This window comes from Thermobaculum terrenum ATCC BAA-798, assembly GCF_000025005.1.
Taxonomy (GTDB): Bacteria; Chloroflexota; Chloroflexia; order Thermobaculales; family Thermobaculaceae; genus Thermobaculum; species Thermobaculum terrenum.
The window spans coordinates 1-57671 of record NC_013525.1 but is presented as its reverse complement, the minus strand read 5'-3'; the positions used below and the strand labels follow the sequence as shown (position 1 = coordinate 57671).

At 47.6% G+C, this 57671-nt stretch carries 54 protein-coding genes and 1 pseudogene (1 of these 55 running past the window's edge); 29 read left to right on the top strand and 26 right to left on the bottom strand.

The annotated features are described in order from the left end of the window. Nucleotides 1-360, bottom strand: the start of a protein-coding gene (eno, locus tag TTER_RS00270) for a phosphopyruvate hydratase (RefSeq protein ID WP_012874013.1). The gene continues 936 nt to the left of window position 1, outside the view; the window shows 360 of its 1296 coding nt (coding positions 1-360); the start codon lies at nucleotides 358-360; the stop codon falls past the left edge of the window. Nucleotides 361-441: 81 nt separating this feature from the next. On the opposite strand from eno, the gene TTER_RS15190 reads away from it, so the two are divergent. Further along, complete coding sequence (locus tag TTER_RS15190; RefSeq protein ID WP_012874012.1) at nucleotides 442-933, top strand: CinA family protein; 492 nt, start codon at nucleotides 442-444, stop codon at nucleotides 931-933. A gap of 4 nt (nucleotides 934-937) precedes the next feature. Here the strand turns inward: TTER_RS15190 and TTER_RS00265 are convergent, their stop codons facing one another. The 3 genes from TTER_RS00265 to gyrB form a co-directional block, all read right to left on the bottom strand. After that, on the bottom strand, nucleotides 938-1708 hold the full coding sequence (locus tag TTER_RS00265) for a gamma-glutamyl-gamma-aminobutyrate hydrolase family protein (RefSeq protein ID WP_012874011.1): 771 nt from the start codon (nucleotides 1706-1708) through the stop codon (nucleotides 938-940). 1 nt (nucleotide 1709) lies between these two features. Further along, on the bottom strand, nucleotides 1710-2726 hold the full coding sequence (gene plsX, locus TTER_RS00260) for a phosphate acyltransferase PlsX (protein ID WP_012874010.1): 1017 nt from the start codon (nucleotides 2724-2726) through the stop codon (nucleotides 1710-1712). Between the two features lie 129 nt (nucleotides 2727-2855). After that, the gene (gyrB, locus tag TTER_RS00255) at nucleotides 2856-4778 is read right to left on the bottom strand and encodes a DNA topoisomerase (ATP-hydrolyzing) subunit B (protein ID WP_012874009.1); all 1923 of its coding nucleotides are present in this window, start codon (nucleotides 4776-4778) and stop codon (nucleotides 2856-2858) included. A gap of 139 nt (nucleotides 4779-4917) precedes the next feature. Between gyrB and TTER_RS00250 the strand changes: the two genes are divergently transcribed. Next, nucleotides 4918-6030 carry a potassium channel family protein gene (locus TTER_RS00250; RefSeq protein ID WP_169302590.1) on the top strand — a complete coding sequence of 371 codons (1113 nt, stop codon included), beginning with the start codon at nucleotides 4918-4920 and terminating at the stop codon, nucleotides 6028-6030. A gap of 46 nt (nucleotides 6031-6076) precedes the next feature. Here the strand turns inward: TTER_RS00250 and TTER_RS00245 are convergent, their stop codons facing one another. The 3 genes from TTER_RS00245 to TTER_RS00235 form a co-directional block, all read right to left on the bottom strand. Beyond that, entirely contained in the window at nucleotides 6077-8512 is a 2436-nt protein-coding gene (locus TTER_RS00245) for an adenosylcobalamin-dependent ribonucleoside-diphosphate reductase (protein WP_012874007.1), read from the bottom strand. A 136-nt stretch (nucleotides 8513-8648) separates the two neighbouring features. Continuing rightward, nucleotides 8649-9125, bottom strand: coding sequence for a transcriptional regulator NrdR (gene nrdR / locus TTER_RS00240; protein WP_012874006.1), 477 nt, complete (start codon nucleotides 9123-9125; stop codon nucleotides 8649-8651). Nucleotides 9126-9187: 62 nt separating this feature from the next. Beyond that, nucleotides 9188-9400 carry a hypothetical protein gene (locus TTER_RS00235; protein ID WP_012874005.1) on the bottom strand — a complete coding sequence of 71 codons (213 nt, stop codon included), beginning with the start codon at nucleotides 9398-9400 and terminating at the stop codon, nucleotides 9188-9190. 124 nt (nucleotides 9401-9524) lie between these two features. On the opposite strand from TTER_RS00235, the gene tsaE reads away from it, so the two are divergent. The 5 genes and pseudogenes from tsaE (at nucleotide 9525) to TTER_RS00210 (ending at nucleotide 15283) form a co-directional block, all read left to right on the top strand. Continuing rightward, nucleotides 9525-10049: a tRNA (adenosine(37)-N6)-threonylcarbamoyltransferase complex ATPase subunit type 1 TsaE gene (gene tsaE, locus TTER_RS00230; RefSeq protein WP_012874004.1), complete on the top strand. Its 525-nt coding sequence runs from the start codon at nucleotides 9525-9527 to the stop codon at nucleotides 10047-10049. Next, the gene (tsaB, locus tag TTER_RS00225) at nucleotides 10050-10724 is read left to right on the top strand and encodes a tRNA (adenosine(37)-N6)-threonylcarbamoyltransferase complex dimerization subunit type 1 TsaB (protein ID WP_012874003.1); all 675 of its coding nucleotides are present in this window, start codon (nucleotides 10050-10052) and stop codon (nucleotides 10722-10724) included. Nucleotides 10725-10770: 46 nt separating this feature from the next. Next, nucleotides 10771-11298: pseudogene (rimI, locus tag TTER_RS00220) on the top strand (ribosomal protein S18-alanine N-acetyltransferase); the annotation flags it as partial. A gap of 190 nt (nucleotides 11299-11488) precedes the next feature. After that, the gene (gene tsaD, locus TTER_RS00215; RefSeq protein ID WP_012874001.1) at nucleotides 11489-12496 is read left to right on the top strand and encodes a tRNA (adenosine(37)-N6)-threonylcarbamoyltransferase complex transferase subunit TsaD; all 1008 of its coding nucleotides are present in this window, start codon (nucleotides 11489-11491) and stop codon (nucleotides 12494-12496) included. A 186-nt stretch (nucleotides 12497-12682) separates the two neighbouring features. Beyond that, nucleotides 12683-15283 (top strand): peptidoglycan binding domain-containing protein, encoded by a 2601-nt coding sequence (locus TTER_RS00210; protein ID WP_012874000.1) that lies wholly within the window; start codon nucleotides 12683-12685, stop codon nucleotides 15281-15283. Between the two features lie 212 nt (nucleotides 15284-15495). Here TTER_RS00210 and TTER_RS00205 read toward each other — a convergent pair whose 3' ends face one another. The 5 genes from TTER_RS00205 to TTER_RS00185 all read right to left on the bottom strand — a co-directional run bounded on the left by TTER_RS00205 (nucleotide 15496) and on the right by TTER_RS00185 (nucleotide 20131). Next, a complete protein-coding gene (locus TTER_RS00205; RefSeq protein WP_049822911.1) occupies nucleotides 15496-16563 on the bottom strand; it encodes a YeiH family protein in 1068 nt (355 codons plus the stop codon). Then, nucleotides 16551-17444, bottom strand: coding sequence for a sulfite exporter TauE/SafE family protein (locus tag TTER_RS00200; RefSeq protein WP_049822910.1), 894 nt, complete (start codon nucleotides 17442-17444; stop codon nucleotides 16551-16553). Before TTER_RS00200 ends, TTER_RS00205 begins: the two co-directional genes overlap by 13 nt. A 55-nt stretch (nucleotides 17445-17499) precedes the next feature. Then, nucleotides 17500-18678, bottom strand: a complete 1179-nt coding sequence (sat, locus tag TTER_RS00195; protein ID WP_012873997.1) for a sulfate adenylyltransferase — start codon at nucleotides 18676-18678, stop codon at nucleotides 17500-17502. Between the two features lie 37 nt (nucleotides 18679-18715). Next, complete coding sequence (gene cysC / locus TTER_RS00190) at nucleotides 18716-19306, bottom strand: adenylyl-sulfate kinase (RefSeq protein WP_083768728.1); 591 nt, start codon at nucleotides 19304-19306, stop codon at nucleotides 18716-18718. Nucleotides 19307-19384: 78 nt separating this feature from the next. Beyond that, a complete protein-coding gene (locus tag TTER_RS00185; protein WP_012873995.1) occupies nucleotides 19385-20131 on the bottom strand; it encodes a phosphoadenylyl-sulfate reductase in 747 nt (248 codons plus the stop codon). 208 nt (nucleotides 20132-20339) lie between these two features. Here TTER_RS00185 and pdxS point away from each other — a divergent pair, with 208 nt between their 5' ends. Further along, on the top strand, nucleotides 20340-21221 hold the full coding sequence (gene pdxS, locus TTER_RS00180; RefSeq protein ID WP_041424283.1) for a pyridoxal 5'-phosphate synthase lyase subunit PdxS: 882 nt from the start codon (nucleotides 20340-20342) through the stop codon (nucleotides 21219-21221). A 59-nt stretch (nucleotides 21222-21280) separates the two neighbouring features. Next, nucleotides 21281-21871, top strand: coding sequence for a pyridoxal 5'-phosphate synthase glutaminase subunit PdxT (gene pdxT, locus TTER_RS00175; RefSeq protein WP_012873993.1), 591 nt, complete (start codon nucleotides 21281-21283; stop codon nucleotides 21869-21871). On the opposite strand, the gene yqeC is transcribed toward pdxT, so the two are convergent. After that, entirely contained in the window at nucleotides 21872-22624 is a 753-nt protein-coding gene (yqeC, locus tag TTER_RS14435) for a selenium cofactor biosynthesis protein YqeC (RefSeq protein ID WP_169302589.1), read from the bottom strand. Nucleotides 22625-22703: 79 nt separating this feature from the next. Here yqeC and hpt point away from each other — a divergent pair, with 79 nt between their 5' ends. Then, nucleotides 22704-23264, top strand: a complete 561-nt coding sequence (gene hpt / locus TTER_RS00165) for a hypoxanthine phosphoribosyltransferase (RefSeq protein WP_012873991.1) — start codon at nucleotides 22704-22706, stop codon at nucleotides 23262-23264. An 88-nt stretch (nucleotides 23265-23352) separates the two neighbouring features. Beyond that, on the top strand, nucleotides 23353-25434 hold the full coding sequence (locus TTER_RS00160; protein WP_012873990.1) for an APC family permease: 2082 nt from the start codon (nucleotides 23353-23355) through the stop codon (nucleotides 25432-25434). Nucleotides 25435-25488: 54 nt separating this feature from the next. Here TTER_RS00160 and TTER_RS00155 read toward each other — a convergent pair whose 3' ends face one another. After that, nucleotides 25489-26751 (bottom strand): serine hydroxymethyltransferase, encoded by a 1263-nt coding sequence (locus TTER_RS00155; RefSeq protein ID WP_012873989.1) that lies wholly within the window; start codon nucleotides 26749-26751, stop codon nucleotides 25489-25491. Nucleotides 26752-26907: 156 nt separating this feature from the next. Here TTER_RS00155 and TTER_RS00150 point away from each other — a divergent pair, with 156 nt between their 5' ends. Continuing rightward, nucleotides 26908-27240 carry a hypothetical protein gene (locus TTER_RS00150; RefSeq protein WP_012873988.1) on the top strand — a complete coding sequence of 111 codons (333 nt, stop codon included), beginning with the start codon at nucleotides 26908-26910 and terminating at the stop codon, nucleotides 27238-27240. Nucleotides 27241-27266: 26 nt separating this feature from the next. Further along, on the top strand, nucleotides 27267-27470 hold the full coding sequence (locus TTER_RS00145; protein ID WP_012873987.1) for a hypothetical protein: 204 nt from the start codon (nucleotides 27267-27269) through the stop codon (nucleotides 27468-27470). A gap of 4 nt (nucleotides 27471-27474) precedes the next feature. On the opposite strand, the gene thyX is transcribed toward TTER_RS00145, so the two are convergent. Beyond that, nucleotides 27475-28320, bottom strand: coding sequence for an FAD-dependent thymidylate synthase (gene thyX / locus TTER_RS00140; protein ID WP_012873986.1), 846 nt, complete (start codon nucleotides 28318-28320; stop codon nucleotides 27475-27477). 171 nt (nucleotides 28321-28491) lie between these two features. Between thyX and ispG the strand changes: the two genes are divergently transcribed. The 9 genes from ispG to TTER_RS00095 are packed head-to-tail and all read left to right on the top strand — an operon-like array spanning nucleotide 28492 to nucleotide 37798. Further along, on the top strand, nucleotides 28492-30564 hold the full coding sequence (gene ispG, locus TTER_RS16300; RefSeq protein WP_012873985.1) for a (E)-4-hydroxy-3-methylbut-2-enyl-diphosphate synthase: 2073 nt from the start codon (nucleotides 28492-28494) through the stop codon (nucleotides 30562-30564). A 26-nt stretch (nucleotides 30565-30590) separates the two neighbouring features. Beyond that, complete coding sequence (locus TTER_RS00130) at nucleotides 30591-30935, top strand: hypothetical protein (RefSeq protein WP_012873984.1); 345 nt, start codon at nucleotides 30591-30593, stop codon at nucleotides 30933-30935. A 36-nt stretch (nucleotides 30936-30971) separates the two neighbouring features. Next, nucleotides 30972-32192 (top strand): DNA replication/repair protein RecF, encoded by a 1221-nt coding sequence (gene recF, locus TTER_RS00125; protein ID WP_169302588.1) that lies wholly within the window; start codon nucleotides 30972-30974, stop codon nucleotides 32190-32192. 2 nt (nucleotides 32193-32194) lie between these two features. Further along, nucleotides 32195-33088 carry a DMT family transporter gene (locus tag TTER_RS00120; RefSeq protein WP_012873982.1) on the top strand — a complete coding sequence of 298 codons (894 nt, stop codon included), beginning with the start codon at nucleotides 32195-32197 and terminating at the stop codon, nucleotides 33086-33088. Between the two features lie 20 nt (nucleotides 33089-33108). After that, nucleotides 33109-34305 carry an NAD(P)/FAD-dependent oxidoreductase gene (locus TTER_RS00115; protein ID WP_012873981.1) on the top strand — a complete coding sequence of 399 codons (1197 nt, stop codon included), beginning with the start codon at nucleotides 33109-33111 and terminating at the stop codon, nucleotides 34303-34305. A gap of 28 nt (nucleotides 34306-34333) precedes the next feature. Next, nucleotides 34334-34801, top strand: coding sequence for a type II toxin-antitoxin system RatA family toxin (locus tag TTER_RS00110; RefSeq protein ID WP_012873980.1), 468 nt, complete (start codon nucleotides 34334-34336; stop codon nucleotides 34799-34801). Further along, the gene (gene fabF, locus TTER_RS00105; protein ID WP_012873979.1) at nucleotides 34791-36038 is read left to right on the top strand and encodes a beta-ketoacyl-ACP synthase II; all 1248 of its coding nucleotides are present in this window, start codon (nucleotides 34791-34793) and stop codon (nucleotides 36036-36038) included. Before TTER_RS00110 ends, fabF (TTER_RS00105) begins: the two co-directional genes overlap by 11 nt. After that, nucleotides 36035-37114, top strand: a complete 1080-nt coding sequence (locus tag TTER_RS00100) for a methyltransferase (RefSeq protein WP_012873978.1) — start codon at nucleotides 36035-36037, stop codon at nucleotides 37112-37114. Before fabF (TTER_RS00105) ends, TTER_RS00100 begins: the two co-directional genes overlap by 4 nt. A 12-nt stretch (nucleotides 37115-37126) precedes the next feature. Then, entirely contained in the window at nucleotides 37127-37798 is a 672-nt protein-coding gene (locus tag TTER_RS00095; RefSeq protein WP_012873977.1) for a Dph6-related ATP pyrophosphatase, read from the top strand. A gap of 32 nt (nucleotides 37799-37830) precedes the next feature. Here the strand turns inward: TTER_RS00095 and TTER_RS00090 are convergent, their stop codons facing one another. After that, complete coding sequence (locus TTER_RS00090) at nucleotides 37831-38796, bottom strand: ROK family protein (protein WP_012873976.1); 966 nt, start codon at nucleotides 38794-38796, stop codon at nucleotides 37831-37833. A 179-nt stretch (nucleotides 38797-38975) separates the two neighbouring features. Here TTER_RS00090 and glmU point away from each other — a divergent pair, with 179 nt between their 5' ends. From glmU to TTER_RS00075, 3 genes are all read left to right on the top strand, one after another. After that, a complete protein-coding gene (glmU, locus tag TTER_RS00085; protein ID WP_012873975.1) occupies nucleotides 38976-40433 on the top strand; it encodes a bifunctional UDP-N-acetylglucosamine diphosphorylase/glucosamine-1-phosphate N-acetyltransferase GlmU in 1458 nt (485 codons plus the stop codon). Next, nucleotides 40434-41384, top strand: coding sequence for a ribose-phosphate diphosphokinase (locus tag TTER_RS00080; RefSeq protein WP_012873974.1), 951 nt, complete (start codon nucleotides 40434-40436; stop codon nucleotides 41382-41384). 112 nt (nucleotides 41385-41496) lie between these two features. Next, the gene (locus TTER_RS00075; protein ID WP_012873973.1) at nucleotides 41497-42801 is read left to right on the top strand and encodes a hemolysin family protein; all 1305 of its coding nucleotides are present in this window, start codon (nucleotides 41497-41499) and stop codon (nucleotides 42799-42801) included. 179 nt (nucleotides 42802-42980) lie between these two features. On the opposite strand, the gene fabF (TTER_RS00070) is transcribed toward TTER_RS00075, so the two are convergent. The 5 genes from fabF (TTER_RS00070) to TTER_RS00050 form a co-directional block, all read right to left on the bottom strand. Next, nucleotides 42981-44222 carry a beta-ketoacyl-ACP synthase II gene (gene fabF / locus TTER_RS00070; protein ID WP_012873972.1) on the bottom strand — a complete coding sequence of 414 codons (1242 nt, stop codon included), beginning with the start codon at nucleotides 44220-44222 and terminating at the stop codon, nucleotides 42981-42983. A 15-nt stretch (nucleotides 44223-44237) separates the two neighbouring features. Next, nucleotides 44238-45200 (bottom strand): ACP S-malonyltransferase, encoded by a 963-nt coding sequence (gene fabD / locus TTER_RS00065; RefSeq protein ID WP_241215204.1) that lies wholly within the window; start codon nucleotides 45198-45200, stop codon nucleotides 44238-44240. A gap of 20 nt (nucleotides 45201-45220) precedes the next feature. Beyond that, a complete protein-coding gene (fabG, locus tag TTER_RS00060) occupies nucleotides 45221-45967 on the bottom strand; it encodes a 3-oxoacyl-[acyl-carrier-protein] reductase (RefSeq protein ID WP_012873970.1) in 747 nt (248 codons plus the stop codon). Between the two features lie 82 nt (nucleotides 45968-46049). After that, nucleotides 46050-46319: a hypothetical protein gene (locus TTER_RS00055; RefSeq protein WP_041424281.1), complete on the bottom strand. Its 270-nt coding sequence runs from the start codon at nucleotides 46317-46319 to the stop codon at nucleotides 46050-46052. 70 nt (nucleotides 46320-46389) lie between these two features. Beyond that, entirely contained in the window at nucleotides 46390-46962 is a 573-nt protein-coding gene (locus TTER_RS00050) for an HDIG domain-containing metalloprotein (RefSeq protein WP_012873969.1), read from the bottom strand. 128 nt (nucleotides 46963-47090) lie between these two features. Here TTER_RS00050 and TTER_RS14430 point away from each other — a divergent pair, with 128 nt between their 5' ends. The 3 genes from TTER_RS14430 (at nucleotide 47091) to lysS (ending at nucleotide 51282) form a co-directional block, all read left to right on the top strand. Beyond that, nucleotides 47091-49145 carry an SH3 domain-containing protein gene (locus tag TTER_RS14430; protein ID WP_012873968.1) on the top strand — a complete coding sequence of 685 codons (2055 nt, stop codon included), beginning with the start codon at nucleotides 47091-47093 and terminating at the stop codon, nucleotides 49143-49145. A 158-nt stretch (nucleotides 49146-49303) separates the two neighbouring features. Then, a complete protein-coding gene (gene greA, locus TTER_RS00040) occupies nucleotides 49304-49783 on the top strand; it encodes a transcription elongation factor GreA (protein WP_012873967.1) in 480 nt (159 codons plus the stop codon). A 5-nt stretch (nucleotides 49784-49788) separates the two neighbouring features. Further along, on the top strand, nucleotides 49789-51282 hold the full coding sequence (gene lysS / locus TTER_RS00035) for a lysine--tRNA ligase (RefSeq protein ID WP_012873966.1): 1494 nt from the start codon (nucleotides 49789-49791) through the stop codon (nucleotides 51280-51282). Here the strand turns inward: lysS and TTER_RS00030 are convergent. Together TTER_RS00030 and TTER_RS00025 are read right to left on the bottom strand one after the other, a co-directional pair. Beyond that, nucleotides 51279-52949: a phytoene desaturase family protein gene (locus TTER_RS00030; protein WP_012873965.1), complete on the bottom strand. Its 1671-nt coding sequence runs from the start codon at nucleotides 52947-52949 to the stop codon at nucleotides 51279-51281. The genes lysS and TTER_RS00030 overlap by 4 nt on opposite strands. 24 nt (nucleotides 52950-52973) lie before the next feature. Beyond that, entirely contained in the window at nucleotides 52974-53756 is a 783-nt protein-coding gene (locus TTER_RS00025; protein WP_012873964.1) for an enoyl-CoA hydratase/isomerase family protein, read from the bottom strand. Nucleotides 53757-53875: 119 nt separating this feature from the next. On the opposite strand from TTER_RS00025, the gene coaD reads away from it, so the two are divergent. Beyond that, on the top strand, nucleotides 53876-54364 hold the full coding sequence (coaD, locus tag TTER_RS00020; RefSeq protein WP_012873963.1) for a pantetheine-phosphate adenylyltransferase: 489 nt from the start codon (nucleotides 53876-53878) through the stop codon (nucleotides 54362-54364). Here the strand turns inward: coaD and TTER_RS14425 are convergent. From TTER_RS14425 to dnaA, 3 genes are all read right to left on the bottom strand, one after another. After that, nucleotides 54361-55323, bottom strand: coding sequence for a GNAT family N-acetyltransferase (locus TTER_RS14425; protein WP_012873962.1), 963 nt, complete (start codon nucleotides 55321-55323; stop codon nucleotides 54361-54363). The two genes, coaD and TTER_RS14425, sit on opposite strands and share 4 nt — an antisense overlap. A gap of 92 nt (nucleotides 55324-55415) precedes the next feature. Beyond that, entirely contained in the window at nucleotides 55416-56204 is a 789-nt protein-coding gene (locus TTER_RS00010) for a biotin--[acetyl-CoA-carboxylase] ligase (protein WP_012873961.1), read from the bottom strand. A gap of 12 nt (nucleotides 56205-56216) precedes the next feature. Continuing rightward, nucleotides 56217-57587: a chromosomal replication initiator protein DnaA gene (gene dnaA / locus TTER_RS00005; RefSeq protein WP_012873960.1), complete on the bottom strand. Its 1371-nt coding sequence runs from the start codon at nucleotides 57585-57587 to the stop codon at nucleotides 56217-56219. Between the last annotated feature and the right edge of the window lie 84 nt (nucleotides 57588-57671).

Here is a 57671-nt window from a genome sequence, read left to right as displayed (position 1 = left end):
GTGTGCAAATGCAAGGCTAACGCCAAGAATAGCGTTAGCGCCCAGATTGGATTTGTTGGGGGTACCATCCAGTTCTAGTAGTATCTGGTCTAGTTCTCTTTGAGAGTTGACGTTCTCTCCCAGTATGGTCTCGGCTATGATCTCGTTCACGTTAGATACGGCCTTAAGCACCCCTTTGCCACCAAAGCGAATCGGATCTTTATCACGTAGCTCTATGGCCTCGTGTGCACCAGTGGATGCCCCTGATGGAACAGCAGCTGTGCCGTAGGCCCCACTATCAAGAACTACGGTTACTTGAATAGTTGGATTACCTCTGGAATCCAAAATCTCCAGTGCGTATACGTCATCTATTACTGCCATGGATCTCCTTCCTAATTTTGATGATTTCTGGTATTACACTGAGAGTCCAGTGTAATGGGGAGGTAAGATACACCGCAAGATATGGCTAATTCAATATCTCTTGCTTTTCAAGTTTACCGAATGATTGGGAATTTGACCCTCTCTGTAGCTGAGAGTTGTACCGGAGGATCACTGGCTTCGTCTATAGTATCGATTCCAGGTAGTTCCAGATTTTTTCTCGGTGGTGTAGTAGCTTATTCAAACGACATAAAGATTAGGATACTTGGTGTCTCGGAGCGTACAATTAGCATCCACGGTGCTGTCTCCTCGGCTTGTGCGCTTGAGATGGCTAATAACGTAAGAAAACTTATGGGTGCTGATATCGCCCTGTCGACTACCGGTATAGCCGGGCCTGAAGGCGGAACTGAAGAAAAACCAGTGGGTTTAGTGTATGTAGCAATATCTACACCTGAGGGATCTTGGTATATACGAAGGATTTGGCGAGGTACACGAGCCCAAAATATAGCATCCACTAACGCTGCAGCATTGAGCTTGCTAATAGAATATTTGGCCCAGAAAATAAATCCAGACTAGCAAGCTAATCCTTGACTAACGCTCCAATTGTTCTGTCAGGGTTGCGCCTATTAGCTTGGAAGCTAGCTTCTCTGATGAAGGACTCAAACAGGCGCTTTGCCCACAGGTGTTCCTCCCATAGCTCTTCAGGATGACATTGTATACCCACTATCCAAGAGTTGCTCTCATCCTCAACGGCCTCTATTATCCCATCCTCGCTCCAGCCCGTGACAGCCAGTCCTTTGCCCACATCTTTTATAGCTTGATGATGCATGGAATTTACTGGAATCTCTTTCTCTAAGATGCTTCTATAAAGCCTTGTACCTTCTTGTATCGACATTTTGTGGGCGATGTAACTTCTTTTCCCTGTCTTGGTTGATAGCCTGTGATCTAAGCCTGTAGGATTTTGAGCATCTATATCCTGGTAGAGAGTTCCACCATATGCTACATTCAAGATCTGTATGCCACGGCATATAGCTAGCAGAGGTTTATTGTCCTCTCGTGCCCACCTTATGAGTGCTAGCTCAAGCTCATCTCGGTACTCTTCTACATCTCCTAACTCTGGGATAGGCTTTTCACCGTATCTCTGAGGAGCTACATCCCCTCCCCCCATAAGGAGTATCCCATCCATCCTGTCGTATGCTTGACGTAGTGTATGCTCATCCAACAATGGTAATCCTACTGGCACGCCTCCTGCCGATCTGATTGCCCTAAAGTATTGAAGCCCTCCATAAAATCTTGCGATCTTGTTCTTGCCCGTATCCAGAGACAGTGCTATTCCGATTACTGCTGACATCTCACAAATCCTGTTGGAACATCTCCTTACCCGTAACTATTATATTGTTGTCACTTATCAACTTGGGTATCCTATGGGAAGCTGCTTCATGTGCCAGCCTGATAGCATTTTTTATTGCTTTAGCGTTAGAACGCCCATGGGCTATAAAGACGTTCCCTCTGACTCCAAGTAATGGGGCGCCGCCATACTCTGCGTAATCGAGCTTTTGGGCTACCTTTCTAAAGGCTCCCTGAAGTATTAATGCACCCACCTTGTTCAGTATGCCGGATGTTATCTCTTCTCTTATAATACTAACCAGGTCCTCAGCGACACCCTCTACAGTTTTCAGGACCACGTTCCCCGTAAAGCCATCAGTCACTATGACATGCACAGTTCCTTTTGTGACGTCTCTACCTTCTACATTACCTTGAAAATTTAGGTTAGATCCTTTGAGTAACTTGTGAGCCTGTAAAGTTAGTTTGTTGCCTTTAGTTTCCTCTTCTCCATTACTCAGTAATCCTACCTTAGGGTTACCAATCCTCATAACTTCTCTAGCATAGATACTTCCCATGAACGCAAATTGTAGAAGGTGTACAGGCTCAGGATCTACGTTTGCCCCCGCATCTATGAGCAGCACCGGGCCTTCTTTCCCGGGTATTATCGTCCCGATAGCAGGGCGGTCTATGCCCGTACATCTCCCAAGCACGAATAGGGAAGCAGCCATCACAGCCCCAGAATTGCCAGCTGAAACAAAAGCATCAGCCTTACCTTCTTTGAGCAGCTCCAACCCCCGAACGATGCTTGAGTCCTTTTTCTTCCTCACCGCCGTTGCGGGGTGTTCGTCCATAGCTATGATCTCAGGTGTATGTATGATCTCTATATGTCTTTGGGAAGGCTTACTGCTCAGTAGTGGCGCTATTACGTCTTCTTTCCCTACCAAGGTAATATCTATCCCTAGCTCATTTGACGCTCTTAGAGCTCCCTCGACTATCTCGTCCGGGGCCTTATCGCCTCCCATAGCATCGACAGCTACTCGCAAGTATATATTCCTCCTGTAGATGAGAATTTTCTGCTAACGCTATTATCCAGCTTCAGATGCCAAATAAGAATAGCCCACCTAGAATGCTTTTGGTGGGCTATTCCTTTCCTCTATAAGAATCCTTAGTTTTTATATATCCAGATTTCTTACGCTCTTGGCGTGGGACTGTATGAACTTCTTGCGGGGGGCCACATTAGAACCCATAAGCATATCAAACAACTCGTCTGCTTTCACAGCGTCCTCGATTGTGACTTGCATAATAGTTCTGGTACTTGGATCCATAGTAGTCTCCCAAAGCTGCTCTGGATTCATCTCTCCTAGACCCTTGTACCTCTGTATGATTGCTTTTGATCTATTGCCATTTAGTCCGGCTAGAACCCTGTCTCTCTCCTCGTCCGAATAGACAAAGTACTTCTCTTTTCCTACCTGTATCTTGTACAAGGGAGGCATGGCTATATAAAGGTGTCCATTCTTGATGATATCCGGCATATGCCTGAAGAAGAAAGTAAGGAGCAGGGTGCGGATATGTGCCCCGTCTACATCAGCATCGGTCATTAGGAAGATTCTGTGATATCTTAGCTTGGAAATATCAAAAGAATCCCCTATACCTGTCCCAAGGGCTGTGATTAGCGCCTTTATCTCTGCACTGGAGAGCATCTTGTCGAGTCTGGCTTTCTCAACGTTTAGGATCTTGCCTCGAAGCGGAAGTATGGCCTGAAATCTTCGGTCTCTTCCTTGCTTGGCAGATCCACCAGCTGAATCGCCCTCGACTATATATAGCTCTGAGTGCCTTGGGTCTCTTTCAGAGCAGTCTGCAAGTTTACCGGGAAGCGTCATCCCGTCCAGCGCGCCCTTGCGAACCACCAGGTCTCTGGCTTTTCTGGCGGCCTCTCTCGCACGAGCTGCGGTTATAGCTTTCTCAATGATCCTCTTAGCGTCTGATGGGTTCTCGTCGAAATAGCTCAATAGCCCATCTCTTACTACGCTCGCAACAACCCTTTCTGCTTCTGAGCTCCCCAGCTTGCTCTTAGTCTGGCCTTCGAATTGAGGATCCGGCAGCTTGACACTGACTACAGCAGTTAGTCCTTCACGTACGTCTTCGCCTGTGAGCTTCGTATCAGAATCCTTCAATAAGCCGTTCTTAACAGCGTAGTCGTTCAGAGTACGAGTCAATGCGGTCCTAAATCCTGTCAGGTGAGTACCGCCATCGACAGTATTGATGTTGTTTGTAAATGTATGCAGAGATTCATTGAATCCGTCGGTATACTGAATGGCTACCTCAACATCTATCCCGTTAAGCTGTTTGTGTATATAAATAGGCTTCTCGGTAAGGACGTTGCGATTCTTGTTTAGATGGCGCACAAATGAGGCTATACCGCCTTCGAAGTAAAGCGTAAGCTCCTTATCATCTCTGTCGTCGATGAAAGTTATCTTCAGACCTTTGTTTAGATAGGCTATCTCACGAAATCTCTGGGCTAGGGTGTCGAACTGGTATTCAAGGGTACTAAATAGATCTGCGTCCGGTTTGAATGTTATGATAGTACCTGTTCTATCGGTATCACCTATAGCCTCTACAGGTGTTTTGGGTACACCCCGCTCGTAGGATTGCCTCCAGATCTTGCCTTCTCGATGCACCTCTGCAATCAGGTATTCGGACAAGGCGTTGACTACAGAAGCTCCGACACCATGTAAACCACCGGAAACCTTGTAACCTCCACTGCCGAATTTACCACCGGCATGCAGGACGGTCATTACCACTTCCAGTGCTGATTTCTTCAGCTTAGGATGGATACCTACTGGTATACCCCTACCGTTGTCCCTAACAGTTACCGATTTATCTTTGTGAATGTGAACCTCTATAAAATCACAATAGCCCGCCATAGACTCATCTACGCTGTTGTCAACAATCTCGTAGATGAGATGGTGCAGGCCACGCACATCAGTGCTGCCGATATACATGCCAGGTCGCTTGCGGACTGCTTCTAGCCCCTCAAGCACCTGGATGGATTCGGCATTATAATTGCTAATAACTTTCTCTTCCAGTTGAGCCAAGGATTCACCCCCGTAGGTGATTTCAGGTTGAGGTCGATGGAAACCCTAGGTACTACCTTAGATTTTATCATATTTAATGATAAGCTTGCTCGATTGGCCTTCCTTGTTAATGCAACTTTGATGATTATTTAGAATGCTTATGGAAGTCTTTAGCATTGTTTTAGGTGTTTGTATCATCTTGCTTGCAATAACAGATATAGTTCTCACTGTGCTGCATATACAGGGGCGTAGTCTAATAGAGTGGTTGTTTACAAGATCTTTGTGGTCTCTGCTAAGAGCGATTGCATCTCCACTCCCAGGAAGAGCTAGGCATCACGTGCTTTCATGGGGTTTCCCTCTGATGATTGCTGGATTGATTGGGATTTGGGTGTGTCTTCTTGTAGTGGGCTATTCCCTTATATACTGGCCTTTTATTTCTAACGATGCTTATTTCTCTCAAACTCAGTATCATCAGGGTTTTGGGGGAGCTTTATATTTCAGTGGTGTCACACTGGCGACAATAGGCTATGGGGATATTCATCCACGTTCTACGCTGTTGGGTTTCGTAGCAGTCACAGAAGGTTTCAGCGGATTTGTTGTAATTACTATGTCCGTTACCTTTCTATTATCTGTGTATCCCAGCTTACTCAAGAAGAGTAGCCTTGCTTCAGCCCTCAACAGGGAAGTTGATGGAGATATATCAGCTGTTCCTATGATTGCTAGATACATAGACGCGGGCAATCTTGAAGCTTTGTACACAAGAATCGCGGACATCAATAAGGATCTACTAGAAGTAATTGAAGCTCATAGAGTACATAGTGCTTTATATTATGCTCACCCTTTCGAGCCTGATAGAAGCTTAGTTAGAGTGCTCCTCATAATAAGAGGAATCATAACCGCCTTGCGCTTTGGTTTGTATGACCAATCGAGGAAGGTTGGGCAACCCTGGAATGACCCTAGAATATTGGTACTGGAAGATTCGTTTACATATGCGTTAGCTATGTTTGCTGAGTCCGTGTATGTAGCCTCTAGGCAATCAGAATACTCTGAAGAAGAAGTAAGAGAGTATCTGAGAAAGGACTATAGATCATTGAGACATAGGTTACATGATCTCGGTCTGGTACTTTCTGCAGATGATGGTGCAGAGGAAGAGTATGTTCGATTTAGACTAAGCGTAGATCCATATATAAATGCGTACAGAGAACATTCTGGATACACTACAAGCGAAGTGGAGAGTAAATTAGAGCTGGCTGCTCACCCATTGAAGAAATAGTTTTGGGAGGAGCTAATTGCTCCTCCCAAAATTAGGACCCATCTAACTAACACTCAGAGTAACCGCAAGTGTAACACTTCTTGCAACCTTCTTGGGCTATAAGGCTATTGCAGCCACAGCTAGGACATAGGTTACCTGTCAACTGATAAGTCTTCTCGAGTAACTTTTGAGCTATGCTCTCTGGGGTCTCCTCACCATGGTTACCATTTTGGGCTACGACCGCTACTAGCTCTTTGCTCTCGACATCCGCGTGCCCGTTTCCATTCCCGTTGCTTAGGGCTATTCCTTCAGATTGTAGGTGCTTGAGCAATGCCTGCCCGACCGCGTCAGGTAGGCTCTTGACCTGACCTGGACCAAAACCTACAGATCTGGAGCCTCCTATGCCCCTTAGCTGGTCGGCTATCTCGGCAGCGCGCTCGTTGGGAGACATCGGGGACGGCATCTGTAGCGCGAAGGATATCAGCCTGCCGAGGGCCTCAGCCATGGCCGCTATATCAGAACCTGCCTTGCCCAGGTTGATAAAGACCTCAAGCAACCCTTCGTCATCCGAGTTGAGGGTGATGTTCACCTTCCCCTCTGGAGCACGTATCTGCCTGGTGTAACCAGAGACGACATCGGGCCTCTTCTTGAGTGTGGATCTGTGAACTTCTGGATGCGAGGCCTTGGGGGCTTCCTCGGGTTTCTCCGCTTTCTCCTTGGGCTTGGTGTCCACGGCCTCGAGGACTGCATCTCGAGATCCTTGCCTGTAGTAGGTGATGCCCTTGCAGCCTGTGTCGTAGGCCAGCATGTAGAGCCTCTCTACATCCTCTACAGTGTTATCCTCGGGACCGTTGACCGTCTTGGAGATGGAGGAGTCTGTGTACTTCTGCACTACGGCCTGGATGCGGATATGCTCCTCCGGGGTTAGGTCGGCCGAGGAGACAAAGTAGTCGGGGAGAGGCTTTCCAGGATGAGCGTCCATCCATTCCTGAGCCAGAGGATGGTAGAGAAGGTGCTCTCCCAGGCGATCTCGCCTCTTGGTAACGAAGGCGAACACAGGCTCTATACCGGAGTTGACGCCCGCCAGGGACGAGGTTGTACCGGTTGGAGCTTGTGTGAGGAGCACGGCATTGCGTATACCTTGTCTGCGGATCTTGGCCTGTATCTCCTCTGGAAGCTCGCGGATGAACTCACCTTGCATGTACTTGTCGCGATCGAACTTGGGAAATGGCCCCTTCTCAGCCGCAAGGTCTGCGGAAGCATCGTAGGCTGCATCCCGGATCGTGCGATAGATGCGCTCCACCAGGGGTTCAGCCTCAGGCGAGCCGTACTTGACTCCCAACTTGATTAGCACATCTGCAAGGCCCATGGTACCCAGCCCTGTCCTTCGGGCACCATGCTTTTGCGCCTCTTCGTTTTCTGGGAAGGGATATACCGTGGCATCTATGACGTTATCCAGGAACCTAATAGCTACCCTGGCGGTATTTGCCAGATCCTCAAAGTCAAAGTAGGTCTCTCCATCTATGTGTTTGACGAAAGCCAGTAGGTTGAGTGCCCCCAGATTGCAGACGCCCCAGGGAGGCAATCCCTGCTCACCACACGGGTTGACACAGCGGATGTTCTCGAAGTACCAGGTGTTGGAACGCTTGTTATAACGATCTATAAATACCAGTCCAGGCTCCGCATATGCCCACGCTGATTCCGCGATCTTCCTCCAGAGGTCTCGGGCTCGTATGGTCTTCCAGACCTTGCCCTGCCACTTGAGATCCCAGGGCAGATCTTTCTTGACCGCTTCCATGAAGGCATCGGACACTGCCACTGAGAGGTTGGCATGATCTATATGTCCGGGGTTCTTACGCTTGTATTCCACAAACTCCTCGATGTCGGGGTGATCGTCATCGAGCATGATCATCAGGGCACCTCGACGACTACCCCCCTGGATGATGACCTTCCCCGTCATGTCGGAGTACAGGATCGCCCAGGAGCATGGCCCGCTGGAGGTGCCGTTGACGGTCTTGATGTAAGCTCCGCGCGGGCGGAGGCTCGAGAGGTTTACCCCCACTCCCCCGGAGCGACGCATGATATGAGCTGCGGTGGTTATGTTCCTGAATATGCCTTCTACTGAGTCCTCTGGTGAGGGAATCACGAAGCAGTTGTAGTAGGTAACCTCGGCACCGGAACCTGCACCGGAGAGTATTCTGCCTCCTGGTACGAACCTGAAGCCCTGCAGGATGTCATAGAAGCGGAGTGTCCACTGTCGCTGTGCCTCTGGATTGGGCTCTACGGCGGCTATGGCCTTAGCTACCCTGAGCCACATCTCCTCTGGGTAATGTTCCAGAGGTGTACCGTTAGGGTCCTTACGAGCGTACCTGTCCAGAAAGATCTTCTCGCGATAGCCCTCAAGCTTCGTTGCCCTACCGGAGTCGATCAGGGCCTGCACTTCTCGCTCCAGGTCCTCTATGGTGTGTATGCTGCTTGTATCTATATATGTTGTCCCACTCAATTTGACCCTCCTGTTGTTCCCACCCGAGCCATCTATATACTACATATAGTAGTGGCTCTCTGTTTATAATACTAAGTATAGTGTATCACTGGTGGTGCTTGGTTGCAACAGGCAGGAGGGATATAAGCAAAAGATTTTATATGTTCATAGGGATCTGTTCTTCTGGTGGTTTCTGTGGACGTCTTACTTGTTCTACTGCCTCGATGAAGCCGTTTACATCGTGGAATCTAAGGTATACGGATGCAAATCTTATGTATGCCACCTCATCCAACACCCGGAGCTTTTTCATTACAGCTTGGCCTATCTCTGAGCTGTCTACTTCCTGGCGTCCGGAGAACTGTTCTTCGATTTCATCTACTATCTGCTGCATAGTGGAGTAGGATACTGGTCTTTTGTTGCATGCCAGTCTTATTCCTGTGAGTAGCTTATTTCTATCCCATTCTTCTCGAGTGCCATCTCGCTTCACAACTAGAGGCATGACTTGCTCTATCCTCTCGTACGTCGTGAAACGGTAGCCACAATCCTCGCACTTCCTCCTGCGTCGGATCGCGTTAGTAGTCTCTCGAGAGTCGGTTACTCTAGTCCTGGTAGATCCACATTTAGGGCAACGCACAGGAATCCTCCACTAACAATATATTGTAGTAGAGGCTGTAATCACATACAACATAAAAGGCCCTATTGCTCTCTCAACTTTCTCTCCATCCTGTGCTTGGCTATCTCTTCAGCTACTGAGGTCATATCCGAGTCCAGTGATTTTGCCAAACTCTTGAATAGATCTTTGCATTCTTGATCTGCGGATTGCTTTATAGCCTTTTTGTAGAATTCAATCAGTTCCTTCTGTTTACTTAGGGTTTCCTCAAGAATTCTGTCTTCTGGACTATGATTCATAATTTGCCTTCTCCTGTTTGATCAAGTAGTCAGCTGTAATTTATCATTTATGATAGTCTAACTATGATGATAGGCTAACCTAGCCGTAGTTATAAACCTTAGAGCGGAAGTCGAGTGGATACTAATGCTGCAGCAGTTAGATAGGCTTGTACTACTGACTCATAACGCCGAAGAGACGAAAGACTTAGGTAGAACTCTAGCACAGCTAGTGCAGCCTGGCGATGTGATACCACTATGGGGTGGTTTCGGAGTGGGAAAGACCACTTTTACTCAGGGCTTGGCAGAGGGGCTCGGAGTACGAGAGGCTGTAGTTAGTCCGTCTTTTGGTCTGGTGAATATCTACCACAGTACTAAAAGGCCGGAGATAACCCTTTATCACTTGGACCTATACAGAATAAGTAGCAGGCAGGAAGCAGAAGGATTTGGAGCTGATGAGCTCATAATGGATGAAGGCGTTGCTCTTGTAGAATGGCCTGAGGTCATAAAGGATTTGTTGCCTCCAGAGAAATTAGATGTAAACTTTGAATGGATTGATGAAAACAACCGCAGGATAACGCTTGCTGCTAGTGGTAAAAGGTTCTTGACGCTGCTAACTGCCCTGGAAGATAAACTCAGGCAGGATAAAGTTGCCTTTGATAAGGAGAGTTAGTTGGCAAAGGATCTAATACTTGCTCTGGATACTTCTGATCGTAGATGTGGATTGGCTATTAACCGCAACGGTGAGAATTTGCTTGATTTATCCTGGGATTCGGGCAGGTCGCATACTGTTCAACTTATGCCTTGGCTAGATTACGCCTTCAAGCAATTGAGGCTCTCCAAGGAGAGCATATCTGCGGTTGCTGTAACTACTGGTCCGGGGTCGTTCACTGCCATGAGGGTGGGCATGGCAACCGCTAAGGGCATATGTAAGGCTCTAGGTGTACCCATCATAGGCGTGCCTACTCTCCTCTACGCCGCATGGCCCTACAGGTACTTCTGTAAGCATATTGTGGCCTGTCTTGTGCTAGGTAGAGGTAGGCTGGCTGCTGCGCTTTATGCATCTGAAGATGGGGGAAACCTTAGCTTACAATGGTGCAGGAGTTTATCCTTGCAGGAGCTAGCTAACGAATTAGATTCTCTGCCTTACGATAGGGTTCTACTGTGTGGGGATATTCCAGTTGAGTTGAAGGAGAATCTGAAAGATAGTACTAGGTATTTGTTGCTATCCCCAGCAGAGTCTAGCAGGCGTCTGGCAGTCCTTGCTGAGATCGCCTGGCAGAGATTTAGATTGGGGTCTGTGGATAATCCGGCCACTTTACAAGCGGAATATCTTGATCGTAAGTAGGGTTCTACAAGTATGACAGCAAAGAAAAGGCAAAGGTTGTAGAGCTATGCCCTTCAAAATCGAGCGCATGAAGGTTGAAGATATCCCTGAAGTGGCTGAAATAGATCGTATATCTTTTTCAACTCCCTGGCCTCCTAGTGCTTACAGAAGAGAGATAGAGCACCCGGATAGGAATTATTACATAGTGCTTCGCAGAGTCGGAGAAGGGCCCCTTAAGGACAAGGATATGAGCAGGCATGGTGTACTAGCGAATATCCTGCCTTTTCTAAAGGATGAGAAGTTAGAGCCTAATCCCAATCCCATTATTGGGTACGCGGGGCTTTGGATCATTGGGGAGGAGGCGCACGTGACGACTATAGCCGTTCTTCCCCAGTTCAGAGGAAAGAAATTAGGTGAGCTATTGTTAGTTAGTCTTATAGACTATGCTAGGAAGAATGGTGTTCATAGGATGACTCTTGAGGCCAGGGTTTCGAATCACGTAGCTCAGACCCTGTATCGCAAGTACACCTTCAAAAATGCTGGCTACAGAAGGCGCTATTACAGCGACAATGGGGAAGATGCTCTTGTAATGTGGTCGGACCGTATAGATACAGATGAGTTTGCCAATAAGTTTGAAAGTCTCAAGCGCGAGCTTTTTGAAAAGCTGAATGGACAGCTGCTATTGGAGGATGATTCTATGGAAGATGCCTCCCATAGACATGTTGGAGAGCATATAGAGCATGTAGATAGGGAGTCTCCTTAGCTCTTTCAGATAAGGAGGTACCATGAACATATTGGCTATAGAGACAAGTTGTGATGAGACTAGCGCGGCGGTAATTGCGGATGGTTACTTAGTCAAGTCAAACATAGTGGCTTCTCAGATAGATATACACCGTCGCTTTGGGGGGGTTTTCCCAGAGGTTGCTAGTAGGCAGCACGTATTAGCAATACTGCCTACCATAGAGGAGTCTTTATCTAAAGCTCAAGTAGGATGGGAAGATATAGATGCAATAGCAGTAACTAAGGGACCAGGATTAGTGGGGTCCTTACTGGTTGGTGTTAACACGGCTAAGGGTATAGCCTGGGCTAGAGATTTGCCTCTTATAGGCTCCAACCATATAGAAGGGCATATATACGCCAACTGGTTGCAGGAAGATCCCAACGCTCCTCGACATATACCACAATTTCCACTGCTTGCTCTTATAGTGTCGGGTGGACATACGGAACTCATCCTAATGAAGGATCATGGAGTCTATGAAAGGCTAGGACGCACTCTTGATGACGCTGCAGGTGAAGCCTTTGATAAAGCCGCAAGGATTTTGGGCCTAGGATTTCCAGGAGGGCCAGCAATTCAGAAGGCGGCTGAGAAAGCAGAGGGAAGAGAGTTTGTATTACCGAGAGCAGAGTTACCGGGAACTTTTAACTTCAGCTTTAGCGGTCTGAAAACAGCCCTGCTAAGGGCCGTTGAGTCTTCTGAGAATGTAGATGTGTATGCTTTGGCTAATGGGTTCCAGGAGTCAGTAGTTGATATACTCGTTCGCAAAACTGTAGCTGCAGCCGAGCAGACCGCTGCAAAGGAGGTAGTCATAGCCGGCGGTGTAGCGGCCAACACAAGGCTGAGGGAGAGGATAAAGCAGGAGCTTGGGGAAAAGGTGCGTGTTCCCAAGTTTGAGTACTGTACGGATAACGCTGCGATGATAGGGGGATTGGCCTACTATAGGTACATTCGAGGCAAGACGGACCAGTTAGATCTAGATGTTGATCCTAATCTTGACTTAGTCGTAGATGCATAATTTTGGAATAAATCTTGCTTCATTGCATCGTAACTTCCTGTTATTCATGTAGTTTTAACTACTGGTATAACCATAGCTTTCAAGCGGAAGTACCCAATTAGTCAACAAATATTTATTATTGGTTTGTCTTATAAAGTAACATATTTTATTTTCACTCTTGTTGGTGTTTGAGTAGGGGTTGGATTTATGGAAACTGGTCAGGTAAGAACTCTGCCCTCTGCCTTCGGACTAGCTAAGTTGTCCTGGAATCGTAACAGGTTGTTACTAGCTGGAATGCTAGCATTTATACTGCTCTTGCTAGCTGCTTCAGGTATATATGCTATTGCTTATTCTGGCAAGATTTACCCAGGGGTAAAAGTCCTTGGGGTTGATCTCTCTGGAAAGACTAAGCAGGAAGCTGCAAGATTACTACAATCTAGGGCAGATAAACTCTTAGAGTCGCCAGTAGTTCTCACTGCTGACAAACATAGATTCCAGGTAAAGTCTTCAGATCTCGGAGTCAGATTTGATATCCAGGCAATGGTTGACTCAGCCTACCAGTTTGGCCGTTCGGATGCCTTTGCCTCAAGGTGGCTCCAGCGTTTCATGGCACCTTTTAGTGATCATGAGGTAGCTCCTGTTGTATCCCTTAATAATGCCAAGACCAGAGATACTCTGGAATCTATAGCTTCTACTGTTGATCGCCCAGTTAGGAATGCCAAAATCATACTGGGCGAGGATGGTCCCAGGTTTATTACTTCACAAGTGGGAGTCAAGTTAGATATAGACTCCAACCTCAAGAGTCTCTCTAATTCCATCCCGAGAGCATACGAAAAGAGCACAACTGTATCACTTAAGGTCATATACACACGTCCTTCTATTGAGGACAGCGATTTACAACCAATCTATAAAGGATTGGTAGCCGCTTGGAACAGACCTCTAACTCTGAAGTTTGGTGATAAGCAATGGGCTATGCCGGTATCTGAGGTTAGGCAGCTGCTGCGGTTGGATACTTCAGGTAAGTTGCCTAAGCCATATCTACTTGAAGCTCCAATTAGGAACTGGCTGGAGGATATTAGCCAGGAGATAGATTCTGATCCTGTTGATGCCAGGATAAAAGTACTGTCGCAGTCTGTAGAGTTAGTGCCTCATAAAGATGGTTATACGCTTCTTGAGGATCAAACTGTAGAGCGCATACAGACAGAGGCATTTAAGAGTGGCATTATAGATGTGGTTGTGCAGGTTACCCACCCTAATCTCACTACCGAAAGTCTTAAGCCTGTAGTTGATAAAGCCAATGCTATGGTCAACCAACCCTTCGAGGTATCCTATCGTAATCGTAGTTGGACCCTCGAACCTCAGGACCTAGTTCAGATGCTAAGGTGGAATAAAGACGATACTCCGCCTACACCCTATATATCTAGGAATAAGTTGCGTACATGGTTATCTGGGGTTGCTGAGCGCATAGAGCGTTCTCCTGTAAACGCTAGAGTAATCGTTGATAACGGCAAGGTAAGAATAATTCCAGCAAGGATAGGCGTCAGGCTAGACATAGATGCCAACTTGAAGGCTCTGATATCTGCTATTAGCTCTGGTAACACCAGGCAATTTGCTCTTCAGGTGCAAAGATGGGAGCCTAAAATCAGGAGCTCAGATCTAAGACCTGCCGTTGATCTTGCCAACCAGCTTATATCTGATCCTATAACGGTTAGCTACTCTAGTGGAAACTGGAACATAGATTCAACAACGCTTGCAAGCTGGCTTCGTTGGGAAGGTAATGGGAAGGATATAACGCCTGTTCTCGATTATGACAGTGTGAGAAGCTTTGTTTACCAGATAGCCCAGCAAGTTAATAAGGATCCTTCTGACGCTTATCTCAGTGTAGCTGGCGGTTATGCCCATATAGTGCCCGAGACGGTTGGGGTCACTGTCGATATAGAATCCACCACGCAAAAGATAATCAATGCTGCTTCCACCTCTACTAGGAATGTTACCCTGGATGTAACAACGTCTTATCCTCAGGTAACATCGGATGATCTAAAACCCGCCTTGGATAAGATGCTCTACTGGACTGGGGAAAGATTCTACATGTCCTTGAATGGTAGAACTTGGTGGCTGGATCCAAGCGATTTGGTGCTGGCCCTGAGATGGTACGGAACTGGTGAAAATACTGTGGTCTACCTGGACGAGAATGCTCTGGAGCAGCAGATAAGGCGATGGGTGCCTCAGGATTCTGTAACGGACATGGACATAAATTATTCAGCTACCGCTCAGGTAGCTATGAAGGCAATCGTCAATGGTAATAGGCACATTGCTATAGTGGCAGAACCAATCAAGAACGATACATCAGATCAGGAACACAAAGGTTATGAGTCATTCTGGAAAGGGGATTTCCCCGACAAGTGGATAGATATAAATCTTTCCTCTCAAAGTTTGGCTGCATATGAGGGATCAAAGCAGGTCAAGGTATCCCTGATTACCAGTGGTAGACCCGAACTGCCTACGCCCACTGGTTTATTCCATGTGCTATCAAAGATTAGTCCTAAAGTTTTCATATCCCCATGGCCTAAGGATTCCGAATGGTACTATCCACCTTCCAAGGCTAACTTTGCACTGCTGTTTAGATCTGGAGGCTACTACATACACGATGCACCATGGAGGAGCGTTTATGGACCAGGAACTAACGGATCCGGGCCTCCAGGCGATGCACGTACCGGGTCTCATGGATGTGTTAACGTACCTTATAGCATGATGGCCTGGTTGTATTCCTGGGCAGAAGTGGGTACGCCGGTCCTGATACACTATTAGATCTTGGTTTGTACTTAGCTAAGTGGCACATTAGCGCTAATGTGCCACTTAGCTAAATTCAGGACTTTGGAGAAAATCAACGACTTTAGTAGCACCCTGTTTTTGGCAAATAACAAATTGCCATAAAGGAGCTGCAATTGTGTGTGATAGGTTTAGAATATGCTGTTATCGCGGTGGCAATATATGTATGCTGACATATAGAGGGGTCTGGATTAGGTTATTATCATTGAGATTACAAGTGATATTGAAGCTATAAAAAGCGTACTTATACCGCCTGCCAATAGTGGCCTGTATCCTACCTTGCTCAAGTCGCTCCATTTTAGTCTAAACCCTATTCCCGCAAATGCCATCAGGAAGAACCATGAAGATAGATTATATAGAGATGTTTTGTCTTCTGCCGATAAAAAGCCGAGACTGGAAACGATAGATAAAACCACAAAGGCCAATATGAATTTGGGCGTGTGCTTCCAGATGTTCTGGATGGTTATATCTCTTGGGGTGCTTTCCCCGCTATCTATTCGATCGATAATTGAGATCACAGCTCCAAGCGTGAGTATACGACATAGTTTAGTCGCTATAGCTATAGTGCCAGCCACTGCACCTAAGGTGTAGCCAGTAGCAACTACCTCCGCAGTGTTGTTGACGGATAGTCCGGTCCATGTACCGTAAATCTGCTCTGATAGCCCCAGGAGTCTTCCTAATATTGGATATAAGACTATAGCTAACGCTCCAAAAACCAGTACTGTACCTACTGCGTATTCTGTTTCTTCTTCGCTGGCACCTATCCGTTTGGACGTATTTATAATTGCTGAGACTCCGCATATACCGGAACCGGCAGCTATAAGAATAGTTAGAGGTCTTGGTAACCTAAAGCATTTACCTATGGCTAGAGTTATGAAGAAACCTAATAGCACTATGAGTATTGCTAAAGGCAGAACTTTTAGCCAGTAGATACCCAACTGCGTAAAGGCAACCTGAGCTCCAAGCAGGACTATGCCCACCTTGAGCCATAGCTCGTAAGTGCTAATTCCTTTTTCCAATGCCGGATGCAACCCGAAACTATTACTTATGAACGCTCCAAGGAGTATTGACATAGGGATATAGCTTAGCCCTGTCAGAAAGTATGAACACACAAGCGCAAAGTAGCCGACAGCCACCAGTAAAAGTATTCCGGGAGCGTATCTTTGAACTCTTCTCCATATAAACAAGTGTATGGGAGTTTCCTTAATCTCCTGACTAACAGCTTCGATATGAGGATGTATCTCTGTCAATTCAGCCATAGCTTCCAGCCAGTTAGAAATAGTACTATAGCCAAGATGGTTCGTAGTAGTCTTTCGGGTACTACCTTCACAAGTCTGCTACCCAGAACTATACCTGGCACTGATCCAATTAGCAGGTTGCTGACGAGTATTAGATCGACATTACCTGCCATGAAGTGGGAAGCGCCAGCGGCTCCGGTCAACAGCACGGCGTGGAATATATCAGTTCCTACTAACGTAGATGTTGGCATCGGGTAGAACATTATCAGGATGGGCATCAAGAGACTACCTGAGCCTACACTGGTCAGACCAACAAGAAATCCAACAAAGAATCCCAGGATAGGTGTTAAGATCTTCCTGGTTAGCGAGAAATTCTCCATGTTGGCTTTAGAGTAACTTTTTATGGGGAGAAATGTCCGCAAGATTATTGATGTGCTAACTAACATGAAAGTTATAGCCAGCACTTTAGTTATAAAGTGTTCAGCGTCATCTCCATAAGATCTATGGATCAGCTCTACTGATTCAGCTCCTAGAAGTGCTCCTGGAACGCTACCTATAGCTAACCAGGCCGTTAGTCGGACATGCACTGATCCATGTTTATAGTGCTGGAAAGCACCAAATACCTTGGTGATAGTAGCGTATACAAGATCTGAGCCGATAGCCAGTGAAGGTTTTACTTTAAGGATAAGTATTAGGAGCGGAGCCATGAGAGCCCCGCTCCCCATTCCTGTCATGCCAACAAGTATGCCAACAAGAAGCCCCGCAAGGGCTATTCTTATTTGAAAGTGTGCACCCCCTTGTGCCCATGCTGGCAACAGCTCATTCCAAGGTATCGCCAAACCAAGCTTGATTGCTATCAGGAAGAGTGCTGATAGCAGGAATACTACCCAATCTCTATTCAAATGCCACTCTTCTGAGCGTCTGGCCAGGTTTTTCATAAGGTATTATGCTTTTGATTTATGCTAGATCCGCGACCGATTGTCGAGATCTGTAAGCTTCGATTAGTATTTGCGCCACCTCGGGCCTACTGAACTCTTTAGGAGGCATTTGCCCAGAGGCCAACATATTCCTTACCTTAGTACCACTTAGTACGACCCTGCTGGATTCAGGGTGTGGACATGTCTTAGTTGATGCCATGGCCTCGCATTGATTGCACCAGAAAGCATGCTCAAATTTCATTGGCGTAATGCCTAGCTCGGAAGGCTCAAACTCATCAAATAGCTTTTGAGCATCGTAGGTGCCATAGTAGTTACCTACACCAGCATGATCTCTGCCTACTATGAAGTGTGTACATCCATAGTTCTTGCGTATGAGCGCATGGAAGATAGCTTCCCTAGGCCCGGCATATCTCATGGCTGCTGGCAGCACGCCAAGGATGACCCGATCGCGTGGGTAGTAATTTTCCAGCAGCACCTCATAGCACTTCATTCTTACATCTGCTGGTACATCATCACTCTTGGTTTCCCCTACTAGGGGGTGAAGCAGTAGTCCATCTACTGTCTCTAGGGCGCATTTTTGTATGTATTCGTGAGCTCTATGGACTGGATTCCTAGTCTGGAATCCTACAACGGTCTTCCATCCTTTCTCCTGGATTAGCTTTCTGGTCTCTGCAGGAGTTCGATTGTATTTAGGGAACTGTAGTGGAGCCCGTTCGAAAACAGTGACTGGCCCACCGATAAGTATCTCTCCCTGGGCGTACATAGCCCTCACGCCCGGGTGGGCTTCTTCTGATGTACGAAACACTTTTTCTGCGTCAGAGACCTTGTCGTAGCTAAATATGTCTTGGACTTCTATTGTCGCTACGATTTTCTCATCTCTAGTTAGAGCGGCCTTTGACCCTATACTTAGGGATCTTGCGACGTCTTCAGTGGTCGAAAGCGTGACAGGCAGGCTCCATGGCAACCCATTGGAGAGCCGCATGTTATTTACTACGCTCCTGTAATCATCCGAGCTCATAAAGCCCTCAAGTGGGCTAAATGCGCCTACTGCTATTAGATCGAGGTCAGACTGCTCTCTAGCATTTATAGGGATTTTAGGGAGGTTTGCAGCTTCAGCCCGCAAGTCTTCCAGCAGTTCTTGCGGTGCCATTCTGTTGATCAACTTTCCACCATGGGGATCTATCAGCTCTTGCTGCATTCGAACAACTCCTGGAGTAAAATCTCGCTCTTGAAAACTACTTTGCCCCTACGGCAACATCTACCTTAGGGAGGTATCCTAGCTCTTCAAGGCGGGTTACTATCTTATTGAGGCTTTCCTCAACGGTTTCTTTCTCCGAATCTACGACTATTTCAGGATTTAGAGGTTCCTCGTAGGGGTCGGATATGCCAGTAAAGTTGGGGATCTCTCCTCTCAGAGCCTTAGCATATAGACCTTTTACATCTCTTCTAGCGAGTTCTTCTATGGAGCACTTGACGTACACTTCCACGAAATTACCTATCATCTCTCTAGCTTCTTGCCTTGTCTCTCTGTAAGGAGATATAGCGCTGGTTATAACTGCTACGCCGTTCCTAGTCAACAGTTGTGCCACAAAGGCTATGCGACGTATGTTGGTATCTCTATCCTCTTTAGAAAAGCCCAGTCCCTTTGATAGGTGGGTCCTAACCACATCCCCATCTAGCTTCTCAACTTTGAGTCCTCTTTCCCTGAGGATTGGCTCAAGGCGATCAGCAAGGGTAGTCTTGCCAGCACCTGAAAGTCCAGTAAACCAAACCGTAAAGCCTTTTTGATCCAAAATGCGCTTCCTCCTTTTGTTTTGTAAGTTTATAGATTATGCGAAGTTTTTGAAAAGTTTTCTCAGTGCCAATACTCACAAGGTGAGATGCTCTCACCTCGTTTTTTGCTCTTACTGGCTGGAAGATTCCGTCTGAGGCAGCTTGATATGCAGCCCGCACTCCACCTTGCCAGTACCTGCCCATCTGCCAGCACGGCTATCTTCTGAGCCATAAACAGGCGAGGTGCAGTGGGTGCATCCTATGCTCGGGTACCCTTGGTCGTGTAGAGGGTTATATGGAACGTTGTGTTTAAAGATATATCTCCACACTTCCCTCTCGTTCCAATAGGCCAATGGGTTTATTTTGTAGAGTCCAAACTTGTAATCCCACTCCACAGGCCGTACGTTTCGTCGCGTTGAAGACTGATCCCTTCTAAGTCCTGTTATCCATGCAGACCTGCCTTTGAGTGCCTCTCGAGTTGGCTCTACCTTCCTAATGTGGCAGCAGAGGTCTGGATTTCTCTTCCAAAGCTCGTCACCATACTTTTCAGCCTGGGCTTCTGGCGTGAGTTTTGTCTTGAAAGCTATTGGCTTTATGCCGTAGCGCTTGATCGCTTCCTCTTTTGTCTGATGAGTCTCTGGAAACAGGAAATCAGTGTCTATATAGAAGACGTCTATATCAGGCTTGATCTTCACAGCCATATCTAGAATGGCCATACCAGAGATGCCCCCGAAGGAGCACGCTAGGATCAAGCCATCACCAAACCTATCCACGGCCCACTTGATGATCTCTTGTGGTGTTGCATCTTCTAGCTCAGCATTTATTCTATCCAACTCTTCTTTTGCTGGCTCTTCAACGATTTTATCAACTAAGCTCAAGGTTAACCTCCCATTGACCATATACCGTAAACACTTTACTAAATACAACTTATATGTAGCTACTAAAATGGTTATAGTTTGCGTAATTACTTTTATCACTAGCATAAGAGTTTCTTATAAAAACTTTTCTGCGACACCTGTGTTTGTATGCGCTAAAATGATCTATTGGAGTAACCCTAATACTCCATATATTCAGGAGGCTATTGAAGTGGAAAAGTCTACGGAATTAACCAAGCGTGGTTTGGCGGAGATGTTGAAGGGCGGCGTCATAATGGACGTCGTAAATGCTGAGCAGGCACGCATTGCAGAAGCCGCTGGTGCTGTCGCAGTCATGGCCCTAGAAAGGGTACCAGCGGATATAAGGGCGCAAGGTGGCGTGGCTCGAATGAGCGACCCTGCTCTCATAGAGGAGATAATGAACGCGGTTACTATCCCAGTAATGGCCAAAGTTAGGATAGGCCATTTTGTAGAAGCTCAGATCCTGGAGGCTCTCGGAGTTGACTACATAGATGAAAGTGAGGTGTTGACGCCCGCTGATGAGATGCACCATATAGACAAAAAGAAATTCAAGGTGCCTTTTGTCTGCGGGGCTAGAGACCTTGGCGAGGCTCTAAGACGTGTGGGCGAAGGCGCTAGTATGCTGAGGCTCAAGGGGGAAGCAGGTACTGGCAACATAGTAGAGGCAGTCAGGCACGCTCGTCTTATATACAGCGAGGTTCGTCGACTATCTACTATGCCTGAAGATGAATGGATGGCTTATGCTAAGCAGATTCAGGCGCCATATGAGCTAGTTGCTGAGGTGGCACGTACTGGTAAGCTCCCAGTAGTTAACTTTGCTGCTGGTGGTATTGCTACGCCTGCGGATGCTGCACTCATGATGCAACTAGGGGTGGATGGTATCTTCGTAGGTAGTGGGATATTCAAATCAAGCGACCCTTACAAGAGGGCTAAAGCTATAGTGGAAGCTACTACCCACTATAATGATCCAGAAGTGCTGGTTAGAGTCAGTAAAGGGCTTGGCGAAGCCATGCACGGCATCGATATTAGGACTTTATCTCAGGAAGAGCTGATGGCTCCTAGAGGCTGGTAACAGCTCATCGTAGAGGTTCAGAGGTGGAAGACATCGCAAGCGTCGGAGATCATAGGGACTTGAAAATAGGTGTTCTGGCCCTGCAGGGGGACTTTAGAGAGCATGAGCAGATGCTTCATAGGATAGGTATTGTTCCTGTTGAAGTTAGGAAGCCCGAACACCTCTACGGACTAGATGGGATCATCATCCCTGGGGGAGAAAGCACTACTATCGGGAAGCTGGCTGTTAACTATGGCCTGATGGAGCCATTGAAAGATTTTGCCGCTCAGGGGAAGCCTGTGTGGGGTACCTGTGCAGGTATGATTTTCCTATCAAAAGATGTTGGTATGGAGCAGCCTTTACTTGGGCTGCTCGACGTAAAGGTACGCCGAAACGCGTTTGGCCGGCAGCTTGATTCCTTCGAAGCTGACATAGAAATGCCGGAGGTTAGCGAACGCCCTGTACACGCCGTGTTTATAAGAGCTCCGATAGTGGAATCCGTTGGGCCAGGGGTACAGGTATTGGGTAAGCTTCAGGATGGTACTATAGTCGCTGTGAGGCAAGGTAATATACTAGCGACGTCTTTTCACCCAGAGCTTACTCAAGATCCCACCATGCACCTTTACTTCATCTCTATGGCAAAGGAAGATCTGGTAACCAATAGATCTTGACTATAGGACCACCAGTCCTCCTTCTTTATCTACTCCGATAATAAGATCAAAACCATTCCTGTTAGTGGAGACTACTCTTCGAGCGATCTCCTCAGCCTCCAACTTATTGTCTTGGGATAACGCCGTGAGCAGGAGATAGCTTCTGATTACTTCAGGCTTGCCTTTTAGTATGCCTAGAGGGGATCCTAGTATCTTTGCAAACGCTTCAACGGTAAGGGGTAATGAAGGATCCATACAAGCTAGTTTCTGACCCTCCTCAGGTCGGTGACACGCTTCTGATAGAGGCATGCCTAAAGCTTTAAGACTCGCTATGGCAACGAAGTGAGTAGTGTACGGAGGCACGGCAGGTTCATGCTCAGCGGGTGCCTTAATGAGTTTGTGCCTGGCCCCATCGGCTTCAGCTATCACTGAGTCAGCGATATCTTTGACACGCTGAAGAAAATCAAAATCTACCCCCAATAATTTGTCCTTGCGTGCTATTGTGCCAACTATAGTTACATGTCGGTACTTCTCTAAAGCTTCCGATAAGTAATCAGCCTTCTGCTCAATTTCCTCACGCGTCAGTACCAACGGTGTTTGATTTTTGGAAGGCATCTGTATAGCAGTTGTAGTAGTGGTTATGACTCTTAGTCCCCTGTCCGATAGCTCATGAGCTAGTCGGAACATAGTGGTGGTTTTCCCGCCAGCGCCTACTAGGGACACGAAGCTAGAAGGTCCTATTTCGAGATACGAGCTAAGGTTGTTGCTGATCATTTTGTAAGGCATCTTACTTATGGTTCTAGTATCCTTATTATGGTAAAAATTGTACTTAGATTCCAACGGGGGATACTTAATGAATTCCGATATAGAGCAGATACTCATAACCGAGTCTGAACTCCAGGCCAAGATCAAGGAGCTTGGTAGCCGGATAGCTGAGGATTATAAAGATAAGATACCAGTGTTGATAGGCGTACTCAATGGAGCAGTTATGTTTGTGTCTGACCTGATAAGAGCTTGCCCTATACAGCTCAACATAGATTTTATGGCAGTCAGCTCTTATCAGGATAGCACTGAAAGTAGCGGTGTAGTGAAAATCATCAAGGATCTAGATCGTAATATCAGCGGTAGGCACATATTGATTGTTGAGGACATAATCGACACGGGTTTGACCTTATCCTACCTGCTTGAGACTTTGCAAGCCAGGCATCCAGCTAGCATCAAGGTATGCGCTTTGCTAGATAAGGCTAGCAGAAGACGCGTGAATGTACCTATAGATTATCTGGGATTTCAGATACCAGACAAATTTGTTGTTGGATATGGGTTGGACTTTAGAGACCTATATAGAAACCTTCCCTATATAGGGGTACTTAAGCCTTATCTTTATGAAGGAATAACCGGAGATAACGATATATAACAAATGATCTGTATGCTTGACTCATAAAAGGCTATACTGTTGTGTGACTTTTAGATGAACTTTATACATGCTGGAGGATTTCTACAACATGACTAACGGTCATGATCCCAGCTCAGAGTTAGATGTAAAGGAAGTCAGGCGTGGTAGGCATCCGGGTGATAGGTATGTAAGAGTCCAGCATACTCCGGGATTTCAAAAAGTTGGCCGTGGATATATATCGGTTACTCCCAGAGCAACTGAACCCAAGACTTTCGTTGGCAAGGCACTAAGGAGTGTTAGAAGGTTTCTAATTGGTTCACCAATAGAGACCGCAAGGGAAGTTCACGAACGCCTTACGAAGATAAAGGCACTGGCTATCCTGGGTTCGGATAATATCTCCTCCTCATCGTATGCTACTGAAGAAATCATGAGGATTCTATTGCTGGGGGGGATATCTGCGTTATCTCTAACCCTACCTATAACATTAGCGGTTATATGTGTCCTCATAATAGTCGTCATCTCCTACCAACAGACAATAAGGGCCTATCCTCATGGCGCTAGTGCCTACATAGTAGCATCCAACGAGTTAGGTAAGCTTCCTGGACTGACAGCAGCAGCATCTCTTCTCAACGATTATGTGCTTACGGTTTCAGTATCTATTGCTGCTGGTGTGGCTGCCTTAGGGTCTGCGGCTCCGTTCTTCCTGGGATCAAGCGCTGGTGACTTCTTCTATAACCACAGAGTGCTTGTATCAATTGTGTTGATAATGATCATCATGATAGGCAATCTACGGGGAGTCCGAGAGGCCGGGACGATTTTTGCAGCTCCTACTTATATCTATATAATCTCTATCCTCGGTCTTTTAGCTTATGGCTTTTATAGATTTGCCAGTGGTGACCTTCCTGAGTATAACCCGCCTCCTGGCTGGGTGGAGGAATGGCAGCATAGATCTCTAGGAGCACTGAGTATATTGCTAATACTGAGGGCTTTCGCTTCAGGTTCTGTGGGTCTAAGCGGTACTGAAGCCATTTCGGACGGTGTGCCAGCCTTCAAACCGCCTGAATGGAAAAATGCTAGGATAACCCTCATATTCATGGCAGGAACTTTCGGAATACTATTCCTAGGTATAAGCTTCCTTTCGGGTCAACTGCACATAATTCCTGCTCCTGAGGAACAAGAGACAGTTCTCAGCCAACTGGCTCGTACCCTCGTGGGTACAGGTCCTTATTACTTGCTAGTTCAGGCAGCTACTGCAGTAGTACTGGTGTTGGCTGCTAATACAGCTTTCTCCGATTTCCCCAGGTTGGCTTATTTCCTGGCGCGCGATGGCTACATGCCTCACCAGTTCTTGCATAGAGGTGATAGACTGGCATTTTCTGTGGGGATAATTTCCTTGTCAGTAATAGCGTCCCTACTGCTGATAATATTTGGCGGTAGCGTGACGGCTCTAATTCCTCTGTATACGGTTGGTGTGTTTGTGGCCTTCACTCTTTCCCAATCTGGAATGGTTGCTCATTGGCGCAGGCAGAGAGGGAAAGGATGGAGAGTAAAAGCCGCCGTAAACGGTGTGGGTGCAACTATTACTGGCATAGTTGCTGTGATAGTGGCTGTGACCAAGTTCTCCAGTGGTGTCCCTCTGTTCAACATAGGCAGTTTTACCGTACATGCAGGCTCTTGGATAGTTCTCGTGCTCGTACCTCTCATGATATTAATGCTGATGTCAATTCGTAGCCATTACGAGAGGGCGCAGAGGGAGCTACAACCTGAGATCCCAATTAATCCATCTGATATCAAGCACACGATCATAGTACCGGTAGCCAGCCTGAATAAAGTAGCTCTGCAAAGTCTTGCATATGCTAAGTCTATAAGCCCGAACGTCACAGCTATACACGTAGTGGAGAATCAGGAAGAGGCGGAAGAGTTTAGAAAAGAATGGGAAAAGTTTGGCAGCCCATGTAGCCTGGTTATCATGGAGTCTCCTTACAGGTCTCTCGTTGGTCCGATATTGGCTTACATAGACGCGGTAGACAGAAAGAGACCAGATGATACCATAACTGTAGTACTGCCCGAGTTCGTGCCCAAGCATTGGTGGGAAAGATTGCTACATAACCAGACTGCACTCAGGTTGAAAGCAGCGCTGTTATTTAGGCCTGGCACGGTAGTAATAAACGTGCCTTATCACTTGAAGTAAGCAATAAGAGGGCCAGCTAGCTGGCCCTCTTATCATGTGTCTAAAACTAATTAGCTAGTCTGTGTAGAAAGGAAACCTGTCTGTTAGGGTCTTCACTCTTTCTCGCGCTTCGTCGAGCGCTTCACCCTGCCTTGCATCTATTACCGTAGAGATTATATCGGCGATCTCCTCCATCTCTGGTTCCTTCATCCCCCTAGTCGTCACTGCAGGAGTACCTATTCTTATACCACTAGTGACGAAGGCGGACTGTGTATCGTAAGGCACGGTGTTTTTATTAACAGTGATTCCCACCTCGTCTAGAAGGGATTCAGCCTCCTTGCCAGTGATATTCTTATTCCTTAGATCCACGAGCATCAGATGGTTATCAGTTCCACCACTGACGAGGTTAAACCCATGCTTTGTTAGGGATTGAGCAAGAGTTGAGGCGTTCTTCACTATCTGTCTCTGATACTCCTTGAATTCAGGCTGCAGAGCCTCCTTGAGGGCCACAGCCTTGGCAGCAATGACATGCATTAGCGGTCCACCCTGTACACCAGGGAATACAGCTTTATCAAGGGCCTTGGCATGTTCTGCCTTGCAGAAGACTAGCCCGCCTCTTGGTCCACGAAGGGTTTTGTGGGTGGTAGTGCTAACGAAATCGGCGTATGGAATGGGTGACTGATGCAGTCCAGCTGCTACCAACCCTGCTATGTGGGCCATATCAACGAATAGATAGGCTCCGACCTCGTCGGCTATCTCTCTGAAGATGTCAAACCTTATCTCTCTTGGGTAAGCGCTAGCGCCAGCAATAATCATTTTGGGATTGTGCTGCTTAGCAAGGGCCCTTACTTGGTCATAGTCTATGTATCCAGTCTCTCTCGAGACTCCATAACGGAAAAAAGTGAAGTACATGCCTGATATGTTAATTGGGTGCCCATGCGTAAGGTGGCCACCATGAGTAAGGTCCATGCCGAGCACTGTATCCCCGGGCTTAAGGGTAGCCAGATATACAGCGGTATTTGCTTGCGCACCGCTGTGAGGCTGTACGTTAACGTGGTCGGCGCCGAAGAGCTGCTTAGCCCTCTCTATAGCCAAGCTCTCCACAACGTCCACATATTTGCAGCCGCCGTAGTATCTTTTGCCTGGCAACCCTTCGGCGTACTTATTAGTAAGTACAGAGCCTTGAGCCTCCATCACCGCTTTGGAAACGAAGTTCTCTGAAGCTATGAGCTCCAGAGTGCTCATCTCGCGGTGCTTTTCGTTCTGTATAGCCTCATAGATCTCGGGATCAAATTCTGCCAGAGAGGGAAATCTTACTTTGCTTTCGCTTATTGCCATATGATCCACCTTTGGAGTATCTGTTTTCATTTTCTTCTGAGCATTCTAGCATTTATCGTTATCCAAACGCATCTAGTTTACTCATAATACTTTTTGACGTAGAATGCAGAGGGAGAAGAAGGAGACTTTTGGGGCTGTATCATGAGAAAGTTCCATTTGATAAGGCTTATTGTTACCCTCTCGATAGGCATAGCATCCGTAGCACTTTGCATAGTTCCCCAGACTAGAGCTCAGATTCTCTTTCTTAGTGCTGGTATCCTCAAAGGTATAGGCATAAATAAACCTGAACTTATTTTTCTGCCCGCTGCTCTGATCATAGGTTGGGTAGTACTTGATATTCTCGCTGTGTTTCTTGGATTTTGGGTATTTGATAGACGAGAAGCTAAGAGGAATGCCTTGAGGCGTAAGCTACTCATAGAAGAAGGTCTCCTTCCTGAGGAGGAAGAAGATAAGGGTGCTATAAACGCCAAGAAACACCCTAGAAATTAGAACAAAACAACCTTAGGTGAGGTTAGATGAGAGGCAGTATTGTACTGTTCGTTGTAGGATTGATGCTGTTGGCTGCTGTAGCTGCCTGGTTTGTGTTCGGATATTTCCTTTCACAGCCAACTGTTAGCAACACTCCCCCAGTGGTATCGCCAGCCCCGGGTAAGGTGATTCCTATACCCACTGGCACAGTCGTTGATCCGGGCGTGATCTACAACTCCCCAGTCAGATAGAGCTTTATTCGTTGGTATTCTGAGCTCTGGTTGAATTGGTCCTCTGTGAGTGCCTGTATTCGTCTATTAGTTTGAAGACTGTATTCTTATGAGGTCGCACTTTGCAATGCTCATCTGCGTTACGGGCCTCATCACAGTAACCCATCCTGACGCATTTTATTACTAGAAACTGCGCTAGGAAGGGATGTGTCCTGCGCACCTCAGCCTTGATGAGTGCGAACAGCTTGCGGATCTCCCACTGTGCCATGGTGCACAGCCTCAATCCACTCATGTGTATCAGCTCGCGTAGATTGACAGTCATTACAAGATTGGTCTGTATGCCGTTGGGGAATAGAAAGCGTGCATCCTCTGCAGGCACACCTTGTGATAGCATCTCGGAGTAAAGCTCCATATTACCTTCTATAGCCTGGACAAACTTCTCCAAGAGCTCTGAATCTTCGGCTATGGATTCAGGCACTGTATACTGTGGGTGTTTGTAACGGACATACCTTTGAGATTGCTGGTCGAAGCTCACGCCCATTCTGTGGCGTACTAGTTGGTGAGATAAGGACCTCGACACTCCGGATATTGCGAATGTGAACCACAGGTGTTCTATTACTGTGCCATGTCCGCTCTCTATTATGCTCTCGATGAGCTTCTGCATCTTCTCTTGTGGAATCTTGCCTGAGAGAGCGTCTTCCCATATATCCTCCGGGTATTTCTCAGAATAGCAGGTCCTGGCTGCAGTGTAAGCGATCGGCAGGTAATACTGTTCAGCTATCTCCTTAGTTGGGAACAACAGCTTGACCTTGATATTAGTTTTTTCTCCTCTTGTAAGGGCTATGCCATTATTGGTGGACTGCTGTGCCATTTTGCGATCCCTTTTTGAACTCTATGGTACTATAGTGCTACTTATATTAGTGTTTGTCAAACTAAAAGTGCTAATTCATAGGCGCGAGACGATCCTAATTATCCACCTTGGTACAATAAGATTGAAACAACTTATTAAGATTCTTTTTCAATGTGATTCTGGATTAGAGGTATGGTGAAAAGTCAGGAAGTTACTAGCAACAGGTATTGCGTAGACCCTTACTCCTACAAGAGGCGGTGTACTCATGAGGTAATGGTTGGTAATGTGGGAGTTGGGGGAAATAATCCAATAAGAGTTCAGTCGATGACCACAACCAGGACAAAGGATGTGGAATCGACTGTTAATCAGATCGTGTCCTTGGCGAGAGTGGGCTGCGAGATAGTGAGAGTTACTACTCCCACGCCTGCTGATGCCAGGGCCATAAAGGATATCAAGAAGGAGCTTCAGTCCAAGAATATACACATTCCTATAGTGGCTGATGTTCATTTCAGTCCTCATGCAGCGATGGAGGCTGCGCTATGGGCGGACAAAGTAAGGATCAACCCGGGTAATTTTGCGGACACTAAGCTCTTTCACATAAAAGAGTACACCGATGAGGAGTATGCTAAGCATCTGGAGAAGATAGCTGAGAAGCTATATCCTCTGGTGATGCGTTGTAAGGAGAGGGGAATATCGATGCGCATTGGCACTAATCATGGTTCCCTCTCCGACAGGATAATGTCCAGGTATGGTGATACCCCGCTGGGCATGGTGGAGTCCGCCCTCGAGTTTGTGCGTATGTGTGAAGAGTGGGGATACAAGGACATAATACTTTCTATGAAAGCCTCTAATCCAAAGGTAATGATAGCTGCCTATAGGCTTCTCGCTGCCAGGATGCTCGAGTACGGCATGACTTATCCCTTCCACTTGGGTGTCACAGAGGCTGGCAATGGTGAAGATGGACGCATCAAGTCAGCTATTGGTATAGGTACTTTGCTTGAGGATGGGATAGGTGACACTGTAAGGGTTTCCCTTACTGAAGACCCTGAAAACGAGATCCCATTCGCCTACGAACTAGTCAAGCGATATGCTTATGGTATAGTCCCAGACAGTGATGAAGCCACATCTATAGATCCTCTGCCGGATCTTAGGTCACCTTTTGACTATTCTCCAAGACCGACCAGGAAAATATTCCTGGGAGAGCACGTGCTTGGAGCTAATAATCCTCCTCTAGTGCTCTACAAGCAGTCGTCTCCTCTATCAATTAACGGGGTAGTCAGCATAAATAGGCCCGTTGGTCGCGATAGCCTGAGGGCAGATGCATTGTCTCTGGAGGTGGTATCTGAGAAGGACAGGGACGTTTTTCAGACGTCAGCTAGTGGTTTACAGTTCGCATCCAACAAGCCAGCCTTGATCGCTACCCTTCGATTCCCTGTGGATGTGAGAGATATTGAAGCCGCGGCCTACATGTGTTCTATAGAACGGGGACAAGAGGATAGGTTGTCTACGGTTGCACGGCTTGCCGTTGAGCACAAGCGTCCGCTTGTTCTAGAACTTATCGCTAATATTGCCCATGATCAAGCGCGCGATCTTGAGGGTAAGCATGATTATTCTGTGGTTGATGAGCTGATAAGTTATGCACTGAAGGTCGAGCAGTTTGGGGTAAATGATCTTATCCTTGCCCTGAGAATACCTGATAGATCTTACCGTATCAGGGCCTATAGGCTACTAGATTCGAGGCTAAGGGAGCTAGGGAAAGATTGGAACCTCCTTTTGACGGTCACCGAAGATGACCTGATAGATGCCTCGATTGGCCTCGGTTCTCTATTGTGCGATGGTATAGGCTCTATGGTTTCTATAGAAGGCAATAAACCCTATGAGGAAAAGATAAGCTTGGTGTTCAATATCCTCCAGGCTTCTGGTGCTAGGATCAGCAAGGCGGAGTTTATAGCCTGCCCTAGCTGTGGTAGAACGCTCTTTGATTTACAGACGACCACCGAAAAGATCAAGAGTAAGACTGGTCATTTGAAAGGCGTCAAAATAGCTGTGATGGGTTGTATCGTGAATGGCCTTGGGGAGCTGGCAGATGCTGACTTCGGCTATATGGGAAGCGGCGAGGGTAAAGTAAATCTATTTGTGGGCAAGACCTGCGTTGAGAAGAATGTGCCGGAAGAAATAGCTGCAGACAAACTGGTGGATTTGATCAAGGCTCATGGCAGGTGGATCGATCCTCCAGACAATAACTCCTCTATGCATGACTCCTAGATTTTCCCTGGTGGGTGTCAGCAGATATGCAGTCTAATAAAGGTAACGAGAGTAACCTGGCTCGCTATGCTTTCAGTAGTCTGTTAGTTGGTATATTTTGCGCCATATTGTTGATCAGTGGGGCTATAACTAATGAAATCCTCGTAGTTCCCAAGGGTTATGGCAGAACCTTCTCGACGTTTGGTTGGATAGTACTGATAATCCTTGCACTTTCAGCTGTGACCGGGCACGTACTTGGACTGATAGCCTTTGCTGATGAAAAGGTACGCAGTCGTAAGGTGAAAGGGGTAGAGAAAGCCTTTGCCAGCATCGTTGTAGGCTGGGTGTTATTCGTGGCCATTCTACTGCTCATCCTTTTTGTAGGGGTATAGAGTATCGATATCATCTCAATGGTATAATCCCTGAGTGTGTATTGCTCCTCTATAAGTCTTACCAACTTTCGAAACTACACTAACCTGCAGGTCGATTTGCCCAACGGCCCTATACTCGTCCTTGGTCCCAACGCGAGTGGCAAGACTACGTTGCTTGAGGCCATATATCTACTCGCTACCACTAAATCACATCGGGCTGGCTCGGATCGAGAGCTCATCAATTGGAACACGGAGAGCGAAGAGGGTGTGCCGGCTTTCGCACGCGTGGCAGCAGAGGTGAGAAGGCGTAGCCCAATACAGGTGGAGATCACTATCCTGAAGGAATCTACCGCACAGGGCGAGAACGTACGCAAGCGTATACGTGTCAACGGTGTAAATAAGAGGGCTATAGACCTTATAGGACAGGTGAACGTGGTTATGTTCGGGCCCCAGGACCTCGACCTTATAGTCGGAGCTCCCAGCCTCCGAAGGCGTTATCTTAACATTACAATTTCGCAGTTGGATCACCAGTACGTAAGGACGTTGCAGACCTATGAGCGTGTAGTGCTCCAGCGTAACACCCTAATCAAGGCTCTTTCAGATAGAGCCTTTAAGCTGAGAGATGAGTCTATAAACGACCAGTTTGCCTATTGGGACAATGAGCTAGTCAATCAAGGGTCATACCTACTTGCCAGGCGCTTGGAGATCCTGAGTAGGATGAATGAGCTAGCCAGTATGGTACATAGCAAGCTGACCGGATCCTCTCAGGAGCTGAGTATTGCTTATAAATCCACACTATTCGACTCACTGCCCTTACAGTTAGATAATCCACGCGAGGAGGAAATAAGGGATCTATACATAAAGAAGATTCATGATCTGCGTCGGGAGGAGCTTAGGCGCGGCATGACGTTGGTTGGCCCCCATAGAGACGACATAAGCTTTCTTGTGGGAGGCGTTGATGTTGGGGTTTATGGTTCGAGAGGGCAGCAGCGCTCTGTGATACTGGCTATAAAGCTTGCTGAGGTTGATCTTATGAAGAGCATTACTGGAGACCTTCCTATCTTGCTACTGGATGATGTGGTGTCTGAGCTTGATCCTGAGAGAAGGAGATACCTGCTCCAGAACGTGCTACAGCTGTCACAACAGGCATTGGTGACTACCACAGACCTGCTGACTATAGGCAGAGAGTTTCTTGCTGAGGCTTCTCTATTTGAAACTACATCGACGGGACTTCTACAGCCCATGAAGAGAACCTGGAAAATTGGTGGAGAAAGATAGAGTTGGTAACGGTTGGCTTGTTGATTGTCACCGCCATATGGGGTTTGACCTTTGTTACAGTACAAAGTGCTGTAGCTGATTACAGCGCTTTCTCTTTCCTTACCCTGAGGTTTGCTCTGGCAGCTTTAGCATTACTTCCCTTCTCAGCAAACCGTATCGGCAAGAAGGAGTTGTTTGTGGGCGTGCCCGTAGGAGCCACCTTGGGGCTAGGTATGCTGCTTCAGACTGTTGGTCTTCGCTCTACAACTGCTACAAACTCGGGGTTTATCACAAGCCTGTATGTGGTGTTTGCACCGATAATATCTGCCCTCTGCTTTCGCAGTAGGTTTCATCCTAGAATATGGGTGGCTGTGATACTGAGTACCATAGGATTATTCCTGGTAAGTAAAGCCGGGCTCTATGGTGTGAATCCTGGAGATGCTTTGACATTAGGGTGTGCTGTGCTCTTTGGTATCCAGATAGCACTACTTAGTAGATACTCCCCTGGTCTGGACTCTGCAGCACTAGCATTCATACAAACAGTCACCTCAGTGTTCATGTACTTACCAGTTGTTTTTTTGACTAGGACTCCATTGATAACTAACGACTTGGATGTATGGTTAGCCCTGTTGATAACAGGTCTTGGGGCAAGCGCCTTTGGTTTCTGGATGCAAACTTATGCTCAGCAAAGGATGTCTGCTGCTAGGGCTGCTGTCATAATGGCGATGGAGCCGGTGTTTGCTGCCATCGGTGGATATACCTTTGCAGGCGACAGGATGACTATACTTCAGTGGTTCGGTGCTGCTTTCATGATGGCGGGTCTGTTTGTAGCTGAGATCTTGCCTTATCTGAAGCATCGTGTTTCAATGTCTCAGCGGCTAGGTGAGACACTTAGTGAGAAAGACTTATCAGCCTAGCGGCCCTTAAGGAGTTCCCCGTGATAGAGGAACGAGAAGTAGTTATTGTTGGGGGTGGGCCTGCAGGGTCCTCGGTCGCGAACGTATTAGCTTCTCTTGGGCATGACGTGTTGCTCCTGGATAAGTCTAGATTCCCTAGACCAAAGCCCTGTAGCGAATACATGAGCCCTGGAATCCTTCCTTTGCTCTCGAATCTTGGGATAGACGCTGATCTCTCGGGGATGCACATGCTAAAGGGTATGAGGATACACACCCCTGCAGGAAGCCAGATAACTATTGAGTACGTGGATGAGCATAATGGAAGGTATTATGCCCCCACTATGGAGAGGCATGTTTTCGATAAGATGCTCCTTGATCATGCTGCTCATAAGGGTGTAGAGGTTAGATATCAGGCCAAAGTGATGTCAGTTGTATCCCAAGATAATTATTCCATCCTTAGGGTGCAACTTCCGGACAGAGCGCAGATGGATATAAGAACCAAGCTGGTGATAGGAGCAGATGGTCTCAGGTCAGTGGTGGCGCGTAATTTGTCCAGGAGATATCCTCTCATCTGGCCCAAACGAATGGGACTTGTTACTCATATCAACCTTCCAGGGATAGATGCAGACTATGGAGATATGTATGTGCATCCATGGGGGTACTGTGGTGTGGCGGCAACTGGTAAGTCAAGTGCTAGCGTGGGGATAGTGCTTGACTTGAGACGGATGGCGCTTACGCGTGGTAGAGAAGCCATTTTTGAGGATTCTCTCAAGCTTTTTCCTAAGGCCCATAAGCAGATATGTGGAGCTGCTAGCTTTGATCGTATCATGGGCATATCGCCTATTGGACACGGAGTCAAAGAAGTACATGGTCGTAATTGGGCGCTAGTAGGTGATGCAGCAGGGTTCTTTGATCCTTTCACTGGGGAGGGAATATACAAAGCTGTTAGGGGTGGGATCTTGTTGGGGGAGGTAGTATCCCCTTACCTAAAGGTTGGCAGGATTAAAGAAGGTCTGGAAAGGTATGCGACTGAAAGGGCACGTGTTTTTCGGCGCAAGTCTTTGCTTGTATCTCTGATACAGATCTTTATTTCCTATCCTTATATGCTGGAGTATGTAGCGAATAAGCTGCAGGATAGAGAAGCGCTTCGCTTGTCACTTAGTCGTGGTATTGGAGATCTACAAGATCCACTGTACAATCTGAATCTCAGGTTTCTCTTCGGATTGCTCCGACCTTGATTACTTTAGTAACTGAAGGATGTAAGCTATGCAAGCAACTAACAGCATATTTATCAAAGCACCCCCAGAGAAGATAATGGATTTGGTGGGTAATGTTCAGCGGTGGCAGGAGTATTTACCGCATTACAGGTATGTAAGAGCTCTTGGAGATGATGGAAGCGTTAGAACTTTTGAGATGGGGGCTTCCAGAAGTGGCATACCTGTATCATGGGTGGCTGAGTTTCAAGCTTTCCCTGAGTCCCATAAACTCAGGTTTACCCATGTAGGGGGTATCACCAAGGGGATGTACGTGGAGTGGCGTTTGATGCCGTCAAAAGGAGGCACTAACGTGGAGATTTACCACGACCTGCGACTAAGGTGGCCGCCGGTGTTTAGGCAGATCGGTGAGTTGGTCATAACCAAGTTATTTATAGAGCATATAGCTTCCAGGACTTTGAGAAGATTTAAGGAACTTGCCGAGTCGAGCGAAGAAAGGCATAGCCAGAATGAAAACTGATCGGCGTGTGGTTATAACCGGTATAGGCGCAGTCACACCTATTGGAACTACGCGCCAGGGCCTATGGTCGGGGGTGTGCAAGGAGAAGTCCGCAGTTGATAGGATAACTCGTTTCGATCCTTCACAGTTCAGGTCACAAGTGGCTGCTGAGATCAAAGACTTCGACCCTGCGACTTATTTACCTCCTAAGAAACTTGCCAGGCTGGACAGGTTCTCACAGTTCTCAATAGTAGCTGCTATGCAGGCGGTAGATGATGCTGGATTGGATATTGATGCCCTAGATAAGGATAGAGTTGGCATATTCATAGGTAGTGCTTTAGGGGGAGTAGGTTATGCTGAGGAACAGCACTCCATATTTGTGGAAAAGGGGTTGAGGGCTGTAAGTGCCTCCCTTGCACTCTCCGTGTTTGGAGGAGCCAGCAGTAGTAATATATCCATGCACTTTGGTATCACTGGTCCCCAGCTTTCCAATGCTAATTCATGTTCCAGCGGCACTATCGCCATAGGGGAAGCTTTTATGGCGATACGATCTGGTAGAGCAGATGTCATCCTGGCAGGTGGTGCAGAGGCTCCTTTGTATCCTCTTACCTTTGGAGCTTTCTCCTTGATCAAGGTGATGAGCGCACGTAATGATGACCCTGAGACGGCTTGTAGACCGTTTGATCGAGATAGAGATGGTTTTGTCATGGGTGAGGGCGCAGCCGTGCTGGTGCTAGAGTCCCTAGAGCATGCTCTTAGGCGTAATGCCCAGATACTGGGTGAGATTATAGGCTATGCCAGCACCAGTGATGCATATCACATGACTGCTCCTCTGCCTACGGGAGAGCAAGCTTCGAGGTGTATGGCCTTAGCAATAGCTAATGCCGGCTGCTCGACCGATGAGATAGATTATATAAATGCTCACGGCAGTTCCACACCGCTTAATGATTCTACTGAGACCTTGGCTATCAAGAAGGTGTTTGGAGAACGAGCATATAAGATACCAGTAAGCGCTACTAAGTCTATGCACGGACATGCTCTCGGAGCTAGTGGGGCTATAGAAATCGCTATATGCTGTATGGCACTAGCGTGTGACTATATACCTGCTACTGTAAATTTGATCTCTCCATCGGATGATTGTGATTTAGATTATGTGCCAAATAGAGGGCGTAAAGCCAAGGTCGATACAATATTGAGTAATTCATTCGGCTTTGGCGGAATAAATGCTTCGATTGTGATTAGGCGCTTTGAAACATGAGACTTCTGCTACATACAGCGCCAGGACTTGGTGGAATTCTTCAGAAACAGCTTCAGTCGTCTGCAGGGAATATTAGATTTCTCTCCAGAAGATTTGTTAGCGATAAAAACGACCTATTGGTAGTCGATGCTGAATCTCTGCAGGAGGTCCTGACATCCAGGGTCGTAGAGGATGCGTTCTTCTTGTTCCTCTACAGGGATAACATAAGCCCTAACATGCAGGGCCTAAGGGATTTAGGTCGAGTCCTGGCGTCAGCCATCAAAACAGACAGATGGCAAGAAGCCATTAGGTACAGATTTGATCAACTGCCTGCAAGCCGTAGAAAACATAGAGTAGTTACCTTTCGCCCAGTAGTTCGACTCCAAGGCAGTCATGTTTTCACTAGATCTCAGCTCAGGGCTACTGCAGAAGAAATCCTGGTCTCAACTTTGCCTAGAAATTGGAGACTAGTTAAGGACAATTCCCTTGTAGAAGTTTGGATTACTGTCATAGACAATGAGGTCTGGGGAGGTGTAAGGCTTACTCCTGACTATTCGAAAAGATACGCTTACAAACAGTATCATGTGGAGGCATCACTAAGACCATCGATAGCCGCGGCTATGGTGTGGTTGTCTTGCCCGAGAAACGATGACGTGTTCCTTGATCCGTTCTGTGGGGCCGGTACCATACTGATAGAACGGGCTCTGGCTGGTAGATACCGGCTTATCATAGGTAGTGATAAATCTAGAGAAGCTATTGAGGTTGCCAGTTCTAACATAGGGCCAAGATATAAACCAATAGAGCTTCATCAATGGGATGCTACCAGCATACCTCTTGAACACGATTCTGTGGATGCGATAGTAACTAATCCGCCCTTTGGTTACCGCTATGGATCCAAAGAGAGTAATAAAGAGCTCTACCCAGCTTTTCTGCAGGAGGCTGGTAGAATACTCAAGCCTGATGGCAGGCTGGTAGTGGTGACTACGGAGGATAAGCTGATGCGTCACTTGATCGGGCAAGATTGGCGGGAGTTAGTCACAGTTAAGGTGTGGGTGCTAGGTATGAGAGCCACTATATTTGCTATGGAGAGGAGATAGGAGCAACTCGTAATGAAAAGTAGGGTGGCACTTAGCTGGAGTGGTGGTAAGGATAGCTGCCTAGCACTATACAAGCTCCTAAGGGATGATAGATTCTCTGTAGAGAGACTCATCTGTACTGTGACCGAAGGCTACGAACGAGTGAGCATGCATGGGGTGAGAGTAGAATTGATAGAGGCACAAGCAGCTTCTCTAGGTATTCCGCTTTACAGGATCTATATTCCCCAGAACTGCTCAAACCAAGTGTATGACGATAGAATGAGATATGCCCTCTCTGAGCTGATGAGCCTAGGTATAAATACAGTCGCATTTGGTGACATATTCTTGGAGGATATAAGAGCCTATAGGGAATCCCGCTTGTCAGAGGTTGGTGTAAGGGCGCTGTTTCCGCTTTGGGGGAGGAGTTCGAAGGACATCACGCTTAGCCTTTGTAAGTATGGCTTTAGATCTGTAGTAGTTTGTGTGGATTCTACCCTACTAGATCCTTCCTTCTTGGGTAGCGATATTGATCTAGGGTTTCTAAGTTCTTTACCTGAAAGAGTCGATCCTGCAGGGGAGAATGGAGAGTTTCACTCATTTGTGTACGATGGTCCTATCTTCAGCCGCAGTGTTTCCTTCAAGAAGGGAGAAGTAGTAGTTCGGGACAACAGGTTCTATTACTGCGACCTTGTTCCTGCTGGATAGTTGTGTCAGGAATACCTCCTGACACAACTATCTTAGACCTTAGATTTGGCAGATTCCTGAAGAGCCAGGGCTACTGCCCCCGCCAAACCTACATCACCTCCCAGACTAGCTTTAACTATCTGTAGGTCCTGCTTGAAGACCGGCATTAGTCCTTCGAATACGACCTTTCTGGCGGGCCCTAGCAGCAGCTCGCCAGCTTCGGATACACCTCCCCCTATGGAGATCATTTGAGGGTTGAAGATGTGTATCAGGTTGATGAGTGCATATCCTAGCCATTGTCCTGCTTGCTCCAGAAGCTTGAGGGCAAGTGGGTCGCCTTTCTTGGCAGCCTCATCCACGATCTTGGCATTGATCTTGTCTACGGAGCCTGCAAGCTCGATCATGATCGTGTCTTTGTTAAGGGACGCGGCCTCCCTGGCCCGTTTGGCTATGGCTGTACCCGAAGAGAGCGCCTCGAGATGACCGTATCCTCCGCAGGAGCACTTAGGTCCTCCGGGCTGGACGACCATGTGGCCTACCTCCCCAGCAGCACCGTTGTGTCCCTCCAGTAGCTGCCCGTCTATAATGATGCCGCCACCTACACCTGTGCTGACGGTGATGTAAATCAGGTGCTGTACATACTTACCAGAGCCATAAGTGAACTCTCCAAGTGCTGCAAGGTTAGCATCATTACCCAAGAAAGTGGGGATGCCTGTCTTCTCTTCTATGAGTTTTGCAAGCGGTACATTGACCCACCCAGGCAGGTTTGGAGGATTACTCACCACACCTTCCTTGGAGTTGATGGGTCCAGGTGCTCCAACGCCGATAGCATCTATTCTAGGGGCATTGGAGGATACAGATCGGACGCACTCCAAGATCCTCTCTAGCACAAAGTAGAGCCCCTTGTCTGCTAGCGTAGGGAACTCACAACGATCCAGAAACTCTCCCTTCTCGTTGGCCAATACTGCTCTTACTCGGCTACCTCCGAGGTCTACACCTATAACGTATCTATTGCTCATGAATCCTCCTGTGCACTTTAGGATCGAAAATATGATCCAGCGGACATTCTAGCAGGTATTTACCCGACTGCGCTTTGTTGACATGTGCTACTTTTGTCTTTAGTATCTTTTTGTAATAATTAATCCGTGGAAGAATCCAAAATAACATATAGTTATACCGTGCCCGGAGGTTTATTGTCTTGCCCGAATCATTAGGCATCGTCATCCTTGCTGCTGGTCAGGGCACTAGGATGAAGGGGCACATTCACAAGGTGCTACATACTGTAGCCGGCATCCCCATGATCGAGCATGTGCTTCGCAGCGCCCTCCAGTTAGAACCCTCCAAATTAGCAGTTGTGTTGGGACACAACGCAGATCAGGTAGCTGATGTGATAAAGCGCAAGTATCAAGTAGATTTTGTGCTCCAAGATCCCCCTCGAGGCACAGGCGATGCCGTGAGAGTTAGCAGGCCAGCGATGGATGGCGTGGAGCATGTAATGGTACTGTATGGAGACACTCCCCTTATCAGGCCAGAGACGCTGCGTAGACTGATCGATCACCACATTGCTGAAAGCCCAAGAGTTACGATCTTGATCGGTGAGACGCATGATCCCGGTAGGGTGCTGATGGATGAGCGGGGTAGAGTGATTGCTGTTGTGGAAGAAAAGCAAGCTACAGAAGAGCAACTCAAGATAAGGGAGCGCAATAGCGGTGTAGCAGTGTTTCAAGCAGACTGGATGTGGGAGCACCTTGAGAGCCTCCAGCCTTCCCCTGTATCAGGCGAGTACCAACTTACTGATTTGGTAAATATAGCCGTACGAGAGGATATAGGTGGACATTGGAGTGCATACACTCCCGAGACAGCTTCTCAAGAGATCTCTGAACCTGTAGATACCAAATGGCCCGTGCAGTACGTGGTAGTCGAGGATCCCAGCGAGGCCATGGGGATCAACAACCGACTGCAACTGGCGATTGCAGAGAAGATTATGAGGCAGCGTATACTTGAGTCTCTCATGCTCTCAGGTGTAACTGTGACCGATCCTGAGAGTACATACGTAGATGTGGATGTACGGGTAGATGTAGATGCGGTCTTGTTACCAGGAACCCATCTTACTGGTAAGACAAAGGTGTCTAGAGGAGCCGTGGTTGGTCCTTATTCGTTTATAAGGGACTCTTATTTGGATGAGGACTGCAGAGTACAGATGTCAGTGGTGGAGGAATCGTACGTTGGTGTGAAGTCGGATGTAGGCCCGTTCTCGCATCTGAGGCCTGGAACGCGTGTGGAAGCTGGCGTCCATATAGGCAACTTTGTGGAGACGAAGAACACGGTGCTTCATGCCGGGGTCAAGTGTGGTCACGTTAGCTACCTTGGGGATGCCGAGGTTGGTGAGGAGGCTAACATTGGCGCAGGAACGATTACTGCTAACTACGACGGTGTGAACAAGAACCCTACAAAGATTGGTAGAAGGGCATTCATAGGTGTCGACACTATGCTCATAGCGCCTGTAGAGGTGGGAGAAGGTGCTAAGACAGGAGCTGGAGCAGTTGTCACCAAGGATGTACCTGCTGGCAAGCTCGTGGTAGGTGTACCTGCTAGACAAGTACCTCAACATGCTCGCAAAGATGAGGCTTCAGAAGAACTGGAGGATGAGAAATAGATGAATCGCTTGCGCATCTTTACTGGTAATGCAAACAGGAAGCTGGCCTGCGATATCGCCCGCAACCTCGATATAGAGATCGGAGATGCGCTTGTAACCACCTTCAAAAATGGTGAAACGAGGGTAAGGCTTGAGGAGAACGTCCGAGGGTGCGACGTATTTATAATCCAGAGTACCTCAATGCCTGTCGATCACCATATTATGGAACTCCTGCTGATGATAGATGCTGCTCGCAGGGCATCCGCAAGCAGGATCACCGCAGTCATCCCATACTATGGTTACGCCAAGCAAGAGAAGAAGACTACTGGTCGCGAGCCCATATCCGCTAAGTTAGTGGCTAACATCATCATGCAAGCTGGGGCGGATAGAGTTTTGGCAGTAGATCTGCATGCGCCCGCAATAGAGGGTTTCTTCGATATTCCAGTGGACCACTTGCGTGCTGCTCCGTTGCTGGTCGACTATTACAAGAGAAATCCTCTCCCCGATGCTGTAGTGGTGTCTCCAGATCCTGGTGGGGTGCTGAGGGCTAATGATTTCAGGTTCAGGCTTGGTGTGCCCCTTGCGATAATCGCTAAGCAACGTCCTAGGCCCGACACCGCCGAAGTGCTAGATATGGTGGGGGATGTGCAGGGCAAGAATGCCATTATCGTGGACGATCTAATCGGTACTGGTGGTACCTTGGCAAAGGCTGCCGATATGCTCCTTTCTAGAGGCGCCAAGTCGGTGCATGCTGTTGCCACCCATGCAGCTTTTGTAGGATCACCAGCTGCCGAGGAGGTGAAGAAGATCCTAGAAGGCAATACTATAGAGAAGATAGTAGTGACTGATACGATATACATACCGCCAGAGGAAGTTGATTCCAAGATCGAGATAGTATCGGTAGCATCTCTGCTGGCAGAGGCTATCATGAGGATTCACAAAGATCTCTCTGTCAGCGAGCTATTTCGATAACGCTACTAGGAAGGTCTTAACCGATGTTTACTATACCCCAAGAGGATGAACCTCCCTCAAGTACCTACCTGAACTTCCATCTTTCATATACCTATCTCCTGGAGAAAGCAAAGTGAGCGGCTCATTATGGCTTTCTGGCCTAGTGGGTGTGTGTTTGTTCTGCCTACTTGTGTTTTCATCTATGGCTGATGCAGCATTGCGCGCGCTAAACCAGGTAAGGTTAAGGGCGCTGATCGAGCAGGGCTTCGGTAGAGCAGAGGCTATGGATAGGCTGCTGGAGTATCCGCATAGGATCACAGCAACGACCCTCATAATCAACACTTTTGCATTGGCGGGATTATCAGCCCTCACGGCTATCCTCGCGCTTCAGTTGTCAAACAATGGTGCTCAGTGGTGGTTGATAACTCTTACTATTATCGTGCTAGCTCTCTTTGTGCTTATCTTTGGTCAGCTTGTCCCTAGATCTCTAGCTATTAGAAGACCTGAGAGGACAGCTCTGCGTATCACCCGTATGCTGAGTGTAGCGTATTTCTTCATAAGCCCGATTGCACGAGTAGCAGAGTGGGTGACCAATACCTTTCTGGGTATCTTCGGTGTAAAGGATATGCCTCGCAACCCATTCATCACTGAAGATGACCTGCGTATGCTGGTGAATGCGGGTGAAGAGGAAGGCGTGATAGAGCAGGAAGAACGCGATATGATAGCTGGTATCCTGAGGTTCGGGGATATAGCTGCCCATGAGGTGATGGTTCCAAGGCCAGATATAGTAGCTGTGGACGTCAATACAGATCTCAGGACGGCGCTTGACCTTGCGTTGGAGAAGGGCCACTCTCGACTACCAGTTTACGAGGAGAGTCTCGACAATGTGGTGGGCATAGTATATCTGAAGGACTTGGCAAGGGCGATTGTATCCTCTAGCAACGTGAGTCTCCGCGACTTGGCCAGGCCAGCCGTGTTTATCCCTGAGAGCAAGAGGCTGGGTGAGCTATTGCAGGAATTTCAGAGCAGCAAGGTACACATGGCGATCGTGGTGGATGAGTACGGTGGTACCGCGGGGCTAATTACTATAGAAGATATTCTTGAGGAGATAGTGGGTGAGATACAGGATGAGTATGATGTCGAGCTTCCAGATATAGAGAAGATATCTGAGGATGAATGGATAATCCGGGCGAAGATCGATCTGGATGATGTTAATGAGCTATTAGGGATCCATCTGCCGGCAGAAGAGTACGACACGCTTGGAGGTTTTATTACTGCCCAGCTCGAGAGACTGCCAGTGCCCGGTGATGAGGTGGAAGTGGAAGGCGTACTGATGAAGGTGCTTGATATAGAGAAGAGAAGGGTGGGGAGGGTACTCGTGAAGAGGCTGCCAGTGCCTACCACCTCCGAAAACCAGGAAGAAGCTGATGAGTCTTAATGCTGGCCTTTTGAACTTTTTGAGTTAAGACCGAGGCTTCTACTAGAGCAGAATGGAGTTTTTGCGTTGATTATAGTAAGTCCTTAAAGAGTGAGGGCTGAGTACGTACTCAGCCCCGATTAGAAATCCTTAGCTGTTTGTCAGGTAGGCTTCCTCGCTCCAATGCCGAATATGTATACCTACTCGAACTTTCGAAAGATAAGACAGGAATTATGACCTCCCAACCCTAGGGAGTTAGATAGTGCTACCCTTACATCAGCAGATCTTGCTGTGTTGGGGACATAATCAAGATCACATTCGGGATCCGGTGTCTCATAATTTATTGTAGGGGGGATACACCCTTCGATGATAGTCTTGACGCATGCTACTGCTTCTATTGCGCCTGCCGCTCCCATGGTATGCCCTATCATGGATTTGATGGAGCTGATAGCGAGCTTATAAGCGTGGTCGCCAAACACCTCCTTAATGGCTGCGGTTTCCCCTTTGTCGTTTATCTGAGTGCCTGTCCCATGGGCGTTGATATAGTCGACTTCTTCAGGAGCTATGTTGGCCTTACGAATTGCCATGCGCATTACCCTGGCTGCGCCCGCTCCGCCCTCGGGCTGGCTTGCCATATGGAAAGCGTCGTTTCCAGTGCCATAGCCTATTATCTCAGCCAGAGGCTTGGCACCTCTTGATAGAGCATGCTCCAGCTCCTCAAGTACTAGCACTGCCGCTCCTTCGGATAGCACGAAGCCCGATCTGTTGAGGTCGAATGGTTTACATGCCTTCTCTGGAGGATCATCGTTAGCTAACGCTTTGATCACGCTAAAGCCGGCAAACATAATTGGTAGGTGACTACCGCCCTCAGTACCTCCGGCTATCATGACATCAGCATCTCCTCGCCTGATTGTCTCGTAGGCCTCACCCACGGAGTGGCCTCCGGTTGCACAGGCGGATACTGGAGCCATATTAGGTCCTTGAGCTCCGTACCTTATTGCCATGTGGCCGCTGGCAGAGTCCACAATGAAGTTGGGCATCAGGTATGGGCTAACCCTTCTGGGACCTTTCTGTTCTAAGACCTTTTGCTGCTCCAGGAGCAATTCTATACCACCTGCACCACTACCCATATAAATGCCTACACGTTCGGCGTTTTCTGGAGTAATCTGCAGCCCTGCCTGCTTTATGGCTTCGTCTGCTGCAGCTATTGCGAAAACAGTAGCTCTGGACATGTAACGAGCTTCCTTGGGATCTACTACCGATGCAGGATCAAAGCCCTTTACTTCCCCACCTATCTTGACTGGGATATCGCCCAGGTCGTATCTGGTTACATAAGAGATTCCCGATCTGCCTTCTACTAAGGCTTTCCATGTATCTTCTAAATTGTTGCCTACAGGTGTTATCGCTCCTAGTCCTGTTACTACTACCCTTCTATCAAACAACTTGGCTCCCTCTCACTAGGAATCGGTACTGATGGTATCTACGCCGGGGCTTATCCTCTGGATGAGTCCAGTTAGGACTCTCTTGGGCCCCAGCTCAATGAAGCCATTTGTACCATGTGATAGCATTTCCCGAATGCTCTTCGTCCACTGTACTGGACCAGTTATATGATGAGATAGTTCTCGTCTTATGTCCTCTACATTAGTCAATATCTGACCAGTCACGTTAGCGACTATGGGGATCTGTGGATCTCGAAGCTTCATATGACTCACGATCTCAGCAAATTGGGCAGCTGCACGCTGCATGACCGGTGAGTGGGAGGCTATGCTTATAGGGAGTTTGATCACTTTCTTGGCCCCCTGTTGTTGCAGGAGTTCCATAGCTCTGTGCAGCGCCTTTAGCTCCCCTGAGATCACTATCTGCCCCGGCGAGTTTGAGTTGGCAATACCTACTATCCCCTCACTTGATGCTTCTTCACATGCTCTTTGGATGACCTCTTCATCAAGGCCAATAACGGCTGCCATCCCGCCTGGGATCTTCTCGCCCTCCTCTTTCATTAGTCTTCCTCTCTCACGGACGAGGCGCAGACCATCCTCGAAGTCTATAACGTTGGCTGCTACCAACGCTGTGTACTCTCCTAGGCTGTGACCAGCTACGAACGATGGATTCAGCTTTACGCCTGCTTCGTGTAATTTTTCTTTTATCGCCGCAAGAGTTGCCAAACTGACAGTGAATATCGCTGGCTGCGCGTTGATCGTGTCCTGTAGGTCTTCCTCTGGTCCTGAGAAACAAAGATGTGAGAGCCGGAACCCCAGTATCTCATCAGCCCTTTTGAAGACTTCTCTAGCTGCCTCGGAGGCGTCGTGTAGGGCCTTGCCCATACCTACGTACTGGGAGCCTTGACCAGGGAAGACGAGGGCTATCCTCCTGGATGACATGCCGATAATAGTACCTATTACAGCGGGGTCTAGTAGTTTCATTATCGTTGGTCCTCCGTTGGTTATATCATGACCATCCCACCATCAATGTTGATGGTCTGGCCATTTATATAAGCTGCTTTATCACTAGCTAGGAAGGCAACCAACTCTGCTACCTCTTCAGGCTTGCCATAGCGCCCCGCTGGTATCTGTGACAGAATGGCTTTCTTTATGTCCTCGGAGAGGACAGCCACTATGTCAGTCTCTATATATCCTGGTGCGATGGCATTGGCGGTTATATTTTTACTGCCAAATTCTCTGGCTATAGATTTCGTCAGGCCGAGTAATCCTGCCTTTGCGGAGGCATAATTGGCTTGTCCCACGTTTCCTACCAGGCCCACGACCGATGATATATTGATGATCCTGCCCCACCTGTTACGTAGCATAGACCGTACGGCCAATTTGCTACATAGGTAGGCCCCTTTTAGGTTAGTGTCTATTACAGCTTCCCAGTCCTCTTCGGACATCCTCATTAGGAGGGTATCGCGAGTGATGCCGGCGTTGTTCACCAGAATATCGATCTTTCCCCAGGTGTTAAGGGCTGTGTTGACCGCATTTTCGGCACCTTCCTTGGTGCTTACATCTCCAGGCGAGGCTACTGCTTCACCACCGGCTTCTGAGATCGCGCGCACTACCTCCTCCGCAGCTTCCTTGCTGCGGTTGTAATTGACCACTACCCTAGCACCAAGTGATGCCAACTTAATGGCGGTGGCTCGTCCTATCCCCCTGGATCCTCCTGTCACCAGGGCCACTTTACCTTCTAGATCCACTCATTCCTCCATATAATGCAAGCATTAGCCAGCTTACACTGTCCGACTAAACTGGACATAGTTTAGCAAATTTGATCTTGCATCAAGAAGATGTTTCCCCTTGAGTAACCTCGTATGCTACGCTCTGAAGGAATGCCTTGCTCTCAGCTTCTAGACCTTCCGTGATTATCTGCACCTCGCTATCTGGCCCCTGTTCATCCACGGTAATATTTACTGTGCCTTTGCTCCCCGAGAAGCTAATGGCATTAACTGTTTGTGATACAACTTCTAGGTTGTGATCTCCTATGAAGTACTTCATGGCGTGTTCGATGATCTCAGCTTCGCCCATCTCAGATTTGCCACGTATGATCATGTTACTCCTCCTGGACAGTTTTTTCTCCAGATATATCCTCAAGACCTGTGCCTAGGATTGAGTCCTAATGCTAGCGAGAGACATTTTGTTCCTTTGGAGTAAGCTCATCTGAGATGGGTTTCAGGAATTCAATGACGTTAGCAATATGAGTGTCTAGGTCTACTCCCAGCTCTTCAGCTCCTCTATATATGTCATCTCGGTTCACATTGCGTGCGAAAGCCTTGTCCTTCAACTTCTTTTTGACCGATTTGACGTCTACCTCGTGGATGCTGCGGGAGGGCTTAACGAGTGCTACAGCTACTATGAAGCCTGAGATCTCATCAGAAGCATAGAGTACTTTATCTAATAGGTGTACTCGAGGTACTCCCGTGAAGTCGGAGTGGCTTTGAATGGCATATATAACTTCCTGAGGCACGCCTCTGGCTTCGAGTATTGGCTTGCCCATCGATGGGTGCTGGTCAAGCGTAGGATGTATTTCGTAGTCGAAGTCATGTAGCAACCCTGCCAATCCCCATAACTCTTCGTCTTCGCCATACAGACGAGCGTAGCCTCTTACTGCTGCTTCCACAGCCAAGCAATGCCTTATAAGATTCGGAGATTTTACGTACTCATTCAACAGTTCCCATGCCTCTTGTCTGTTCACAGCCAACCTCCCTGTTTTTGGTTTACATCAACTTTACGCTGACCGAAAGCTTTTTACGTTGTCTTTTAGCTCCAGAGTGTAACCTCCTAGAAAAGTTGTAGTTAGCACAACTGTTTGTGGAGGTTTGTATGCTTTTGAGAGCTAGTATGCATCTAAGCATTAGGCTTTTACCTTTGTTAGCTATGTTCATGGCTATCATCAATCCATCAATATTGCCAGCAACAGGAGCTCCGAATAGGGCTACTATAGTTGCTAAGGACTGGTTTGTGAGGAGCCCTGCAACTAAGTCGTCCGCAGCTGCTTATAGCTGGAGAGAGCGTAACGGTTATCGCACGGAAACCTATGATTCTGCTGTCCGGAATGCATATGTCCATTTTAATGCAATAGCTCCTTCATGGAACATGGAGCTTACAGAAGGCTCCGTAGTCAGGATATTTGTGCGATCTAGAAATCATGATGGTAATTGGAGTCAATGGACTAGTCTGCAGCCGGACGATAATGATGGCATGAATAGCGGCACAAATTACGGTGCGCTAGTAGTGCAGCGGGGCGATGAGGCTCAGCTGAGGGTACAGCTAGTTGGTAAGGTTGGTGGGCAGATGCCCAAATTAAACTGGATCAGGCTGACGTTTATAGATTCAGAAAATGGACCTAACCCTGCCAATATGTCCGCATCTCGTTCCGGTGTTGCTATGGCCGCTGAGCCCAGACCTAGGATTATAACCAGAGCGGAGTGGGGGGCAGACGAGAGCCTTAGGTTTGACAGTCAAGGGCATGAGATATGGCCTCGACAGTACACCACCCCCAGGAAGGTAATACTGCATGATACTGTGACTATTAATAATGATCCTAATCCGGCAGCTACCATCAGGGCTATCTACTACTACCACGCTGTTATACGTGGGTGGGGAGATATAGGGTACAACTACTTGGTAGACGAGCAGGGGAATATCTACGAGGGTAGAGCTGGAGGAGAGAATGTAGTAGGAGGCCATGCGCGCTGCTATAACTGGGGTACGGTGGGAATAGCAGCTCTTGGAGATCACTCCCTAATGCCACCCTCATCTAAGATGGTTGGTGCCCTGGAGGATCTGATAGCATGGATATTTAGCAAGAACCACATCAATCCTTTGGGTCATGGTAGTCTTGGTTCGTACGCCCCTTACGATATCCCAAATATAGCAACTCATTATGACCTCATGGGTAGTTGCGGTAATACACACAGAGATCCTGGGTACTATCTACGTAGGCTTCTACCTCAGATTAGGCGGGATATAGCTGTAAGGTTGGGTTATATCAAGGGCTCTACTATTAGCAACGATACTGGTAGTAGCAGTAATAACTCCAGGGGGACTCCTAAAGCATGGGGGCCAGGATTGACTTATGAGGTTGTGAATACTCGTGGCACTGGATTGAACCTAAGAGCCAGACCAGATGATAGATCTCCAATACTAGCTATCCTGCCGGATGGGACCATCGTCCAGGAGATCCCTAGCCCCATCGACGGTTGGGTCAAGACTACCTACAAGGGTAAGACTGGTTATTTATGGCATGGGTACTTGAAGGTTATACCACCAGTAGAGCCTAGTAATCCAAGTAGTACGAGTGTTAATAAGGAGCCTACATATGTGGTAACTGCTCCTGCGGTCAATCTGAGGGCTGGTCCAGGTATGAAGTACAAAGTGTTGCGCACAGTTCCAAAAGGAGCTGTAATTCAAGAGATCACGAGCAAGATTGATGGTTGGGTCAAGACTGTCTATGGCGGGTATACAGGTTACATATGGTATGAAAACTTGAGAGTCATCAGGCGCCCAGATTCTGCACCCGCTAGTGGCGGATCGGGGGGCTCAGGCTCTAATAGTAGTTTTGCGCAGACAAACCCTGTACAGGCATATATAAGGGGTACCCCTGGAGCACTGAATCTGCGCAAGGGACCAGGTATGCAGTATCAGGTTGTGACTAAGATGTGGGAAGGTATGCCGGTCCAGATAATCGGCAAGAGCGTGAATGGTTGGGTACCGGTCATCTATAAGGATGGTTTCGGTCGATCCTTCCAGGGTTGGGCTTGGGGAGAATATATATCTACTGATCGCTCTGCTCGAGCTACCGCCGGAGCCTTAGGTCTGGCTGGTGCTGCAATACTACCTGCATTGCGATTCCGTAAGTGGAGGAAGCGTAAATAGTTTAGGCTCACTTTACAATCCCAAGCAGTTGTCATATAATTCTTGGCAGAGCGGAACTGAGGTGCCTGACAGCCCTCAGTTCCTTTCTTATTGTGTATGAGGTTATACAAAAGAAAAGTCCAAAACTCACCCTATGGTGTTTTGCAGGAGAGGTGAAAGTGAGTACAAATGAGCGTGTCCGTCTGACAGAACAGGGATTGAAGGAATTGAGAGAAGAGTTGGAACGTCTTCGTACGGTTGAGCGTGCAAAGATATCCGCCCGCATTAGGGAAGCTAAGGAGGGCGGTGATATCTCTGAAAGTGGTGAGTATGAGGACGCCAAGCACAGTCAAGCTTTTCTTGAAGGTCGTATAAAGGAGCTTGAGAAGCTTCTGGCTAATGCTGAGGTTATAGATAGAAGTGCCCAACCAGCAGGCACCGTTGGGCTTGGTTCTAAGGTTACCGTTGAAGAGAATGGTAGAACATATACTTATACCATCGTTGACGGTGCTGAAGCTGGTCGGGGTAGAGATGGGGAGGTTAGAATATCTAGTAAGTCTGCAGTAGGGTCAGCTCTGCTCGGCCGTAGGGTGGGCGACTCAGTGGAGGTCGAGGTGCCCGCGGGCAAGCTAACCTTCAAGATATTATCTGTAGAGTAGTTGTTATGGATCTAGCAGGCTCGATACTACAGGATCTGAATGATCAGCAACAGATACGCTTGGAAAAGCTACGCAAGCTGAGGGATATGGGTATAAACCCATATCCCCCTAGGTCCTACAGGACCCATACAGCGCATGAGGTGTATTCCTCTGTCGACAGTCTCGAGGGACAAGAGGTTACTGTGGCTGGGCGTCTGACCGCCAGGCGAGACATGGGTAAGTCCGTGTTTGCAGATCTCGAGGATGCTTCAGGTAAGATCCAGCTGCTTGTTCGCCTTAATACTGCTGGACCTGATACCCTCAGCTTCTTCAAAGAGCTTATAGATCTGGGTGATATAGTAGAGGCCACGGGCTCTCCGATGAGGACTCGTACTGGCGAGCCTACTGTCGACGTCAAGAGCGTGCGCATACTCGCAAAGGTGCTTAATCCCCTTCCAGATAAATGGCATGGTCTGGAGGATGTGGAGAAACGCTATAGGCAACGCTATCTAGACCTCATGGTTAATCCTGAGGTTAGGGACGTATTCATCAAGAGGGCTAAGATAATCTCTAGCGTTCGCAGATATCTAGATGATCTTGGCTTTATAGAGGTTGAAACGCCTGTCCTCCAACCCCTGTACGGTGGTGCTAGCGCCAAACCGTTCACTACCTACTATAATGCGCTGGATCAGACGTTTTACCTGAGGATAGCTACAGAGCTCTACCTTAAGCGCCTACTCGTTGGTGGCATTGAAAAGGTTTATGAAATAGGCAAGGACTTCAGAAACGAAGGGTTGAGTACCAAGCATAACCCTGAGTTCACCATGATGGAGCTTTACCAAGCCTACGCAGATTACAACTCCATCATGGACTTGGTCGAGAAGCTTATAACCTTTACGGCCAGCAATGTCCTTCAAACCCTAAAGATAACCTATAGGGGGCATGAGATTGATCTAACACCTCCATGGCGTAGGTTGCCCCTCAGGGATGTAGTACTTAATGCGACAGGCATAGATTTCTATGCCCTCAGGGATGATGCAGATTTGGCTGAAGCCATACGAAAAGCCGGTATAGAGCTCAGGCCAGGAGCTACAAGGGCACAGATGATAGACGAGCTTCTGGATAACTCAGAGCATGAGTTGATACAGCCTACTTTTGTCATCGACTATCCAGTAGAACTATCTCCTTTTGCCAAGAGGAAAGAGGATAATCCGGAGCTTACTGAGAGGTTCGAGGTATTTATCGGTGGTATGGAGATAGGTAATGCTTTCACCGAGCTGAATGATCCTATCGACCAGGCCAGGCGTTTTCAAGCACAGCTTACGAACAGAACCCCGGATGGAGAGGAAAACCCTTACGATGAGGACTTCATACAAGCCCTCATGTACGGTATGCCTCCAACGGGTGGATTGGGCATCGGAATAGACCGTCTGGTGATGCTACTCACCGATCGTCCTTCTATACGTGATGTGATACTCTTCCCACACTTGCGCACTAGAATTGGGGAAGAGCAGCCTTAGTTGCTGGCACGAGCGCTCCTCCTCAATACAGCAAATGCTATAGATGAGCCCGCAACCACTAGTGCGGGCTTTATCCATCTTTTGGCCTTGGTCATATCCGCCAGTATAACTTCAGCTGTGTTTTTGCCTGCAGCGCCCTGTACCCCTCCACCTGGATGTGTGCCTGCTCCAGTCAAATATAACCCCTTGATGGGTGTCCTGTAGCCTGATAGCTCTGGGATTGGTCTCATAAAGAACAGCTGGTCTATCGTCATATCTCCGTGCATTATATTGCTATATGGTAGTTGCAAATCACCCGCCAACTGAGGGGGCGTTCTTATAACTCTGTGTTTGGTTATGATATCCACCAATCCTTCTATATACTCTGATGTCGCGTTGAAGATATCTGCAACTACATCTTGGGTTGCATCATCCCAGGATTGACCTCCGGCAAGCTGAAGAGGATACGGCTGCGCCCATATGTAGACCAGGTGTTTCTCCGGGGCTAGCGATGGATCTACAACTGAAGGAGTGAGTAGATACACTGCCGGTTTGCTTGGCTTGTTGCCTATAGTTGCTTCCTGAAAGCCCTTCTCTAGACCACTTAAAGTTGGGCAAAGCAGCTGCATACCCATATAGTGGTCCTTGTTATCGGATCCCCCAACTGCCTTGTACTCAGGTAAGTTCGTTGCTATGCCTCTTATATATACCCCGCTTATCGGAGATATCTTGATCGAACTAATCTTTCTCCGGAGGTTGTCATTCAGCGCCTCGGATGGGATGAGTTCCAATAGGGTCTTGACGGGAGCAACTGAGCTTATAACTATATCGGAGGAAAACTTCTCCCTGGAAGAAGTCTCTACCCCTATAGCTCTGTCGTTCCTGATAAGTATGCTGGTGACCTCGGTGTCTAAACGTACCTCTCCACCCATATTGATTAAAGATTCTTGTAGAGCTTCTGATAGCTTGCCAGAACCTCCTTGGGGACGAGTTACGCCGGTAGAGTGGCTCAGTGCATGCCACCCCGCGAAGTTGGCCGTTCCGGGAGTACTTGGAGATACTCCAGCCTGTGCAGCAAGAAAAGCCAAGGGGGCTTTAACATATTCGCTCTCAAAAGTCATAGATAGCAGCTTGCCGTAGTCCATAAGTAACTGGTGTATCCTGTCCTGCAAGGATCTTCTTGCAGTCATCTTCAGCAAGGACACTATATCTTTTGATAGGGCTTTGTAGGACATACTCGGGGCTGATGGTTTTGATGTGAAGGTAGCTGTAAGGATACGATTCAGCTCCGTCCAGTCTTCTACGAACTTCTTGTAAGCCTCTGCATCCTTTGGAGATACTTTCTCTATCTCCTCGCACGTCTTGTCCAAATCCCTGTAGAAACGCAGGTACGTGCCATCTGGGAAGGGTGCGAATGCGAAGGGATCGAGCTGCAAATATTTCAGTCCAAACTTTTCAAGCTTGAGATCATCTATGATGCCTGTCTCGTGAATCAATGTGTGGACAGCGCTGCCTACATCGATCTTGTACCCTCCAAACATCTCTTCAGTGGCTGATGCCCCACCCACGACTGGCCTTCTCTCCAGGACAACTACTTTACAGCCGGCTTTGGCCAGGTAGTTTGCACACACTAGGCCATTGTGTCCCGCTCCTATAACGATGACATCGTAGTCTTTGTCCCTGCTCATGGCATTTACCTCTTATTCAGCTACCTAGTCCCATCTAGGCTCTCGTTTCTCCAGAAAGGCTTTGATCCCTTCCTGACCATAAGATGAACTGAGCAGCTCTCGGAACGCCCACTCGTCCTCTCTTATGGCTTGCCCTTGGGAAGCTCCTGCCCCTTTGTGAATCCTTTGCTTTATAAGATTGACTGCAAGAGTCGGCAGGCTGGAAAGTTTTTGAGATATCTCTAGCGATCTATCAATAAGCCCTTCCGGAGACACGACCTCGTTAACTAGTCCTATCTGAAGAGCCCTATCTGCGTTTAGGGACTCGCCCGTCAGACACATTTCCAGAGCTCTAGCTTTACCAAGTAGCCGCGTCAGCCTTTGTATACCTCCCCACCCGGGAAGTAGCCCAAGCTTGATCTCAGGCTGACCGAAAATAGCGTTTTGTGAGGCTATTCTTAGGTCACAGGCTAAAGCTAACTCATTCCCTCCGCCAAGGCATATTCCGTTTATAGCTGCTATGACCACTTTAGGATAGGACTCAATGAAGTTAAGTACGTCGTTTGCTTTTCTTATAAGCGGTATCTCTGGTGAATCTGGATCTTGCTCTAGAAAGCTCTTTATATCTGCTCCAGCGGAGAAGCATCTGCCATTGCCAGTGATAATTACTGCTTTGGTGTTTTTATCTTCCTCGTATGATGTGAGGGCTTCTTCAAGCTGTTCAATTACCTGAAGGTTGATGGCATTGACGGGTGGCCTGTTCAAGGTTATTAGTAGAGTATTCCCCATATGCTGTAGTTGTAGGAATCTCTCAGTATCCGCCTCCACTTATTAATCCTCCTTGTGGATGTACGCTGCGCATCCACTATCATACTTTGTGCCACAGGTTTCGCCGAATACCTTATAATTCATACGATCTCTACAGATATTGCCAGGAGGGGGCTAACTTGGAGGCTATAGCTGTATATGCAGGCTCTTTTGACCCCGTTACTAATGGTCATCTGGACTTGATAGAGCGAGCTAGTCCCCTTTTTAAGAAGCTTGTTGTAGCTGTTGGGGTAAATCCAAGGAAACCAGCTGCCTTTAGCTTGGAAGATAGGCTCGACATGCTTCGTAGGGTTACAGCCCACATACCAAATGTGGAAGTAGATAGCTTCGATGGGTTGCTAGTAGATTATGCTAAGTCCATAGGTGCTAAGGCAATAATTCGGGGGTTACGGGCAGTGGCCGACTTTGATTATGAGATGCAACAGGTGCTTATGAACAGGAGGTTGTGTCCTGAGATAGAGACGGTATTTCTTACTACCAGCACGCAGTACTCCTTTCTCTCATCAAGCCTGGTCAAGGAAGTGTCCATACTTGGAGGTTCCGTAGAAGGACTTGTACCTAAGGAAGTGGAACCGTACCTAGAAAAGCTGAAGAGATCTCAAACTTAGAGCCTCTTGTACATATAGGACCAGCTCTTCTCGAATCTGTATCCAAGCATCTGAGCGGCTTCTATCTGGTTTCCGTCAAAAGCCGAGACGTATAAGCGATGAGCCCGAGACCCGTATTGTAGTAGCATCTCTTGTAACCTAATAAAAACGCTTGTCATGTTCAATCCCGCTTGAGGCAAGCATAAAGGGGGAAGACTTTCGGTGGGGTTGCCGCGTAGCATGTTTCTAGCTGCAACGAACCCTACTGTTTTCCCCTGGTTATATATTGCATACTGCTGGTAAGTAGATAATCTGCCAAGTATCGAAGGCAGCCATAAGTTTCTCTGAGCTCTGGAGATGTATTCCTCTTCGTACACTCTCATGATTTGCTCTAGCTTGATGGGCACATTCGGGCTTGTGTTTATTATCTCCCTCCATAGAGGTATATCGGCTCTGTTTACGGGTGAGAGCGAAACTCCAGAAAGGTCTGTACCAATGGTCATAGGATTGACTATGTATCTGTAGCTGAGCCTCCTGTCGTATTCCTCCATTCCCAGTGATCGGTATAGGTTCACGGCAGGAGTGTTGTCGGTCATGACTTCGAGGGTGATGATATTTCTGCCAAGCTGTTTTGTTCTTTGAAACATGACGCTCATTAGGCTCCTTCCGATGCCCTTGTGTCTGTGTTCAGGATGTACTGCCAGGCTGCTTATGTTCAGAGGGAGCCTTCTCTTTGTAGAATGTAGCATCACGCAACCTAATACCTGACCATCTTCTTCAGCTACCCAGAACTCAAGGGTTACCCCCATCACCCTGAGAAGGTGTCGTAACCAGGGATAGCTGGCGATAGTTCCTAGCGACACCTGAGCCTTGATCGAATCTCGATTCAGGTTAGAAAGCGATATCTCCTCTGCAAAGGAAGATGCGAGGATATCGACCAGCTGTTTGGAGTCAGATAGTTTTGCTAGCCTTATGCGCATGCTTGTTGATTGTTCACAATGTGTATATCACGCCCCTGTTGAATTCCGTACATGATTATAAGCCTATATGACTGCTTGCTCTTAGAGGGTTGCTAGCTCTTAGGGTTTGGCTTTCTAATAGAGGCTTCGCCAGCTTGTACAGTAACGAGCTCATTGTCTGGTGTCCTTATAATCAACCCTCCTTCTTTGGAGACTCCAATTGCTATTCCTTGGATATTAGAGCTGTCCGTTATCACGGTTACTTCCTGACCTATTGTGGATATAGAGTCCTTCCACTCTTCATACACTTGTAACCAGTTTCCTGAGTAGATTACCTGTAGACGGGAATCTAGACTTACCAAGATAGATGCTAGGAGATCTGTCCTGCTGATTTGGGTAGTGGCGTGGTCTGCTATGCAGGTTGCGTTTACAGACTTAGGATACTCGTAAACGTTAATGCCAAACCCTAATATAGTAGTAATTGTAGTCTGATTGCTGTTTATCTGTGACTCTGCCAGGATACCACACACTTTCAGATCGCCTATCAGCACGTCGTTTGGCCACTTGATACTTACTGGTTTATCCACCAGGGGCGTAATGGAGTCTCGAATACTAAGCGCACAGGCCGCAGTTAGTATGTAGGACCTGTTTGGAGTCAAAGGAGGACTTAGAAGAATAGAGCAGCTTATAGAAGACCCTCTTGGTGAAACCCAGGTTCTACCTCTTCGTCCTCGACCCTGACTTTGATAGTCAGCTATTACTACTATTCCCTCATCTACGTTGTTGATGATCCTCTTTAGGTACGAGTTAGTAGAATCTATCTCTTCGAAGAAGGCTATCTCCCTCAGGATTTTTGTGTGCGATAGTATCTGCTGGAGCTTATTGAGATCTATCTGGTCCATGAGGATTGTGTACTAGTTGTTATAGAGCATCTCTCTTACTGTCATGACATCTTGTCGGAGCTTGGTGTCTACTTCTATATCTTTCTCTACCTTCGTTATACCATGAAGTACAGTTGTATGGTCTCTACCACCTAGGATGGCTCCAATCTCTGAAAGGGACTGATCAGTATCCTCTCTCATGATGTACATCGCTACCTGTCTAGGTATTACAACCTCTCTTGCTCTCGTCTTCCCCTTCAGCAGCTTTTCATCTACGCCGTAGTAGGATGCCACAGCTTGTAGGATACGCTCAGGAGTGATCTGTCTCTTCTTCCTGGCCATAGTGGTGTCATTGAGTGCTTCTGCAGCGGTCGCCAGGGTTATAGGTTCTCCCGTAAGTCTAGCTAACGCCACAATGCTGTTCAGTGCTCCTTCCAGCTCTCGTATATTGCTCTGCACTTTGCGAGCTATTAGCTCAAGCACATCATCAGGAAGGTCTACACCCTTGTTCTCGGCCTTTATACGGAGTATTGCGATTCTGGTCTCCAAGTCCGGCAGGTTAACCTCAGTCATGAGGCCGCCTTCGAATCTGGACCTTAGCCTATCCTGTAGGGTCGCTATAGCCTTGGGTGGTCGATCGCTCGTCATCACGATCTGCTTATTTGCCCCATGAAGGTGATTAAAGGTGTGGAAGAACTCCTCCTGGGTGCTTTCCTTGCCTGCTATAAACTGAATATCATCGATCAGAAGGATATCGATGCTCCTATAACGAGCCCTGAACTCCTCTGTTCTATGTTCTCTAATGGCGTTAATCAGATCATTGGTAAACTGCTCACTGCTCACGTATAGCACCCGCAGGTATGGTTTCAGCTTCAGAGCATGGTTACCAATTGCGTGCAGCAGGTGAGTTTTACCCAGCCCTACGCCTCCATATAGAAACAAAGGATTATAGGCTTCAGCTGGGTGTTCAGCTACTGCCATGCATGCAGCATGAGCCATTCTGTTACTGCTACCAACGATGAAGTTCTCGAAGGTATAGCGGGGATTGAGTGGCGTGTTAGGCGCGCCAAACTGGGTGCTTGTGTTTTGCGCAGCGTTCAGTAAGGGGGCTTCCACAGAGCTCTCATTGCTTCTGGAGCTACGCTCATTTGAGGAAATTATGCCATTTACTACGAAACTAACCTGCACAGGTCTATGTAATATGTTGCTCAGAGATCTTCTTATCTCAGGCTCGAATTTCCTCTCTATAGTCATCTGGGCGAAGCTTGTGGGGACGGATATAACAGCTTCATCCTCATCCAGCGACACGAGAGAAGTGTTTTTGATCCAGGTCTCAAACTGTGCAGGATTGAGTCTGACCTCAAGTTCTCCAAGTACGGCTTGCCAGACCTGTTTCGGGTTCATGGGAATAGTACTCCTGGTAACTGCCATCTTGTTTGCAGATTAGCAATGCGTGTTTACGGCTTGCAATCCATTCGACAATAAAAT

Excerpts from the sequence above, each read along its gene's own strand:
- TTER_RS15190 (WP_012874012.1), top strand. The coding sequence starts at position 442 with ATGGCTAATTCAATATCTCTTGCTTTTCAAGTTTACCGAATGATTGGG.
- TTER_RS00265 (WP_012874011.1), bottom strand. The coding sequence starts at position 1,708 with ATGTCAGCAGTAATCGGAATAGCACTGTCTCTGGATACGGGCAAGAAC.
- TTER_RS00250 (WP_169302590.1), top strand. The coding sequence starts at position 4,918 with ATGGAAGTCTTTAGCATTGTTTTAGGTGTTTGTATCATCTTGCTTGCA.
- TTER_RS00235 (WP_012874005.1), bottom strand. The coding sequence starts at position 9,400 with ATGAATCATAGTCCAGAAGACAGAATTCTTGAGGAAACCCTAAGTAAA.
- tsaE (WP_012874004.1), top strand. The coding sequence starts at position 9,525 with ATGCTGCAGCAGTTAGATAGGCTTGTACTACTGACTCATAACGCCGAA.
- tsaD (WP_012874001.1), top strand. The coding sequence starts at position 11,489 with ATGAACATATTGGCTATAGAGACAAGTTGTGATGAGACTAGCGCGGCG.
- TTER_RS00210 (WP_012874000.1), top strand. The coding sequence starts at position 12,683 with ATGGAAACTGGTCAGGTAAGAACTCTGCCCTCTGCCTTCGGACTAGCT.
- TTER_RS00205 (WP_049822911.1), bottom strand. The coding sequence starts at position 16,563 with ATGGCTGAATTGACAGAGATACATCCTCATATCGAAGCTGTTAGTCAG.
- sat (WP_012873997.1), bottom strand. The coding sequence starts at position 18,678 with ATGCAGCAAGAGCTGATAGATCCCCATGGTGGAAAGTTGATCAACAGA.
- yqeC (WP_169302589.1), bottom strand. The coding sequence starts at position 22,624 with ATGATCAGCAACAACCTTAGCTCGTATCTCGAAATAGGACCTTCTAGC.
- hpt (WP_012873991.1), top strand. The coding sequence starts at position 22,704 with ATGAATTCCGATATAGAGCAGATACTCATAACCGAGTCTGAACTCCAG.
- TTER_RS00160 (WP_012873990.1), top strand. The coding sequence starts at position 23,353 with ATGACTAACGGTCATGATCCCAGCTCAGAGTTAGATGTAAAGGAAGTC.
- TTER_RS00155 (WP_012873989.1), bottom strand. The coding sequence starts at position 26,751 with ATGGCAATAAGCGAAAGCAAAGTAAGATTTCCCTCTCTGGCAGAATTT.
- TTER_RS00145 (WP_012873987.1), top strand. The coding sequence starts at position 27,267 with ATGAGAGGCAGTATTGTACTGTTCGTTGTAGGATTGATGCTGTTGGCT.
- thyX (WP_012873986.1), bottom strand. The coding sequence starts at position 28,320 with ATGGCACAGCAGTCCACCAATAATGGCATAGCCCTTACAAGAGGAGAA.
- ispG (WP_012873985.1), top strand. The coding sequence starts at position 28,492 with ATGGTGAAAAGTCAGGAAGTTACTAGCAACAGGTATTGCGTAGACCCT.
- TTER_RS00130 (WP_012873984.1), top strand. The coding sequence starts at position 30,591 with ATGCAGTCTAATAAAGGTAACGAGAGTAACCTGGCTCGCTATGCTTTC.
- TTER_RS00110 (WP_012873980.1), top strand. The coding sequence starts at position 34,334 with ATGCAAGCAACTAACAGCATATTTATCAAAGCACCCCCAGAGAAGATA.
- fabF (WP_012873979.1), top strand. The coding sequence starts at position 34,791 with ATGAAAACTGATCGGCGTGTGGTTATAACCGGTATAGGCGCAGTCACA.
- TTER_RS00100 (WP_012873978.1), top strand. The coding sequence starts at position 36,035 with ATGAGACTTCTGCTACATACAGCGCCAGGACTTGGTGGAATTCTTCAG.
- TTER_RS00095 (WP_012873977.1), top strand. The coding sequence starts at position 37,127 with ATGAAAAGTAGGGTGGCACTTAGCTGGAGTGGTGGTAAGGATAGCTGC.
- TTER_RS00090 (WP_012873976.1), bottom strand. The coding sequence starts at position 38,796 with ATGAGCAATAGATACGTTATAGGTGTAGACCTCGGAGGTAGCCGAGTA.
- TTER_RS00080 (WP_012873974.1), top strand. The coding sequence starts at position 40,434 with ATGAATCGCTTGCGCATCTTTACTGGTAATGCAAACAGGAAGCTGGCC.
- fabD (WP_241215204.1), bottom strand. The coding sequence starts at position 45,200 with ATGAAACTACTAGACCCCGCTGTAATAGGTACTATTATCGGCATGTCA.
- TTER_RS00055 (WP_041424281.1), bottom strand. The coding sequence starts at position 46,319 with ATGATCATACGTGGCAAATCTGAGATGGGCGAAGCTGAGATCATCGAA.
- TTER_RS14430 (WP_012873968.1), top strand. The coding sequence starts at position 47,091 with ATGCTTTTGAGAGCTAGTATGCATCTAAGCATTAGGCTTTTACCTTTG.
- lysS (WP_012873966.1), top strand. The coding sequence starts at position 49,789 with ATGGATCTAGCAGGCTCGATACTACAGGATCTGAATGATCAGCAACAG.
- TTER_RS00030 (WP_012873965.1), bottom strand. The coding sequence starts at position 52,949 with ATGAGCAGGGACAAAGACTACGATGTCATCGTTATAGGAGCGGGACAC.
- TTER_RS14425 (WP_012873962.1), bottom strand. The coding sequence starts at position 55,323 with ATGCGCATAAGGCTAGCAAAACTATCTGACTCCAAACAGCTGGTCGAT.
- TTER_RS00010 (WP_012873961.1), bottom strand. The coding sequence starts at position 56,204 with ATGGACCAGATAGATCTCAATAAGCTCCAGCAGATACTATCGCACACA.
- dnaA (WP_012873960.1), bottom strand. The coding sequence starts at position 57,587 with ATGAACCCGAAACAGGTCTGGCAAGCCGTACTTGGAGAACTTGAGGTC.